This window comes from Streptomyces sp. NPDC051183 (assembly GCF_040682455.1).
Taxonomy (GTDB): Bacteria; Actinomycetota; Actinomycetes; order Streptomycetales; family Streptomycetaceae; genus Streptomyces.
Genome location: NZ_JBFBBA010000024.1, coordinates 1 through 55,395 on the forward strand (window position 1 = coordinate 1; position 55,395 = coordinate 55,395).

Genomic DNA, 55,395 nt, shown 5'->3' on the forward strand with positions numbered 1-55,395 from the left:
GCGCCTCCTCGACCTGTTGGAAATCAGCCTGACCTGACCAGCACGAACCCGACAGACCTCACTCAAACCAGCGACGTGCGGAGGATGGGGCTAGAGCCCGGAGGTGTCGAGGTCCAGGCCGAAGGGCTCGGGCAGCCGCACCGGCATCCCGAACGGATGCGGCCCGTCGACCCCGGTGTAGCCGAGCCGCCCCGGCCCGGAGAACAGCGTGACGGTCTTGTCGAGCCGGTCGACCAGCAGGTACAGCGGTGCGCCGTACTCGGCGTACCGCTTGCGCTTGACGACGCGGTCGGTCTCGGCGTTCGACTCCGAGGTGACCTCGACGATCAGGAGGGTCTGGTCGGGGACCAGTGCCGCGGCGCCGTCGGCGAGCTCCTCCGGGACCACCGCGAGATCCGGCACGTACCAGTTCGGCGACCGGGGAAGGTCGAGGTTCCCCGAGCCCGTGATGCAGCCGAGCTCCCGGACACGCGACAGGATCTGGTACCGGATCCTGTCGGCAGCCCTCTCGTGGTCCCACGTCGGCGTCATGACCTCGCCGCTTCCCCCCTGGATGACCCCCTCGACGATCTCCACCCGGTCACCCTGCATGTGCTGAATGGCGTACTTCAGAGCCAGTTCGGGATCCACACCCTGGGTGTAGTTGCCGGGCTCGGCGGCGGTGGCCATCAGGCAGCTCCTTCCGTCACGGTTCCACACTCGCACGCTCCTGCTCCGGAGTCCCCCGGCAGCGGGGGTGGTCACCCGTCCGGGGGAGTTGTCGGGGCGGGATGGCAAGCTTGAAGGATGAACGATGCCGCCCCGGAGCCCACCCCCGCTCCTGCGCCCCGCCGCCGTGCCCGTGTCCGTGCCCCCGAGCTGATCGGCAAGGGCGGCTGGCTCAACACCGGAGGCAAAGAGCTGACCCTCGCGGACCTGCGAGGTAAGTGCGTTGTTGTTGATTTCTGGACCTTCTGCTGCATCAACTGCCTGCACGTCCTCGACGAGCTGCGGGAGCTGGAGGAGAAGCACCGGGACACCGTCGTGATCATCGGCGTGCACTCGCCGAAGTTCGTGCACGAGGCCGAGCACGCGGCCGTCGTCGACGCCGTCGAGCGGTACGAGGTGCACCACCCGGTGCTCGACGACCCCGAGCTGGCGACCTGGAAGCAGTACGCCGTGCGGGCGTGGCCCACGCTCGTCGTGATCGACCCCGAGGGGTACATCGTCGCGCAGCACGCCGGCGAGGGGCACGCGCACGCCATCGAGCGGCTCGTCGAGGAGCTGGAGGCCGAGCACGAGGCCAAGGGGACGCTGCGCCGCGGGGACGGGCCGTACGTGGCTCCCGAGCCGGTGGCGAGCGACCTGCGGTTCCCCGGGAAGGCGATCGTGCTCCCGTCGGGGAACTTCCTGGTGTCCGACTCCACGCGCCACCAGCTGGTGGAGCTGACCCCGGACGGCGAGGGCGTCGTACGGCGCATCGGCAGCGGGGAGCGGGGCTTCGGCCCCGACGCCTTCAGCGAGCCGCAGGGGCTGGCGCTGCTGCCCGGCGGGCGGGTCGTGGTCGCGGACACCGTCAACCACGCGCTGCGCGTCTTCGACCCCGCGACCGGCGCCGTCGAGACCGTCGCCGGCACCGGCCGTCAGTGGTGGCAGGGCTCGCCGACCTCCGGGCCCGCCCTGGAGGTGGACCTGTCCTCGCCGTGGGACGTGGCCTGGTGGCAGGGCCGGGTGTGGATCGCGATGGCCGGCGTCCACCAGCTGTGGGCCTACGACCCGGAGACCGGCACGGTCGAGGTCGCGGCCGGAACGACCAACGAGGGCCTGCTCGACGGCCCCGCCGCCGAGGCCTGGTTCGCGCAGCCGTCCGGGCTCGCGGCCACCGAGGACCGGCTGTGGATCGCCGACTCCGAGACCAGCGCCCTGCGCTACGTCCACCGCACCGACGCGGGCTACGCCGTCACGTCCGCCGTCGGCACCGGACTGTTCGACTTCGGCCACCGGGACGGGGACGCGGCGCAGGCGCTGCTCCAGCACCCGCTCGGGGTCACCGCCCTGCCCGACGGCTCGGTCGCGGTGTGCGACACGTACAACCACGCGCTGCGCCGCTACGACCCCGCCACCGGGCAGGTCTCCACCCTCGCGACGGACCTGCGGGAGCCCAGCGACGCGGTGCTGGTCGGGGAGGACATCGTGGTCGTCGAGTCCGCCCGGCACCGGCTGACCCGGCTGCGGCTGCCGGAGGAGGCGGTACGGGTCGACGCGGTCGCCCACCGCACGCAGCGCGCCGCGACCGAGGTCGCCCCGGGCACGCTCCGCCTCGACGTGGTCTTCCAGGCCCCGAGCGGGCAGAAGCTCGACACCCGGTACGGGCCCTCGACGCGGCTGCTGGTCTCCTCGACCCCGCCGGAGCTGCTGGCGGCGGGGGACGGCGCCGGGACCGACCTGTTCCGGGAGCTGGTGCTCGCCGACGGGGTGGACGGGGGCGTGCTGCACGTCTCGGCGATGGCCGCCTCCTGCGACGACGACCCGGAGAACGAGTACCCGGCCTGCCACGTCCACCAGCAGGACTGGGGTGTTCCGGTGACGGTGACCGCGGGCGGCGCGACCCGGCTGCCGCTGGTCCTCGCCGGCCTGGACGCCTGAGCCGTACGGAGACGTGAAGAACCCCGCCCCGGCCGCTCGCGCGGCCCGGGCGGGGTTCTTCCGTAGGCGCGTCAGCCCTCCAGGAACGCCACCAGCGCGTTCGCCAGGAGGAACGGGTCGTCCGCGCCGCACAGTTCGCGGGCGCTGTGCATCGAGAGGATCGCGACGCCGATGTCGACGGTCTGAATGCCGTGCCGGGCCGCGGTGATCGGGCCGATCGTCGTGCCGCAGGGCATGGAGTTGTTGGAGACGAAGGTCTGCCACGGCACGCCGGCCCGCTCGCAGGCGCTCGCGAACACCGCGCGCCCGCTGCCGTCCGTCGCGTACCGCTGGTTGACGTTGACCTTCAGGATCGGGCCGCCGTTGGCACGCGGGTGGTGCGAGGGGTCGTGGCGCTCCGCGTAGTTGGGGTGCACGGCGTGGCCGGTGTCCGAGGAGAGGCAGACCGTGCCCGCGAAGGCCCGCGCGCGGTCCTCGTAGGAGCCGCCGCGCGAGAAGACTGAACGTTCCAGCACGTTGCCCAGCAGGGGGCCGTCCGCGCCGGTGTCGGACTGCGAGCCGTTCTCCTCGTGGTCGAAGGCGGCCAGCACCGGGATGTGGTCCAGCTGGTCCGAGGCGGAGACCGCCGCGAGCGCCGCGACGCCCGCGTGCACGGACAGCAGGTTGTCCATGCGGGGGCCGGCCAGCAGCTCGCGGTCACGGCCCAGGTACGACGGCGGCTCGATCGAGTGGACCATCAGGTCCCAGCCCGCCACCGAGCCCTGCTCCAGGCCCTCTTCCTCCTCCAGGAACGCGATCAGGTCGCCTTCCTGGACCTCGCCCAGGCCCCAGATGGGCTGCATGTGCCGCTGCTTGTCGAGCTTGAGCCCGTCGGTGTTGACCGACCGGTCCAGGTGCACGGCGAGTTGGGGGACGCGCATCAGCGCGCGGTCGACATTGACGAGCCGTTCGCTGCCGTCGCGCAGGGTCAACCGGCCCGCCAGGCCCAGGTCCCGGTCCAGCCAGGTGTTGAGCAGGGTGCCGCCGTAGATCTCGACCGCGATCTGCCGCCAGCCCTGCGAGCCCGTGTCCGGCAGCGGCTTGACCCGCAGGTTGGGGGAGTCGGTGTGTGCGCCGACGATCCGGAACGGGGTGTGCGCGGCCGCGCCCTCCGGCACGTACCAGGCGATCAGGGCGCCGCCGCGGAGCACGAATTTGCCCCCCGTGCTCGCATCCCAGGCGTCCGTTTCCGACAGCTGCCTGAAACCTGCCTTCTCCAGCCGCTCGGCCGCATTGGCCACGGCGTGGTACGGCGACGGACTGGCCGTCAGGAAGGTCATCAGATCGTCGGTGTGGCCGCGGTCGAAGCGGGCGGCGGGAGAGCTCATGTGGTTCACCTTAACGACGGTCGTGTTCGTCATGGCCGGACTGCTGCGGATCGCCGAAAGGGCAGGGTTCGGGGCGGTGTGGCCCCTCTCCCGGTGCCTTCTCAGCCCGGCGGTCGCTCGAATCGGCGCTGCAGCTGCCTGCGCTCGCCCCGACGGATGCGCGGGAGCATCTCCGGGGTCTGTGCGGAGCGCTGCGCGCGTCTCTTGCGTCCGGCGCAGAAGATACAGGCCTCACCCGGCGGTGCGTCGGGGTCGATGGGCGCGCCGGGGTGTTCGGAGCATCCCGAGGCGTTGCGCGGCCGGGAGAGTTCGCGGGCCACGATGAACGCGCGGTGCAGGTCGTCCGCGATCTGTACGAACTCCTCGGCCGGGGAGGAGAAGCCCAGGTGGAAGCGGCGCTCCTCGACGGTACGGACGCACGCGCGCAGGGCCTGGAGCGTGTACGGGGGATCTGGCACGGGGTAGCCGAGCCGCCGCTGCTCGCCGGCCGGCGGGGCCGCGGCGGCCGCGCGGGCGCCCTGGGCGCGCAGTCCGAGGCGGCGCCGGTCGTTGCAGATGAGGCAGCGGCCCCAGCCGTCGGGAGCCTCGGGGTCGAGGGCGCCGTTGGGGTGCTCGGAGCATCCGGTGTAGCTCTTGGCGGGGGCGAGCCCGGCCGCGGTCTGGAAGGCGGTGTACAGAGCGTCGGCGACGGCCTCGTACTCGGCGGGGTGGGCGCCGTCGTAGAGCTCCTTCAGGTGGTCGCCGAGACTGCCCAGGGCGGCCTGCAGCTCCTTGAGGGCGTACGGCCGCCCGGTCGGGACGGAGTACCCCCTGCTGTTGCCGTGCTGCTCCTGTGGACTCATGTCTACGAGCGTCCCATGAACGACTGACAAGGCGCGAACAGCGGCGGCCGGACCCCCGTACGACAGGGCCCGGCCGCCGCGGTGTACGTACACCGCGTACAGATGTGAAGCCTGCCGGGGCTGGGCCGGCGGGCTTGTGGTGGAGCCTAGAAGGCCGCCTCGTCGAGCTCCATCAGGGAGTTGTCGACGCCCTCGGCCAGCGCGCGGGCGACCGAGACGTTCGGCAGGATCTGCGAGGCGAAGAACTTCGCGGCCGCGATCTTGCCGGTGTAGAAGGGAACGTCCTTGGCGGAGGCGCCCGCGAGCTTCTCGGCGGCCACGGCCGCACCCTTGAGCAGCAGGTACCCGACGACGACGTCGCCGGACGCCATCAGAAGGCGCGTGGTGTTCTGGCCGACCTTGTAGATGTTCTTGACGTCCTCGCCGGTGGCGGTGAGGTCGACGATCATCTGGCCGACGATGCCCTCCAGGTCCACGGCGGCCTTGGCGAGCGCGTCGCGGGCGCCGGCCAGCTCCTCGCCGCCGACGGCCTCGGCCAGGAACTTCTTGATCGTCTCGGAGAGGACGTTCAGGGAGGCGCCCTGGTCGCGGACGATCTTCCGGAAGAAGAAGTCCTGGCCCTGGATGGCGGTGGTGCCCTCGTAGAGGGTGTCGATCTTGGCGTCGCGGATGTACTGCTCGATCGGGTATTCCTGGAGGTAACCGGAACCGCCGAAGGTCTGCAGGGACTGCGCGAGCTGCTCGTAGGAGCGCTCCGAGCCGTAGCCCTTGACGATCGGCAGGAGCAGGTCGTTCAGGCCGATCTGCGCGGAGGCGTCCTCGCCCGCGGCCTGCTTGAGCTGGATCTCGTCCTGGACGGAGGCCGTGTACAGGACCAGGGCGCGCATGCCCTCGGCGTACGCCTTCTGCGTCATGAGCGAGCGGCGCACGTCGGGGTGGTGCGTGATGGTGACCTTGGGCGCGGTCTTGTCCATGAAGTCGGCCAGGTCCGTGCCCTGCACGCGCTCCTTGGCGTACTCCAGCGCGTTCAGGTAGCCGGTGGAGAGGGTGGCGATGGCCTTCGTGCCGACCATCATCCGGGCGAACTCGATGATCATGAACATCTGGCGGATGCCGTCGTGCTTGTCGCCGATCAGCCAGCCCTTGGCGGGGTGCTGGTCGCCGAAGGTCATCTCGCACGTGTTGGACGCCTTGAGGCCCATCTTGTGCTCGACGTTCGTCGCGTAGACGCCGTTGCGCTCGCCCAGCTCGCCGGTCTCCCAGTCGAAGTGGAACTTCGGGACGAGGAAGAGGGACAGGCCCTTGGTGCCCGGGCCGTGGCCCTCGGGGCGCGCGAGGACGTAGTGGAGGATGTTCTCCTCCATGTCGTGCTCACCGGACGTGATGAAGCGCTTCACGCCCTCGATGTGCCAGGAGCCGTCGGCCTGCTGGATCGCCTTGGTACGGCCGGCGCCGACGTCCGAGCCGGCGTCCGGCTCGGTGAGGACCATGGTGGAGCCCCAGCGCTTCTCGACCGCGATCTGGGCGACCTTCTTCTGCGCCTCGTTGCCCTCTTCGAAGAGGATGCCGGCGAAGGCCGGGCCGGAGGAGTACATCCAGATGGCCGGGTTCGCGCCGAGCAGCAGCTCCGCGTACGCCCAGATGAGGGAGCGGGGCGAGGTGGTGCCGCCGATCTCCTCGGGCAGGCCCAGGCGCCAGTACTCCGACTCCATGAAGGCTTCGTAGCTCTTCTTGAAGGAGGCCGGGACCGGCGCGGTGTTGGTAGCCGGGTCGAAGACCGGCGGGTTGCGGTCGGCGTCCTCGAAGGAGGCGGCCAGCTCGTTCTCGGCGAGACGGGTCAGCTCGGACAGGACGCTCTTGGCGGTCTCGGTGTCCATCTCCTCGAACGGACCGGTGCCGTACAGCTTTTCGCGGCCGAGCACCTCGAAGAGGTTGAACTCGATGTCGCGGAGATTCGACTTGTAGTGCCCCATGGCGACGGCTCCGTTAAGGCTCGGGGAGACAGGTTCCTCGTACATACCAATCGGTAACAGCATGATGCTACCCGCGGGTAATAAGAATCAACCCTTGCTGGACGACTGTGACCAGCATCAAGCCAGAACCGCTTGAGGGCTGCCGGAAGCCCTGGCCGGAATGGGTGTCCTGGGCCACCCGCCCGCTCGGTAGGCTTTGGGCCATGTACGGCTACGACCAGAACGTGAGCGCGGGGCAGCAGCAGTACGCCGCCCCGCAGCAGATGGCCGGCGGGTACGGCGAGCAGCCGCTGTACCCCGAGCCCTCGCCGCCGTCGCTCGCCGACGCGGTGCGGGCCTTCACGACCGGGTCGCTGTCCGCCGAGGACTTCCAGCAGATCTTCGCCACCTCGAAGGTCTACTGCCCGCGTGGCGAGACCCCGGGCTTCCTGGCGCTGCACAACACGCAGCAGCCGGTGATCCCCATGTTCACCACGCTCAAGGAGCTGCGCCGGTACGCCGGCAAGGAGTCCAAGTACTTCGTGATCACCGGCGCCGAGGTGATCGACCTGCTGCCCACCGGCTACGGCTTCGTCCTCGACATGGAGGGCGACCACCGGATGGTCTTCGACGCGAAGGCGGTCGAGCAGATGGTCGACTTCGCGATGCGCCGCATGTACGGCTAGGGGGTGTCTGGCGGATCATGGCCGGGCCCTGATCCGCCAGACACCCCCTAGCCGCCACCGAACCGCTGCCCCTCGTCGAGCTGGGCATGGCGGTGGTCGCCCCGGCACCGGAGGGCCCGCCGGGTGCGTGGACGTCCTGCCGCACGGCTGGACGGACGCCGTGGCGGCGACCACGGTCACGGCCCCGTAGCCGCAGGCCGCGGGTGCGCCTGCACGCCCCTACGCCCGTCCCACCGCGCGGCCCGCGCGGCAGGGGCGGGCGTACGTGTGTGCCCGGGTCAGCCGCGGCCCAGGCGCAGGCGCCACAGGAGGGCCACCACCGCCAGGGCGGCCAGGGCCGCGGCTCCGTAGGCGTACACGAGCGCGGGGTCGGGCCGGTGGGCCAGGCAGAGCCGGATGCCGGCGAGCAGGGGGACGGCGACGAGCTGTCCGCCGTGGCCGTCGGAATCCAGCCCGGCCATCGCCGCGCGCAGCAGCAGGCAGGCGGCGAAGCCGATGACGGCCCAGGCGGTCAGGTACGGCCAGGGCGAGCCGGGCAGCGGCTCCATCGGCAGGCCCGTCGCCGCCCAGTGGTGGCCGGCCCAGCCGAGGGCGGTGACCACGGCGGTCACGGCCGTGGACCAGCCCAGGATGCGCAGGGGCGCGGGCGGGTCCCAGCGCGGGCGCGGCGGGTCGGGCCGGTCGGTCGCGCCGGTGCTGCTGTGGCTGCTGCTCTCCATGAACGGAAGGACGGGGCCGGGGGCCGCGGGGTTGCCCGGGAATGCGGCGGGGGGAGGTGCTGTTCCGCGGGTGTGGCAGAAAGTTCGAGTTTCAACTAAACTCGACGCAGAAGGAGGTTCCGACCATGCCTGCAGTGACTGTGGAGAACCCGTTGACGCTTCCCCGCGTCGCGGAGCCCGCCCAGGAGACCGCCGCCCGCAAGGTGCTGGCCGTCACGACCGCTCCCGGAGGCTTCGAGGGCGAGGGGTTCCCGGTGCGCCGCGCGTTCGCCGGGATCAACTACCAGTACCTCGACCCGTTCATCATGATGGATCAGATGGGCGAGGTGGAGTACGCGCCGGGCGAGCCGAAGGGCACCCCCTGGCACCCCCACCGCGGCTTCGAGACCGTCACGTACCTGATCGACGGAACCTTCGTCCACCAGGACAGCAACGGCGGCGGCGGAGTCATCAACGGCGGCGACACCCAGTGGATGACCGCCGGTTCGGGCCTCCTGCACATCGAGGCCCCGCCGGAGTCGCTCGTCGTGTCCGGCGGGCTCTTCCACGGCCTCCAGCTGTGGGTGAACCTCCCGGCCTCCGACAAGATGATGCCCCCGCGCTACCAGGACATCGGCGGCGGCCAGGTCCAGCTGCTGACCACCCCCGACGGCGGCGCCCTGCTGCGCGTGATCGCCGGTGAGATCGACGGCCACGCGGGCCCGGGCATCACCCACACGCCGATCACGATGATCCACGCGACCGTCACGCCGGGCGCGCAGGTCACCCTGCCGTGGCGCGAGGACTTCAACGCCCTCGCGTACGTCATGGCCGGGCGCGGCTCGGTCGGCGAGGACCGCCGGCCCGTCCGCACCGGGCAGACCGCGGTCTTCGGCGAGGGCGGCTCGCTCACCTTCCGGGCGGACGAGGCCCAGGACTCCAACACCCCGGACCTGGAGATCGTCCTCCTCGGCGGGCGTCCGATCCGGGAGCCGATGGCGCACTACGGGCCGTTCGTCATGAACAGCAAGCACGAACTCCAGCAGGCCTTCGACGACTTCCAGGCCGGCCGGCTGGGGCGCATCCCCACCACCGCGCGGACCGGGCTCGGCCACCGCGGCACCGGCGAGGCGTCGGAGGACTGACGGGCCCCGGCCCCGCAGCCACACCCCGGCCGGGAACGCTCACCCGGCCGGCGGAGCTCATCCGGCCGGGAGCACGTCCCGGCCCTCGTCGGCGTCCCCGGGCGCCGCGGCGGCGTACCGGGCCCGCAGCTCGGACAGCACCCCGAAGACGGCCGCGGTGAGCGGTACGGCGAGCAGCATCCCGAGGATCCCGGCGACGCTCGCCCCGGCCGTGATGGCCAGCATGACCACGGCCGGATGCATCTGCACGGTCCGGCTCTGGATCATGGGCTGGAGCACGTGCCCCTCCAGCACCTGTACGGCGAGCACCACGCCCAGCGCCCACAGCCCGATGACCCAGCCCCGGTCGGCGAAGGCGACGAGCACCGCCACGGCCCCCGAGATGAAGGCGCCGAGGTACGGGATGTAGGCGCCGACGAACACCAGGGCGCCGAGCCCCACCGCCCCGGGCACGCGGAGCACGAGCAGCCCCACCGTGATGCAGATGGCGTCGATCGCGGCGATGAAGGTGGTTCCGCGCATGAACCCCTCGACGGCCTCGAAGGCGCGCCGGGCCATGGCCTCGACGGTGTCGCCGGTGGCGCGCGGCGCGAGCGAGCGCAGGGTGCCGGCCGCACGGTCGGAGTCGCGTAGGAAGAAGAAGATCAGCAGCAGCGCGAGGACGGCGGTGGCGATCATCTCGCCGACGACGCTGATGCCGGTGATGACGCCGGAGGCGGCCGTTCCGCCGAACTTGGCGAGCAGCTCCTTGGCGTTGGAGGCCAGGTCCTGGAGCGAGGTCCCGGCGGCCCCGAAGTGCTCGGCGAGGTCCTGGCCGGCCCGCTTGAGGGAGCCGACGATCTCGTCACCGGTGCTGATCAGGGCGTGCACGACGACGTACGAGGCCCCGCCGACGACCGCGACCACGGCGAGGCAGGTGAGCCCGGCGGCGAGGGAACGGTTCAGCTTCATCCGCACGAGGCGGCGGTGCAGGGGCCCGAGGAGCGCCGTACCGAGAAGGGCGAGCAGCACGGGCGTGACGGCGGTCTTGAAGGTGATGCACAGCCACACGCCGACAGCGGCCACACCGGTGACGAGGAGCGCTACGGCGCACCAGGCGGCCAGTCGCCGAACGGGCTCGGGGAGCAGGGGGGTCGGCGAAGCCGGGGGAGTGGACACCGGGGTATCCAATCACGGTGGCCACCGCCCGCCCGGGCTCAGGCCGGCGGGTCGTCGGCCGGGTCGTCGGCCGGGTCGTCGTCCTGGTCGGAGCCAGGGTCGGAGTCCGGCTCTTTGGACTGCTCGTGGAGCTCGAACCAGATCGACTTGCCCTCGCCCCTGGGGTCCACGCCCCACGCGTCGGCGAGCATCTCCATCAGCAGGACGCCCCGCCCGCTGGAGGCCATCTCCCCGGGATGCCGCTTGTGCGGGAGCTCGTCGCTGGTGTCCGCGACCTCGATGCGCAGCCGGCGCCCGCCCAGTTCGCCCACCGCCTCCGCCACCAGCAGCGCGTCGCCGTCGGTGTGCATCAGCACGTTCGTGACCATCTCGGAGACCATCAGCACCGCCGAGTCCACCTGCTCGGCGTCCGCCCAGTCGTGCAGCAGCTCCCGGATCTGGCGCCGCGCCCCCGCGATGCGCTCCGGTTCCGCCTGGGCCACGGTCAGCATCGTGCGCCGGGCCGGGCGCACGGGGTGCAGCAGCGGGCTCCCGCAGCCGCAGCCGGCGCCCTCGCGGCACAGCAGGACGACGGCTATGTCGTCCTCGCGGCGGTCGGCCAGCGGGCCGGTGGTGTGGTGCGAGGAGGGTCCGTGCACGGCCTGGACCAGCAGGTCGGCGAGTTTTTCGAGGCTCTCGGTGTCGTGCGTCTCGGACTCCAGGATGGCCCGCAGCCGCGCCCAGCCGGTGTCCAGGTCGTGCCCGCCGGTCTCGATGAGCCCGTCGGTGCAGAGCATCATCGTCTCGCCGGGTTCCAGCGTGAACCGGGTGGTCGGGTAGTCCGTGTCGGGGACGATGCCCAGCGGCAGGCCCCCCGCGGTCGGGCGCATCAGGACGGTGCCGTCGGTCATCCGGATCGCCGGGTCGGGGTGGCCGGCCCGGGCCACCTCCAGCAGCCCCGTCTCCGGGTCGCACTCCACGTACAGGCAGGTCGCGAAGCGCGGGCTCTGGAAGTCGGGGTCCTCGCCGGAGTCCGACTCCTGCTCCTGCGAGGAGCACAGCCCGGCCAGGAAGCGGGAGGCGCGGGAGAGCACCGCGTCGGGGCGGTGGCCTTCGGAGGCGTACGCGCGCACCGCGATCCGCAGCTGGCCCATCAGCCCGGCGGCCCGTACGTCGTGCCCCTGGACGTCCCCGATGACCAGCGCGAACCGCCCCGAGGGCAGCGGGATCATGTCGTACCAGTCGCCGCCGACCTGGAGCCCGCCGCCGGTGGGGACGTAGCGGGCGGCGAGCTGCATGCCCGGGATCTCGGGTCCGAGCTGCGGCATCATCGACCGCTGGAGGCCGGTGGTGAGCTCCCGCTCGGACTCGGCCACCCCGGCGCGCTGGAGCGCCTGGGCGAGCATGCGGGCCACCGTCGTCAGCACGGACCGCTCGTCCGGCGAGAAGGAGACCGGGTGCTTGAACGCGGCCATCCAGGCGCCCATGGTCCGCCCGGCCACGATCAGCGGGAGGAAGGCCCAGGAGACCCGGTCGAAGCGCTGGGCGAGCGGCCAGGTGGCCGGGAACCGCCGCTTGTAGTCCTCGGGGCTGGGGAGGTAGATCGCCCGCCCCGTGCGCACGACCTCGGCGGCCGGGTAGTCCGTCTCCAGCCGCATGTCCGCGAAGGGGCCCTCGTCCCCGGCGTCGTGCCCGTGGTGCCCGATGATCGACAGCCGGTCGCCCGCCACGCCGAAGACGGCCAGCCCGTCGGGGCTGAACCCGGGCATGGACAGGGACGCGGCGACCCGCAGCACCTCCGCCGTGGAGCGGGCCTCGGCCAGCGCGCGCCCCGCGTCCAGCAGGAAGGCCTCGCGGGAGCGCCGCCAGTCGCCGGTGATCGGGGTGTGCACGGCCGTGGTGCCCGGCTGGGGCTCGGCGATCTCCTGGATGGTGCCGATCAGCTCGTAGTCGAGGCGGCCGTCCGCGCTCCGGTTCTCCAGCGGTTTCGAGCGGCTGCGTACGGTGCGCAGCACGCGCCCGTCCTCGTCCATGATCCGCAGCCGGGCCTCGGCGAGGGTGTCCTCGGCCACCGCCAGGTTCACGATGCCGTTGATCTCGTTCCAGTCCACCGGGTGGAAGCGCGAGCGCACGGCCACTTCCGGCAGGACGACGGGCTCCGCGGGCAGCCCGAGGAGCCGGGCGGCCTCGCTGTCGAGGGTGACCGTCCCGGAGGCGTTGTCCCACCGCCACAGGCCCGTCGCGATGGCGGCCAGGACGTCCTCGGTGCGCACCCGGCCATCTTTACAGGTCATACGCCTGACGTGCCTGTTCACCACCCTGTCGGGCGCGCCCGCGCGGTGCCCGGCCCGGACGGTAACCTTGGGACGGTTGAATCCACCCTGGTATCGCGAAGAACTGGATGACTGATGCATCGGTACAGGTCCCACACGTGCGGCGAGCTCCGAGCCTCCGACGTCGCCTCCGACGTCCGGCTGAGCGGCTGGCTGCACAATCGTCGAGACCTGGGCGGCATCCTCTTCATCGATCTCCGTGACCACTACGGCATCACGCAGCTCGTCGCCCGCCCCGGCACCGCCGCGAACGAGGCGCTGAGCAGCGTCACCAAGGAGACCGTCGTCCGCATCGACGGCAAGGTCGTCTCCCGCGGCGCCGACAACGTCAACCCGGAGCTGGCGACCGGCGAGGTCGAGGTCGAGGTCTCCGCCGTCGAGGTGCTCGGCGCGGCCGCCCCGCTGCCGTTCACCATCAACACCGACGACGGTGTGAACGAGGAGCGGCGCCTGGAGTACCGCTTCCTCGACCTGCGCCGCGAGCGCATGCACCGCAACATCATGCTGCGCTCGGCCGTCATCGCCTCGATCCGCCACAAGATGGTGGCCCTCGGCTTCAACGAGATGGCGACCCCGATCCTCACCGCGACCTCCCCCGAGGGCGCCCGTGACTTCGTCGTCCCGTCCCGCCTGAACCCGGGCAAGTTCTACGCCCTGCCGCAGGCGCCGCAGCAGTTCAAGCAGCTGCTGATGATCTCCGGCTTCGACCGCTACTTCCAGATCGCGCCGTGCTTCCGCGACGAGGACGCCCGCGCCGACCGCTCGCCGGGCGAGTTCTACCAGCTCGACGTGGAGATGTCCTTCGTCGAGCAGGAGGACGTCTTCCAGCCGATCGAGCGCCTGATGACCGAGCTCTTCACCGAGTTCGGCGGCGGCCGCGAGGTCACCTCCCCCTTCCCGCGGATCCCGTTCCGCGAGTCGATGCTGAAGTACGGCAACGACAAGCCCGACCTGCGCGCCAAGCTGGAGCTCGTCGACATCACCGACGTGTTCGAGGGCTCGGAGTTCAAGGCGTTCGCCGGCAAGCACGTGCGCGCGCTGGCCGTCCCGGACACCGCCGCGCAGCCGCGCAAGTTCTTCGACGGCCTCGGCGAGTACGCGATCTCACTGGGCGCCAAGGGCCTGGCCTGGGTCCGCGTGGGCGAGGACGGTTCGCTGACCGGCCCGATCGCCAAGTTCCTCACCGAGGAGAACCTCAAGGTCCTCACCGAGCGCCTGGGCCTGGTCCCCGGCCACGCCGTGTTCTTCGGCGCGGGCGACTTCGACGAAGTCTCCAAGATCATGTCCGGCGTCCGCGTCGAGGCGGCCAAGCGTGCGGGCCAGTTCGAGGAGAACGTCTTCCGCTTCTGCTGGATCGTCGACTTCCCGATGTACGAGAAGGACGAGGAGACCGGCAAGATCGACTTCTCCCACAACCCCTTCTCCATGCCGCAGGGCGGGATGAAGGACCTGGAGGAGAAGGACCCGCTGGACATCCTTGCCTGGCAGTACGACATCGTCTGCAACGGCATCGAGCTGTCCTCCGGCGCCATCCGCAACCACGAGCCCGAGGTCATGCTGAAGGCCTTCGAGATCGCCGGTTACGAGGCCGAGACCGTCGAGCGCGAGTTCGCGGGCATGCTGCGCGCGTTCCGCCTGGGCGCCCCGCCGCACGGTGGCATCGCCCCGGGTGTGGACCGCATCGTGATGCTGCTGGCCGACGAGCCGAACATCCGCGAGACGATCGCCTTCCCGCTCAACGGCAACGCGCAGGACCTGATGATGGGCGCGCCCACCGTCCTGGAGGAGTCCCGCCTGCGCGAGCTGAACATCGCGCTGCGCAAGCCCGTCGAGACGAAGGCGTCCGAGGCCAAGGCCGCCGACGCCAAGCCGATCGCGGAGGCCGTCCACCCGGACGCCGCGCGCTAAGGCTCAGGAGCACGGGGAAGGGCCCGGGATCGAGGATCCCGGGCCCTTCCCCGTGTGCGTACTGCTTGCTACTTGCTACTTGCTACTTGCTTACGACTGGAACCGCTCCAGGATGCCCTTGAGGAGGGCGGCGGAGGTCAGCTCGCGGGGGGCGGGGCCGGCGTGGAAGAAGCCGGCGTTCTCGGCGTCCAGCTTGCGCAGGAAGTCGAAGGCCTTGGCGTCGTGGTCGCCGAAGGCGACGAACTGCCAGTGGACGTCCGGGGCGGTGGTGGCCGCCTCGGCCAGTGCCGCCTTGGCGGGCTGGCGGTTGTCGGGTGCGCCGTCGGTCTGGAAGACCACGAGGGCCGGGCCCTCGCCGCCGTCCTTCTGGTAGCGCTCGACGACGGCCTCCACGGCCACGTGGTAGCTGGTGCGGCCCATCCGGCCGAGCTCGGCGTGCCGGGCCTCGACCCAGGCCGCGTCGTGGCCGTCGAGGGTCAGGTCGGCGGTGCCGTCCACCTCCGTGGAGAAGAACACCGTGTGCACGGTGGCCGCCCCGTCGAGGTGCGCGGCCAGGGCGAGCGCGTGGTCGGCGAGGTGCTGGGCGCTGCCGTCCTTGTAGAACGGGCGCATCGAGCCGGAGCGGTCCAGCACCAGGTACACCTTGGCCCGTGCCCCGGCCTTGTCCTTGCCGCGGAGCACCTGCCCCGCGGCCTTGTACGCCGCGGAGATCCCGGGCGCCCGACGCCGCACGACCGCAGCCGCATGCGCGGGCCCCGCCTCGGTCCCGGCGTCCGCCTCCACGTCGTCGGCGGCCGCGACGGCCTCGACCACTGCCTCCGGCTCAGGCTCGACCTCCGGCTCGGCGGCGACGGGCTCGACCTCGACGGCGGCCGCGACGGGCTCGGGCTGTGCCTCGGGCTCGACCACTGCCTCCGGCTCCGGCTTGGCCTCGGCTGCGGCCGCGACGGGCTCCGCCGCAACCTCGGCGGCGACGGGCTCGACCTCAGCCTCGGGCAGGACCTCGACCTCGGCCTCCGCTTCGGCGGCAACGACCTCAGCCTCGGCGGCGGCCGCGACCGGCTCCGCCTCGGCCTCCACCTCGGCGGGGACGGCCTCGGCCTGGGCCTCCACCTCGGCGGCGGCAACGGCCGCGAGGGGCGCGGGCTGCGCCTCCGGCTCGGTGGCGGCGGCCTCGGCGGCGACGGGCTCCGGCTCGGCGGCAGCCGGTACCGGATCCGCCGGGGCGGGGTCCTGCTGAACCGCCGGAGGCGCAGGGCGGCGGGCTTCCGGGACCGTGGGGTCCGGGGCCGGCGCCGTGGCCGTGAGCAGCGTGCCCGGCTCGCGGTCCCGCGGGGCGGACTGCGGCGGAACGGTCGGGTTGTCGAAGGAGGCCGCCACCAGCTCGGCCGCCGCGTCCAGGGGGGTGCGTTCCGCCTGGCTCGGAAGGGCCGCCGAAGGGGCGTCAGCCGACTCCGGAACCGGCTCCGAAGCCCGTCCGAACACCTTGCGCAACAAGCTCCGAATACCCATGGGCCAGGCCTTTCGCATGAGTGCGTGCGTCATTTGTCCGTACTGCGCGGTAGATCCCTGCCCAGAGTGGACACGTAAGGTTATCGGCCCCTTGGCTGGAACTTCGGCAGGGGCACCTTTCGTGGCGCCCACTGCCCAAACACACCCGCCGCGCCGCCGAACTGCCGCTCCGACGTGCCGGGTTCACCGGCCGTTCATCCCCGCGCCGCCGCTTCGGCGCAACCCGCGCCTAGCGTCACGGCTGGATTCGACCGACACGTTGTCGGGGACCGTGCACCTACGGAGGACACTCGTGCGCAAGCTCCTGCCGCTCATCGGCAACCCGCATGGGGGCGGCCGTTCCGCCCTCACCTGCCGCTACCGCTGCGGTGACGCCTGCTTCCACGAGGTGCCGAACACGAGCGACAACGAGTACGCCGGCGACGTCATAGCCCGCGCCTACTCCCGCCGCTCGATGCTGCGCTCCGCCGCCGTCGTGACGGTCGCCACCGCGGCCGGTACCGCCGTGGCCGTCGGCGGAAACGGTTCCTCCGCCAACGCGACCCCCGCCGCCGAGGCCCAGGGCGCTTCCGCCCAGGCCAACGCCGCCGGCGCCCGCGGCCTGCGCTTCAAGTCCGTCGCGCCGAACACCAACGACGCGGTCACCATCCCCGAGGGCCACGAGCAGAACGTGGTCATCCGCTGGGGCGAGCCGATCATCAAGGGTGCTCCGGGCTTCAACCCCGACAAGCAGACCGCCGCCGCCCAGGCCGGTCAGTTCGGCTACAACAACGACTTCCTCAGCCTGCTCCCGCTCGGCGGCGACTACGAGCGCCAGCAGCTGCTCGTGGCCAACCACGAGTACACCGACGAGAACCTCATGTTCAAGGGCTACGACCCGGCGAACCCGACCCGCGAGCAGGTCGAGATCGCCTGGGCCGCGCACGGCCTGTCCGTGGTCGTCGTCCAGGAGGACCACCGCAGCGGCAAGCTGACCGCGGTCACCCGCCACCAGCTCAACCGCCGTCTGACCGCCACCAGCGAGTTCAAGCTGACCGGCCCGGCCGCGGGCGGCGCCCTGCTGAAGACCTCCGTCGACGCCACCGGCACCAAGGTGCTCGGCACCCTCAACAACTGCGCCGGCGGCACCACCCCGTGGGGCACCACCCTCCACGGCGAGGAGAACTTCAACCAGTACTTCGGCAACGCCGGCCAGGTCACCGACCCCACCCAGGCCGCCCGCCTGAAGCGCTACGGCGTGACCGCCGGCGCCACCGAGCGCAAGTGGGAGCGGTTCGACAAGCGCTTCGACGTGGCGCAGGAGCCCAACGAGTCGCATCGCTTCGGCTGGGTCGTCGAGCTGGACCCGTACGACCCGAACTCCACCCCGCGCAAGCGCACCGCGCTCGGCCGCTTCAAGCACGAGGCCGCGCAGCCCCGCCTGACCGAGGACGGCCGCCCGGTCGTCTACATGGGCGACGACGAGCGCTTCGACTACTTCTACAAGTTCGTCTCCTCGAAGCAGATGAAGAAGGGCAACTCGCGCGCGGCGAAGGAGCACAACCTCACGCTGCTCGACGAGGGCACCCTCTACGTCGCCAAGCTCACCGGTGACTCCCCGGTCACCGAGTTCGACGGCTCCGGCAAGCTGCCCGCCGACGGCGAGTTCGACGGCTCGGGCATCTGGATCAAGCTCGCCACCGGCAACGTCTCGCACGTCGAGGGCATGACCGCCGAGGAGGTGTACGTCTTCACGCGCCAGGCCGCCGACAAGGTGGGCGCCACCAAGATGGACCGCCCCGAGGACGTCGAGCCCTCCCCGCGCACCGGTCGCGTCTACATCGCGCTGACCAACAACACCGACCGCGGCAAGCCCGGCAAGGCCGAGGGCGCGACCGAGTCCAACCCGCGCAACCTGAACAAGCACGGCCAGGTCCTGGAGCTCGCCGAGAACTTCGACAACCCGGCGGGCGACGGCTTCGCCTGGCGGCTCTTCCTGGTCGCCGGTGACCCCAACGACCCGGCCACCTACTTCGCGGGCTTCCCGAAGGACAAGGTCAGCCCGATCTCCTGCCCGGACAACGTGGCCTTCGACCCGCACGGCAACCTGTGGATCTCCACGGACGGCAACCAGCTCGGCTCCCACGACGGCCTGTTCGGTGTCGCCACCGCCGGTGACCGGCGCGGCGAGCTGAAGCAGTTCCTGACGGTTCCGCGCGGTGCCGAGACCTGCGGCCCGATCATCCAGGACAAGCGCGTCCTGGTCGCGGTCCAGCACCCGGGCGAGATCGACGGCGCGTCCGTCGAGAAGCCGCAGTCGGTGTGGCCCGACGGCCCCGGCAAGATCGTCCGCCCGGCCGTCGTGTCGGTCTGGCGCAAGGACGGCAAGAACATCGGCGTCTGATCCAGCCGTCTGATCCAGCCGACGGGCATGCCCAGTTGACCGGGCGCGAGAGGTGTTTCACGTGAAACATTCCCTCGCGCCCGGTCAACTTCCGTCCGGCAGGCGCCCGACGGGGAGCCGGAGCGTGGTCACCGCGCCCCCGTCCGGGGCGTTGGAGAAGCCGAGCTCGATCTCCAGTACCGCCGCCTGGCCGGCCGCGATCGTCAGGCCGAGCCCGTGGCCGCGCCCGCGGCCCGGGTCTCCGGTGCGGAAGCGCTGCGGTCCCTGCTCGATCAGCTCGGGCGGGTAGCCGGGCCCGTGGTCGCGGATGGTCACGACCGGCCCCTCCACGCTCACCTCGATCGGCGGCTGCCCGTGCTTGTGGGCGTTGACCAGCAGGTTGGCCAGGATCCGGTCCAGCCGGCGCCGGTCGGTGAGCACCACCGCGTCACGGAGCACCCGTACCGTGGCGGCCAGCCGGGTGCCCGTCACCGCCCGCTGGACAGCCCGGCCGAGCTCGACGCGGCTCAAGTCGGCCTGCTCCACGCCCGAATCCAGCCGGGAGATCTCCAGCAGGTCCTCGGTGAGCAGGTGCAGGGCCCTGAGCCGGTCGTTGATCATCTCCTTGGGGCGTCCCTCGGGCAGCAGGGAAGCCGCGGCGAGCGATCCCGTGAGCGGGGTGCGCAGCTCGTGCGCGACATCGGCCGTGAACCGCTTCTCCGCCTCCAGCCGGTCCTGGAGCGATGCGGCCATGGTGTCCAGGGCATGCGCCACGTCCCGTACCTCGTCGCGGGAGCGCGACGGCCGGAGGCCCTCGTCCCCGTCGGCCGGGAAGTCGACCCGGGCGTCCAGGTCCCCGGCGCTGATCCGGCGGGCCACGGCGGCGGTGGTCCGAAGGCGGTGGCTGATCCGGTTGGCCAGGAAGATGCCGGCGAGCGCCACCACGCCGGCGGCGAGCGCCGACGAGGCGAGGATCGCGGTGTCCATGTCCCGCAGCCGGGAGCGGGTGTTCTCGTACGGGACCCAGACGGCGAGGGACTGGTCGTCGGCCGGGCCGGCGGCCCACATGACGGGCTTGCCGGAGTGTTCGCCGACCATGCTGCCGGTCAGCCCGCGGGCGACGAGCTCGCGCAGGGGCTTCGGGAGCTCGGGGGAGTCCATGGCGACGTTCACGTCGCCGTGCGCGGTGCCGTACTGGTAGTGCCCGAGGGCGTGGTCGAGGTCGCGGTCCACGTCCTTGCGGACCTCGCCGACGATCTGCCGGGCGACCACGTTGTGCACGAGGATGCCCAGTGCCGCTGCGACGGCGCAGCAGACGGTCGTCGTGGTCAGGGCGATCTTCCAGCGCAGACTGCTCGTCACCCGCATCGGCCCGCCGCCCCTCAGGCCGCGCTCGGGGTGCAGGGCCTGGAGCTGTCCGTGCCCCCGGGGCAGTCGTCGAGGGTGAGCTGGGAGAGGTTCATGATCCCGGCATCCGGGTCCCAGACGTAGTCGGAGACGGCGACGTACTTCGGGTTCGACGTCGGTTCGCGCACTGCCAGGTGCTCGGCGGCCACCTCGACACCCTCCAGCACCGCCCGCCGGGACAGGATCCGGGCGATCCTGCCGTCGTCCAGGACTGTGTAGACGCGCAGTTCGCTCAGCCGGCCGTCGATGTCGAGGGCGGTGATCAGCTCGTCCTTGCCGTTGCCGGTGACGTCGTGCAGGACCGCGGGGCGTACGGGGCAGTCCGGGCCGCCGTCCACAGCCTGTGTACAGAGCGCGATGCGCTGGATGGCCCGGGGGTCCACGAGCCGTCCGGTCCCGCCGTCCTGGGTGGTGGCGGCGGTGATGTCCGCGCGGACGACGGCCACCGGGTCCACGCCGCGCATGTTCAGGTCCGCGACCTCGGGCAGTCCGGGCACGACCGCGGCCGTTCCCGGCTGCTGCCCCGGATCGGGCGGGTCGGGCCGGATGTCCTTCCACAGGGTCTGCGGGGCGTGCACCGTCCCGAGGTCCCCGTCGTTGCGCAGCCCTTCCACATCGGCGCACCCGGCCGTGCCGCCCAGGAGGGCGGTGAGCACCATCACGGCCGAGGCACGCTGCATGCTCCGATGCTCTCCCGGCGCCGGGCCTCCGGCCCGGGAGCGGGGCCGTTCGGGTTACGCGGCCGCACTGCGCCGGGCAGTGGGCGGGGCTCCTCAGCCCCCGGGATGGGCAATGGCCCGGGCCGCCGCGACCTCCTGGCGGAGCGGGGCCAGGACGCTGGATCCGTCACCCTCCGCCGGGATGTCGACCCGTACCGGGGTCAGGCTGTTGCGGACCCCGCCGGCCAGGTCCCGCAGCTGCCGCGTGACCTGCTCGACCTCGGCGGCCGCAGGCGGCTGCGCGCCGTGGTTGACCCGGACCCGCGCGGCGGTCGTCGCGTCCACGATCCGCTCGACGGCGACGACCAGCGGCCACCACGCGGCCGCCCGCGCCCCCGTCGGCGGCGGCTCGGTCAGGGCCCGCTGGAACTCGCTGCGCACCCCCGACAGGTCCCGGTAGATCCTGCGCCGGGCCTGTAGCCGGGCCGTCCGCGCCGCGCGCAGCCCGGCCTCGGTCTGGGTCCCGGGGTCGCTGCCGAACGCCCGCTCCACGTACCGCGCGGCGTCGTCGACGGCGTCCGCGAGCCGGTCGCCGAGCCGGGTGCGCCAGCTCTCGGGCCACAGCAGGTACCCCGCGACCAGGGTGATGGCGCAGCCGATGAGGCTGTCCAACAGCCGGGGCCGGATCAGGTCGAAGCCCTGGTGGTTGAGCAGGTCCGAGAGCAGCAGGATCACCGGGGTGATCGCGGCGGTCTGGAAGGCGTATCCCTTGGCGGAGAAGGCGGGGATCAGAGCAGCGAGTACGGCCATCACGGGCACGTCCCACCATCCGCGGGGCACCTCGGCGAGCACCGCGGCGGCGATGACCAGCCCGGCGGCGGTGCCCAGCGCGCGCAGCACGGCCCGGGAGAAGACGGATCCGAAGTCGGGCTTCAGGACGAAGGTGACCGTCAGGGCGACCCAGTAGGAGCGTTCGATCTCCACGACCGAGACCAGCGCCTGGGCCAGTCCGATGCACAGGGCGAGCCGCAGCCCGTAGCGCCAGGAGGCCGCCGACAGCATCATGTCGCGCACGGCCCGCCGGGCCCGGACCCGCAGCGCGGCGGGCCGGCCGAGCCGGTCGTCGACGTTGTACGGGTCGGGTTCGGCCAGCAGCACGATGGTCGCCGCGTGCCGCAGCGCCGCGTCGAGGGCCCGCTCGGACTGGCCGTGCGGCTCGGGCAGGTCCAGTACGGGCGTTCCGGTGCGGCCCTCTTCCACGGCCGCCGCCAGTTCCCGTACGGCTGCCGGGATCTCGGGCGGCAGCGGCCTGCGGCGCAGGTGGGCGGCGGGGGCGGCCTCGACCACCGGGATCAGTACGTTGAGCTGGGCCAGCATCCGCACCAGCGAGGGGCTGCGCCCGTGCACCCGGGCCCGCCGGCCCAGGACGAGGTCGTAGGCCTGGTTCAGGGCCTGGGTGACCTGCTGGCGGTGCTGCTCGTACGCCGGACCGGGCCGGCCCGCGGCCTCCAGGGCGTCGGCCAGCGCCCGGTAGACGGCGGCGACGGCGGCGCGTTCCGGCAGCCGGCCGCGCAACGGCCAGCCCAGCAGGGTCAGCAGCAGGACGAACAGCCCGCCCGCGCTCAGCAGCAGCGGCGCGGTCCACCAGGGCTGGGGCATCGGCAGCCCGGCCCCGACCACCGCGTTGAGCAGGAGCAGCAGTCCGGACACGGAGGCGACCGTGCCGATCGAGGAGATCATCCCGGAGACCAGGGCGATCAGGGTGAGCAGGCCGACGGCGAGCCAGCCGTGTCCGAACACGAGGGTGCCCAGGGCGACGCCGACGGCGCCGAAGAGCTGCGGCACGGCGATGTTCAGGACCCGCATCCGGTAGGCGTCGGCGGTGTCGCCGATCACTCCGGCCAGGGCGCCCATCGACACGAGCGCGCCGTACTCGGGCTCGTCCAGGGCGAAGCCGACGGCGAGCGGTGCGGCCAGCGCGATGCCCGCACGTGCCACGGCCGCCCAGGGGATCGGTGCGGTGCTCGGCCGCAGCCCGTTGAGGAGCCAGGGGGGTGGAGCCAGCGGATTGTGCCGGGCTCGCCCGGACGGTATCTGTTCGGTGCTCATTCCGCTTCCGTGCCGCGAATCGGATTCTCTGCGCCCTTTGCGTACCTTCCGAGCTTATGGGGTCCGGCGCAGGCGGCCCGTCAGCCAGGCGGCGAGCGCGGCGGCCAGTCCGACCGCGAGCACCACCCAGGCGGTGGTGCGCAGGAACGCGGTGAGCGCGTCGTAGACCGCCTCGGCCGCGGGCCGGTCGATGTCGGCGGGGAGGTCGTCCAGGGTCAGGCGCCGGCACAGCGCCACGGCGAACCCCAGCAGGGCCGCCCCAACGGCCAGCCCCAACCCGGTGGCGATGACGGCGCGGCGCCGGTGGACGGCGAGGGCGATGGCCGCGGCGGCCAGCACCAGAGTCAGCACGGGGAGCCAGATGCCGGCGATCTGCAGCATGCGGAAGCCCTTCCGGAGCGCGCCGAGATTGTCGTACTCCATGACCTTCACCGAGATGTGGGTGACCGGGATGCGGTCGGCGAGCGGCACCCCGTCCTCGACGAGCACCTCTTTGACCTGCGCGATCACGGGTTCGAGGTCGATGGTGACGGCATTGCCGTCGCCCGTGGTGAGCGCTTTGAGGAAGGCGGCGTGCGCGGCGCGGTTCGTGGCGTCCCAGGCGGTCCGGTAGGCGGGGGTGCCGACGAAGGAGCTCAGGGCCTCGCCGAGCAGGGCTTCGACGCCGGTCTGGAAGGGACCGGCGTCGATCTGCCCGGCCAGGCCGCGGGTGGCCTGGGTGACGACGACCTTCTGCACGGCCGGGTTCTCGGCGAGCGGGGACATGGCGGCGGTGTACCGGTCGGCGCTCCCCAGCTCGTGGTCGGCCCAGTACGCGACGGCGCTCGCGGGCACGAGGAGGGCCACGAGAGCGATGAGTACCGCCGAGAGAAAGGTGCGCACGTCACCAGGGAAAGCCGCCTGGCCGCGCGGTGCGCGCGTTGCTGCTGCGGGCGGGTGGCGTGTCGGCCCTTGCGGAGCAATAATCTGGACATCTAATATCCAGATTATGAGGATGAGTGAAGGCGTCGAGTGGGCGCTGCACAGCTGCGTCAACCTGGCCTGGAGCGTGCCCGGGCGGGCCGTGTCGGCGGCGCGGCTGGCCGCGTGGCACGACCTGCCCGCCGCCTATCTCAACAAGCAGCTCCAGGCGCTGGCCCGGGCGGGGATCGTGACTTCCACCCCCGGGCCGCGCGGCGGCTTCAGGCTGGCCCGACCGCTCGCCGACATCTCGCTCATGGACGTGGTCGCCGCCGTCGAGGGGCCCGAGGAGGCCTTCCGGTGCGCGGAGATCCGCAGACGGGGCCCGGGCGGGGAGCCGCCCGCCGCGGAGCCGGCGCAGTCCGCAGAGTCCGCAGAGTCCGCAGAGTCCGCAGAGTCCGCCGGGCCGGCGCAGTCCGCGGACTCGGCGGACTGCGCCATCGCACACGCCATGGCCCGGGCCGAGCTGGCCTGGCGCCGCGCCCTCGCAGACCAGGACCTCGACGGCATCCGGCGGCAGGCCGAGCGGCAGGCTCCCGAGGCTCCCGAGCGGCTGCGGGCCTGGCTCGCGGCGCACTGACGCACACGACCGACTGAGGAGCCAGACAATGACGCGCAGCATCACCAACCCGGCAGGACTGCACGACCCCACCGGCTACGGATACAGCCACATCGTCTCCGCACCCGGCGAGCAGGTCTTCATAGCCGGCCAGTACGGCAGCGACGAGAGCGGCCACGTGGTCTCCGAGGACTTCGAGGACCAGGTCGGCCAGGCCTTCGCCAACCTCCGCACCGCCCTGGCGGCCGTCGGCCTCGGCCCCGCCGATGTCGTCCGCATCGGGACGTACGTCGTCGGGCACGACGAGCGGAAGCTGGAGGTGCTCCTCAAGCACCTGCACGCCACCTGGGGCACCGAACTGCCCGCCCAGACCCTGATCGGCGTGGCCGCCCTGGCTCTGCCGGGGATGTTGTTCGAGGTGGACGCGGTGGCCGTACGCGGGGCCTGATCCTTGATCCACTTGCCGGTCGGGGGCGGCGGGTGTGCCCTGAGTGGTGGAAGAGAGGAGCCCGTCATGGCACATGCGGCACCCACCGCCCCCAGGCGGCACCGGCATCTGGCGGACACGACCCACATGAGCAAGAGCGCACTGGCGCGCCCACTGCTCCTCGGACTCGTCTACGGCGTGTACGCCGCGTTCATGAAGCGCCAGATGGGCCCGGTCGACGCGGGCAACGTCTTCTACGGGATCCTGTGCGGCGCCATCTTCGCCGCCTGCATGGTCGCCCTGGCCCGCATCGGCCCCAGGCTGAAGCGGGAGCTGCACGCCACGGCGTACGGAGCCTTCGCGGGCATCGCCTTCGGCTACCTCTACAGCCTCGCCGACCACAGCATCCTGCGGTCCGTCGGCCTCGCCCTGGCCGTCGGAGCGGGTGTCGGCCTGGCGGCCTTCTACCGCTACTACACGCGGGAGGACTAGCGGTACTTTCGGCCCGGCAAGTCCGGACGAAAGCCCGAGGCGGGCCGGAGCCCGCCCGGTGGAGACTGATGGTGGCGCCGGTTCCCGCGCCCGTGGTCGAACCTCACGTGACCACTCTCCGTTGCCGAGGGCGCGGGAACCGGCGCCTCCCCATGTCCGGGGAGCGTCGACCGTGCGCGGCGACTACGCGGCCGAGTCGGCCGCGGGGGAGATCTGCTGCGGTTCGCTCTCGGACTCGACGGCCACGGCGACAGCGCTCTCGGCGGGTTGCCTGACCGGCGCGGGCGGCGAGAAGCGGGCCGCCTCGGCGCGGAGCATGGCGTTCAGGGCGGCGTACGGGTCGATGGGCATGGCGGAACCTCACGGGTGTTCGAGGGGGGTGTGGGGGGACGCTGCTGCTCGGACCGCTCAGCAGCGCAGCACCACACTCCGCGTCGACCGCGGGGACACCTTCGGAGCGCCCGCGCCCGTCTCGTACGGGCCCGCGCACCGGGTCCCGCCCAGAACCTGACCACGACGTTTCACGTGAAACACCGGCCGGTGCGGCCGCCGGTCGCCCGGGGCCGCGCGGAGGGCCGGTCGTGCGGCGAGGCGGACCTCGGGGTCCCCGGCCGGATCGGACTGGCCCTCGGCGGGTTCGACGGGCGCCGAGGGTGCGGACCGGGACTCGACCACCACCGCGGAGGCCGCGATCGACCCGGCCGGACCCGCGACGAAGGCGCACAGCAGCAGGACGCAGGCCACCGTCAGGGCCCTCGCCAGTGCCATCCGCGTACGCGGCGTCCCGTTCATGCGGAGGATGTGCCCCGACACGCCGGGTAACTCCCCGCAAGGGCCACAGAAGCCCCCGACCGGAGGACGAAGAGAGCCCGCACGGCTGACAGCCGGCGTCAACGGGGGCTGCGGAACTGCCCCGTGAGCCGGGCCAGGACGGCGGTCTCGCCGCTGACCAGCCGCAGTTGGGCCCGGGCCGGGGGCTGCCCGCGCCCCGTGATGCCGGCGGGTGAGACCCGGTACACGGTGAACACGGCCGTACGCCGGTCCGCGCGCGCGACCTCGATGGTCGCCCCGCGGCGCAGCTCGGCCAGGTGCAGGAACTCCCCGCTGATCACGGCGGTCCCCGCCGAGCCGGGGGCCGGCTCGGCGGTGTCCCAGGCGGCGCTCTCCGGGGCTGCCAAGTCCTCGTCCTCGGTGGTGAGCGGGACGTCCACCCGCAGGCTCGGGATCGACAGCCGCAGCGGGCGCGCCGGCCGCAGGGGTCCGACACCCGCCCGCACGGGCCGCCGGGCCCCCTTGCCGGGGGCGTGCCCGCCGGAGTGCTCCAACTGCTGGACCAGCCGGCGGGGTCCGGACAGACCCAGCGCGCGGGAGGGCAGTGCGTCACCCGCGGTGGCCGCCACCGGCTTCGCACCCTCGGTACTGCGCAACACCCCCATGCCGGTGAACAGCAGACCCGCCGTCAGCACGCCGACGACCCACTTGGCGCGGGGCATGTCATTCCCTTCTGGTCCGGCTCGGGCGGCCGGGTCCCGAGAGCAGTGGACTCCTCCGCAGGGCCCCTGCACCGCGCGGATCACGAGAGACTGACGGCGCGTCATGGGCGTGTCGTCCCGGTCTCGGGATGTCTTCGCAGATGGCGGCCGGTGAGCCGGTCCTGGAGCGGGTCGTGGAAGACGTGCACCCGAACGGGTGAGAACGTCAAGCGAGGGCCACGGGCGTGTCGGGTCGCCGTCGCGTCCTGCCCCATGCGAAAAGCTGTCAATCAGGGAGAGGTGACGGTCCGTCGGCCCGAGCAGCGCCGGACCGCGGCGCGCGCCGAGCAACTGCGCGCCCTCGCACGGAGCTTCACCGCGCTGTACCTCGCGCACGGCGGCACCCACACCCGCGCCGCCCTGGCGGCCTGGCTGGCCCAGGACGCCGGCGCCTTCGCCGCCCGGCGCCGCCCGGCCGGAGCCGAAGACCCGCGCGAGGTGTTCGGCGGGTACGCGCAACTGGCACACCTACTGGGGGAGATGACCGCCGACGCGGGGCACCACGGGCTGGCCCAGGAGTACCACGGCACCGCCCTCGGGCTGGCCCGGCGGGCCGAGGACCGGCGCACCTACGCCATCACGCTGCGGGCGATGAGCGCGCACGCGGTGCGGCTCGGGCAGCCGGGGCACGCGCTACGCCTCGCCGGGCTGGCGGTGGACGCCGGGCCCGCTGAGGCGGACCCGGGCACGCGGGCGTTCCTGCTGGTCCAGCGGGCCGCGGCCCGCGCATACGCGGGGGAGCGGGAGGCGGCCCTGGCCGACCTGGCCATCGCCGCGGCCATGGACGGCAATGGCCAAGGCCAAGGCCAAGGCCAAGGCCACGGCCAAGGCCACGGCCACGGCCACGGCCACGGCCACGGCCACGGCAACGACAGCAGCCACGGCAACGGCCACGGCCAAGGCCACGGCCACGACAGCAGCCAAGGCAACGGCAACGGCCACGACAGCAGCCGGCCCTTCGACTCCTACGCCCGCGCCGACCTCGACGACACCCGCGCCCGGACCCACCTCGCGCTCGGGGCGTACCCCGCCGCGGCCGAGGCGTTCGAGCGGTCGCTGCGCGCCAGGGCCCCGGGGCAGCACCGGGCCACCGCGCTCACGCTCGCCGCGCTGGCCGAGACCCGGCTGCGCCTGGGGCACGTCACCCGGGCCTGCGAGCACTGGCGGGACTTCCTCGCGGCTCTGCCGTCCGTACAGTCCCGGACCGCGACCGAGGCCCTGGCGCGCCTGCTGCGCGACCTGACCCCGTACCGCCACGTCCGCGAAGCGGCGCCGGTCCTCGCCCTGGCCAAGGCCCTCGCGGCCCGGCCCTGATGCCGTGACCGGCCGGGGCTCAGACCACCACCAACGTCGCGGCCGCCGCACCCATGAGTGCGGCGGCCGTGTGGATGGCCGGATGGCCGTAGTCACCGAACCAGAGATGGCGGGCCAGACCGCCGACGGCGGCCAGGGCCGTGATGACGCCTATCTGGGCGAGCAGGGTGACGGCGGTGAAGGGGGCCAGGAGCAGCAGGAGCGAGTTGAGCCAGAACGGGGCGGCGCCCGTCCAGCCTCGCCATTGCCTGATCGCCGTCGGCATCCGCTACCGGCCCTTTCATCGTCAACTCGTGGGCTGCAAAGCCTCCTTGGGTGCAGTGGTCGGCACAAGAGCCCGTTCGGCTAGAAAACCGAAGACGAGGCCGAAAGTCGTCCACAGCGCGGCCTGGATCGCCAGGGACGCGAGGCGGAAGCTCCAGATGAGTGCGGCCGGGAAGTCCGCCGGGACCTCGTTGATGCCGGGCAGGGCGGCGTACGAGACGCCGACGGCGAGGACGAAGAACGCGCCCGCGGCGATCGAGGCGTTCCAGTTGCCGAGCTTCGGGGCCAGCCGGCGGCCCAGGATCAGCGCGCCCGCCGCGAGCAGCGCGCTCAGCGCGATCATCAGGAGGTAGAGGGCAGTCCGCCGCGACGCCGTGTCGGGGTCGCCGACGGCCGGCGGGTTGGCGGGGTACTTGAGGAACGGCACCAGGGTCACGGTGACGAACAGCGCGCCGGTGACCAGCGCGGCCGTGGCCCGCGGGCCGAAGCGGCCGATGCGGCCGAGCGCGTAGCAGAAGACGAGCGCGGCGATGCCGCCGAGCGCGACCCCGTACAGCAGGACACCGGTGCCGAGGCCGGCCGTGGCCTGGAGGGCCCGGCTGACCGGGGCCTCCTCGCCGTGGTCGTGGCCGGACAGCGCGGCGCCGGCCTCCTCGATGGCGATGGCCGCATCGACCTTGGACTCACCGAGGAGGTACGCGACGAGGAAGGCGGCCACACCGGCCAGCAGGCCGGCGAGCATGCCCCGGAGGAGGAATGCGCGGGGGGACGGGCCTTGGGGGAGAGCGGATGTCATGGCTCGGTTTCCCTTGCTGGGGCGGAGATCAGTGGCAGGGGAAGCCGAGCAGGTGACGGCCGTCGTGCAGCCATTCGTGGATGGTCTCGCCCTCGAAGACGGCGGTGGCGCCCTGCTCGATGCCGACGAAGTACAGCAGGACGAGCACGAGGGCGGCGACGAAGACCGCCCAGGGGGCGAGTGCGGAGAGCGAGATCGGAGCGACGGCGGGGGCCGTCGTGGGCACGGCGGAGTGGGCCATGGCAGTTACCTCCAGGGGGAACACGCGTCCCGGTCAGTGGTGCTCTCGACGACAGGGGCGGGTCTGACTTGCCTCCCCTCGGGGAGGACTCACAGTGGCGCGACCGTGCCGGATTCTCACCGGTGCTTCCGCCGGACCGTCGTCATTCAGTTGTGTCGCCCGCGACCGTACCGCGCTTACGCTCCCTTTATGAACCCCTCTTCGGTACGAGTTCACCTGGTCACCCCGCCACTTGACGACCAGATGAGGGAGCTCCGCTTCGGCCGCGGCGGGCCGTTCGCCCTGGAGACCGGGAGGTGGGAGGGGCGGACCCTGGACGAGGTCGCCGCCGAGGATCCGGCCGCGGTGCACAGGTGGCTGACGGACCCCGCGTACGCCCCGCCCGGCGGCGAGTCCGTCGAGGCGCTGGCCGCGCGCGCCGGGAGCTGGCTGGCCGGTCTGGAGCCGGGCACGCACCGGGTCACCGCCGACCAGGCCTTCGCCAGGGCGGCCGTGGTGGCCGCCCTGGAACTGCCCGCTCGGACGTTCTGGCGGCTCGACGTGCGCCCGGGCACGATCACGGGCCTGACGGGCCGCTCGGGCCGGTGGAACCTCCTGGTGGGGCAGGCCGCACCGGCCCCGCCGGACACCCCCTAGGCGACGATCCAGTCGGAGGTCGCGATCACCGGCTGCACGCCGTCACGGTGGACGGTGCCCTCGATCAGGCCGTACATCCGGTCGGCCGCGAAGTAGACCTCGTTGTCGTTCTTGAGGCCGAACGGCTCCAGGTCGACGAGGAAGTGGTGCTTGTTGGGGAGGTTCAGACGCACCTCGTTGACCTTGGGGCAGTTGTCGAGCACCCGCTCGGCCATCTGGTTCAGGGTCTGCTGCAGCGAGTACGAGTACGTCTCCGCGAAGGCTTCCAGCATGTTCTTGCGGACCTTCTTGTAGGCCTGGTCCCAGTCGTACGAGGCGTCGTCGCCGGCCAGCGCCGAGTGCGCCCAGCGCGCGGTGACCTTGGTCGCCAGGATGCGGTCGTACGCCTCCTGAAGGGTCGTGTACTTGTCCTTGATGTAGCCGTGGAACTCGGAGTTGGTCGAGTTCATCACCGTCAGGTCCTTCAGACCCGAGATGACCTGGAGGCCCGTCGTCTCGCTGTAGGTGATCTGCGCGGTGCGCACCTCCTGGCCCTTGCGGACGAAGGAGTGCTGCTCCTTGCGCGTCGGGACCGGGATGCGGTCCCACACGTACTCCTCGATGCGGATCTGCGCCTCGCGGATCGGCGCCTGCGAGGAGACGAAGTGCTTGGCGAGCAGGATGCCGAAGGCCTCGGGGGACTCGATGCCGTGCTCCTTGCCGAAGGCGTACACCGTGTTCTTGGTGGTGTCGGTCGGCAGGCAGTTGGCGTTGTCGCCGGTCAGGTGGACGTCGCGGAACTCACCGCGGAGCGCGACCGAGACGTTGAGGTCACGGATCTCGTGCCAGGAACCGTCGCTGCCCTTGCGGGTGACCTTGACGATGCGGTTCTCGGCCTTGCCGTACTGGTTCTGGGCCAGGACGTGCTTGCTCATGGGCTGACTTCCTTCGGGTACACGGAGTCCGGCTGAATGGATCCCGTACGCCCGGCGTCCGGTGGGCACGCGGCCCGCCCCCCGCCGTTCGGTCCCGCAGGACCGCCCCGGGACTGACGTGCATCCCGGTCCGTAGGTGCTCTTTCGGATTTCAGCACGTTCACGTGGTGTTCGGAACTGCGCGGATCCTCCGAGACGAGCACCCACGGCTTGGGTGTCCGTACGTCTGTGCAGGTCAGACGGTGTGTGCGTCGGCCACCGAGAGCGCCTCGTCGAGGATCGCGAGGCCCTTGGCCACGTCGTCGGGCGAGATGTTGCACGGCGGTGCGACGTGGATGCGGTTGCCGGCGAGCAGCGGCCACAGGCCGCCCTTCTTCAGGGCCGCCCCGAACTCCGCCATCGGCGCGTTGTCGGCGCCCGAAGCGTTGTACGGGACCAGGGGCTCGCGGGTGGCGCGGTCCCGTACGAGTTCCAGTGCCCAGAAGGTGCCGAGCCCCCGGACCTCGCCGACCGAGGGGTGCCGCTCGGCGATCGCGCGCAGGCCCGGGCCCAGCAGCTCGGCGCCGGTGCGGGCGGACTGCTCGACGATGCCCTCCTCGGCCATGACGTTCACCGTGGCGACGGCGGCCGCGCAGGCCAGCACGTGCCCGGAGTACGTCAGCCCGCCCGGGTAGGGGCGCCGGGCGAAGGTCCCGGCGACGGCGGCGGAGATGGCGACGCCGCCGAGGGGGACGTATCCGCTGGTGATGCCCTTGGCGAAGCAGAGCAGGTCGGGGGTGATGCCCCAGTGGTCGGCGGCGAACCAGGTGCCGGTGCGGCCGAAGCCGACCATGACCTCGTCGAGGATGAGGAGGATGCCGAAGCGGTCGCAGAGCTCGCGCACGCCGGCGAGGTAGCCGTCCGGGTGGACGAGCACGCCCGGGGCGCCGCCGACGGTCTCCAGGATGATCGCGGCGATGGACTGCGGGCCCTCGAAGACGATGGTGTCCTCCAGGTGGCGCAGGGCGCGCTCGCACTCCTCGGCCTCGTTCGCCGCGTAGAAGGGCGAGCGGTAGGCGAAGGGGCCCCAGAAGTGCACGACGCCGGCGGTCGCGGTGTCGTTGCCGAAGCGGCGGGCGTCACCGGTGAGGTTGATCGCGGTGGAGGTGGCGCCGTGGTACGAGCGGTAGGCGGAGAGCACCTTGGGCCGGCCGGTGTGCAGCCGGGCCATGCGGACGGCGTTCTCGACGGCCTCGGCACCGGCATTGGTGAAGAAGATCTTGTCGAGGTCGCCCGGGGTGCGCTCGGCGATCAGCCGGGCCGCCTCGGAGCGCACGTCGACGGCGAAGCCGGGCGCGACGGTGCACAGCTTGGCCGCCTGCTCCTGGATGGCCGCGGTGACCTTCGGGTGCTGGTAGCCGATGTTGGTGTAGACGAGGGCGCTGGAGAAGTCGAGGTAGCGGTTGCCGTCGTAGTCCCAGAAGTACGAGCCCTCGGCGCCGGCGACGGCGAGCGGGTCGATGAGTTCCTGGGCCGACCAGGAGTGGAAGACGTGCTTGCGGTCTGATTCCTTCACCGTGGCGGCGTTCGCGGCCGCCTTCACCGTGACGTCTGTGGCGCCGGCTTCTGCGTTCATGATCCGAGGGTAGTAGTCCGTCATGTGGCTTCCTCTATGGTGCCTCTGTATCGGTCCGCGGTGCGGTCAGACGACGTGCCGGCCGCCGTCGACGGTGAGCACGTCGCCGGTCGTGTAGGCGGCGTTGACCAGGTAGAGAGCGGCCTCGGCGACGTCTTCGGGGGTGCCCACCCGGCGCAGCGGGGTGTTCTGCGTGATCCACTCCCGGGAGCTCTCCCAGACCTCCTCGGCGTCCTCGTACCAGGGCGTGTCGATCAGGCCCGGCGCGATGGCGTTGACGCGGACGGCGGGTCCGAGCTGGGAGGCCAGCAGGCGGGTCATGTGATTGACCGCGGCCTTGCTCACCGCGTAGGGGACGGAGCTGCCGAGGGCGCGGGTCGCGGAGACCGAGGAGATGTTGACCACCGAGGCGGCCCCGGATTCGCGCAGGTGGGGAGCGGCTGCGGTGATCATCTGCCAGGCGCCGATGACGTTGACGTCGAAGATCTCGCGCCAGGCGTCGGCGTCCGCGGCCTCCAGGTCGTCGAGCGGGATGAAGCGGGTGACGCCCGCGTTGTTGACGAGGATGTCGAGCCGTCCGAAGGCGTCGACCGCGCTCTGCACGATGCGGCGCGCGTCCGCGGCGTCGGCGACGCTGCCCCGTACGTACACGGCGCCGGGCAGCTCTGCGGCCAGGGCCTTTCCGGCGCTCTCGCTGCGCGCCGAGTTCACGACGACGCGGATGCCTTCCGAGGCCAGCCGGCGGGCGATGGCCGCACCGATCCCGGAGGAGGATCCGGTGATCAGGGCGACGCGACTCTCGGTCATGGCATTCCTCCTGGGGGCCTTCGGGACGGATTCCGGGTGCGCCGGAGCATAACCCGAATGCCGCATTGCGGAAGTTGATTTCCGTTATATGGAACAGAATCTTCGTTGGCGCGCGCCCGGTCCGCCCGCCCCGTTAGGGACTCGTAAAAGGCGCACAGCCGGGCGTATGGGGCCCGTCAAGGGAGTCTGTGGAGCCCCGGAAGGACGTTTCACTCGGTGATGTCCGAAAATTACCCTCGCACCCACCGGGAGCTCACGATGGCCGACCTGGCCTTCGTCGCCACCACGATCGCGGTCTTCGCGCTGGTGGCTCTGGTCGCCAAGGGGGTGACCAAGCTGTGAACGCCGAAAACGTCGTCGGTCTGCTGGTCGCCGTGTCCCTGCTGGGCTACCTCGTCCTCGCCCTTGTGTTCCCGGAGAGGTTCTAGCCCCGATGAGTCCCGTTGTTGCCGGGGTGCTCCAGCTGCTCGCGCTCGTCGCCGCGCTGGCCCTCGCGTACCGCCCGCTGGGCGACTACATGGCCCGTGTCTACTCCTCGAAGCGGCACTACGCCCCCGAGAGGTGGATGTACAAGGCCATCGGCGCCAACCCGAACGCGGAGATGCGCTGGCCCGCCTATCTGCGCTCGATCCTCGCCTTCTCGGCGGTGAGCGTCTTCTTCCTCTACCTGCTCCAGCGCCTCCAGGGCCACCTGCCCGGCTCGCTCGGCTTCGCCTCCATCAAGCCGGACCAGGCCTTCAACACGGCCGTGTCCTTCGTGACGAACACCAACTGGCAGTCGTACACCGGCGAGCAGGCCATGGGCCACGTCGTGCAGACCGGCGGGCTGGCGGTGCAGAACTTCCTGTCCGCCGCCGTGGGCATGGCCGTCGCGGTGGCTCTCGTACGGGGCTTCGCGCGCTCGCGCACCGGTGAGCTCGGCAACTTCTGGGCCGACCTGGTGCGCGGCACCGTCCGGATCCTGATCCCGCTGTCGGTGGTCGGCGCGGTCGTGCTGGTCGCGTGCGGCGTCATCCAGAACTTCTCCGGGATCCACGAGGTCGGCCAGTTCATGGGCGGCACGCAGCAGTGGAACGGCGGCGCGGTGGCCTCGCAGGAGGTCATCAAGGAGCTGGGCACCAACGGCGGTGCCTACTTCAATGCCAACTCCGCCCACCCCTTCGAGAACCCGACCCCCTTCTCGAACCTCTTCGAGATCTTCCTGATCCTGCTGATCCCCTTCGCGCTGACCCGCACCTTCGGCCGCATGGTCGGAAACCTGCGCCAGGGCTACGCGATCCTCGCGACGATGGTGACCATCTGGCTCGGTTTCACCGCGCTGATGATGTGGACCGAGTTCGCCCACCACGGCCCGGCGCTCCAGGCCGCGGGCGGTGCGATGGAGGGCAAGGAGACCCGCTTCGGCATAGCCGGGTCCGCGATCTTCTCGGTCGCCACCACGCTCACCTCGACCGGTTCGGTCAACTCCTTCCACTCCTCGTACACGGGCCTGGGCGGGGGCATCCAGCTGCTGGGCATGCAGTTGGGCGAGATCGCGCCCGGCGGCGTCGGCTCCGGCCTCTACGGGATGCTGATCATGGCGATCATCGCGGTGTTCCTCGCCGGTCTGATGGTCGGCCGCACCCCGGAGTACCTCGGCAAGAAGATCGGCACCCGCGAGATCAAGTTCGCGGCCTGCTACATCCTCATCACCCCGGCACTCGTCCTCGGCTTCACGGCCGTCGCGATGGCCCTGCCGACCCCCGCCCACTCGATGGCCAACGGCGGCGCGCACGGCTTCTCCGAGATCCTCTACGCCTACACCTCGGCCGGCAACAACAACGGCTCGGCCTTCGCCGGACTGAACGCCGACACCCAGTGGTTCAACACGACCACCGGTCTGGCCATGCTGCTCGGCCGCTTCCTGCCCATGGTCTTCGTCCTCGCGCTGGCCGGCTCGCTCGCCGAACAGCAGCCGGTCCCCGCCACCGCGGGCACACTGCGCACCGAGAAGCCGCTGTTCACCTTCCTGCTCGTCGGCACGATCCTCATCGTCACGGGCCTCACCTACTTCCCCGCCCTCGCGCTGGGTCCGCTTGCCGAAGGGCTGGCCTCATGAGCACCATCACTCCCACCCGTGCTCCGCACCAGGACCTCCCGTCCGGTCACAAGCCCGAACAGGCCCGCGTCGGCGGTGGTCTCTTCGATCCGAAGCAGCTGCTCAAGTCCTTCCCGGATGCCGTGCGCAAGCTCGATCCGCGGGTCATGGTCAAGTCGCCGGTGATGTTCGTGGTCCTGATCGGCTCGGTCGTCACGACCGTGCTGGCACTGAAGGACCCCACGGACTGGTTCGGCTGGGCGATCACCGCCTGGCTGTGGCTGACCACCATCTTCGCGAACCTCGCCGAAGCCGTCGCCGAGGGCCGCGGAAAGGCCCAGGCCGACACCCTGCGCAAGGCCAAGACCGACTCCGTCGCCCGCCGCCTCACCCAGGACACCACCACCGAGGAACAAGTACCCGGCACGGAGCTGCGGATCGGTGACCTGGTGGTCTGCGAGGCCGGCGACACCATCCCCGGCGACGGCGACGTCGTCGAAGGCGTCGCCTCCGTCGACGAGTCGGCCATCACCGGCGAATCAGCCCCCGTCATCCGCGAATCGGGCGGCGACCGCTCGGCGGTCACCGGCGGCACCAAGGTCCTCTCCGACCGGATCGTCATCAAGATCACGACGAAGCCCGGCGAAACCTTCATCGACCGCATGATCGCCCTCGTCGAAGGCGCAGCCCGCCAGAAGACCCCCAACGAGATCGCCCTCAACATCCTCCTCGCCTCCCTCACGATCGTCTTCCTGCTCGCGGTGGTCACCCTCCAGCCGTTCGCGATCTACGCCGGCGCCGAACAGTCGATGATCGTGCTGACGGCTCTCCTGGTCTGCCTGATCCCCACCACGATCGGCGCGCTGCTCTCCGCGATCGGTATCGCGGGCATGGACCGCCTGGTCCAGCGCAACGTCCTGGCCATGTCCGGCCGCGCGGTCGAAGCCGCCGGCGACGTCTCCACCTTGCTCCTCGACAAGACCGGCACCATCACCCTCGGCAACCGCCAGGCCGGCGAGTTCGTCCCCGTCAAGGGCACCACCGCAGCCGAACTGGCCGACGCCGCCCAACTGTCCTCCCTCGCCGACGAAACCCCCGAAGGCCGCTCGATCGTCGTCCTCGCGAAGGACAAGTACGGCCTGCGCGAACGCCACCAGGGCGAACTCACCCACGCCGAGTGGATCCCCTTCACCGCACAGACCCGCATGTCCGGCGTCGACGTCGACGGCAAGAAGACCCGCAAGGGCGCGGCCGGCTCCGTCATCACCTGGGTCAAAGAACAAGGTGGCCAGGTCGCCGAGGACGCGGACCTCCTCGCCAACACCATCTCCGAAGCCGGCGGCACCCCCCTCCTGGTCGCCGTCCAGGACGACAAGGGCGCCCGCGTCCTGGGCGTCATCCACCTCAAGGACGTCGTCAAGGAAGGCATGCGCGAACGGTTCGAGGAACTGCGCCGCATGGGCATCAAGACCGTCATGATCACCGGTGACAACCCGCTCACCGCCAAGGCCATCGCGCAGGAAGCGGGTGTCGACGACTTCCTCGCGGAGGCCACCCCCGAGGACAAGATGGCCCTCATCAAGCGCGAACAAGCCGGCGGCAAGCTCGTCGCGATGACCGGTGACGGTACGAACGACGCCCCCGCGCTCGCTCAGGCGGACGTCGGCGTCGCGATGAACACCGGGACCTCGGCCGCCAAAGAGGCCGGGAACATGGTCGACCTCGACTCCAACCCCACCAAACTCATCGAGATCGTCGAGATCGGCAAGCAACTCCTCATCACCCGGGGCGCACTGACCACCTTCTCCATCGCCAACGACGTCGCGAAGTACTTCGCGATCATCCCGGCCATGTTCGCCGTGGTCTACCCCGGCCTGGACAAGCTCAACATCATGGGCCTGGCCTCACCCGAGTCCGCGATCCTCTCCGCCGTCATCTTCAACGCACTCATCATCATCGCGCTCGTCCCCCTCGCCCTGAAGGGCGTCCAGTACCGGCCCACCAGCGCCGACAAGATGCTCCGCCGCAACCTCGGCCTCTACGGCCTCGGCGGCCTCATCGCCCCCTTCATCGGCATCAAACTCATCGACCTCCTCATCTCCCTCATCCCCGGAATCGGCTGAACCGCCATGAACACCTCCGTAGGCAACACCGCACGCCTCCTCGGCGCCGGCCTTCGCGCCCTCCTCGTCCTCACCGTGATCTGCGGCGTCATCTACCCCCTCGCCGTCACCGCCATCGCCCAGGCAGCCTTCAACGACAAGGCCAACGGCTCCGAGATCAAGAACACCGAGGGCCGGGTCGTCGGCTCCTCCCTCATCGGCCAGTCGTACGGGGACGACCTGCGCTGGTTCCAGGGCCGACCGGCCGCCGGACTCGGCGAGAACACCATCAACACCCAGTACAAGCTGCTGATATCCGGTGCCTCCAACAAGGCCGCGGACAGCCCCGACCTCCTGAAGTCCGTACAGGAGGCGAAGGCGAAGGTCCTCGCCGACAACACCGTCCCCGGTTACACCCCGCGGGAGGCGCAGATCCCCGCCGACGCCGTGACCTCCTCCGGCTCCGGCCTCGACCCGAACATCTCCCCGCAGTACGCCGAGCTCCAGGTCCACCGGGTCGCCGAGCGGAACAAGCTCGACGTGAGCCGGGTCGAGAAGCTGGTGAAGGACAACACCGAGGGCCGCACCCTCGGCTTCATGGGCGAACCCCGCGTCAACGTCCTGAAGCTCAACACCGCCCTGGAGGCCCTGGCCGCCAAGTAGCGTTCGCCCCCGCCGGCGCCGGCGGGGGTGAACACGGACGAACACCTCACACAGTGACCGGGCCGTCACTACGCTTGAGCGGGTGATGGACCACCTTGAATTCGAAGAGGAAGTCCGAACCGTCGCTCGTGCCCTGTGGGCCAGCGCCCGGGACGACGGCACGGTCAACCTCGACGGTGTCGAGCACGACGGCGTCTACTTCACCCACGACGTGGTCCACTGCGTCGAGGTGACCGTTTCGCGCCGCAAGGACAAGGCCGAGCACGACGGGAAGAAGCTGAGCAAAGCCATCTCCCGGTGGACGGGCAGCGACGGCCGCACCGCCCGCGGATGGTTCGTGACGCTGGAGGACCCGTCCACCGAGCAGACCAAGGCCCTTCAGGCCATCGACCGCCGCATCACGGCGATCTCCTTCAAACGGTTCAAGTCGCGCCTGTTCGACGCGTACTTGTACAACCAGCGGCGCCAGCAGATGCCCTTCGGCAGCGCCATGCACCCGGACGGCCGGAGCGAGAAGCTCGAACGGTACATCCCCGCGGAGTTCGAACCCATCGGGGAGCGGGCCGACCTCTCCCCGGCGCCCTCGTTCAACGAGCTCATCGAACGCATCGGGGCGGGCGGGCGGTTCTGCATCGTCGGTGACTACGGCATCGGCAAGAGCATGACCCTCCGCGAGATCTACCTGCGGATCTCCCAGGCCCACCGGGACGGAAAGACGCTCCGGCACCCGGTCCACCTCAATCTGCGCGACCTCTGGGGGCAGCGCAGCCCGCGCGTGGCCCTGACCCAGCACGCCGAAGACCTGGGCTACGGCCACCCGGACCAGATCATCGCCGCCTGGAGAGCCGGCTACGTCGACATCCTGCTGGACGGCTTCGACGAGATAGCCGCGCCCGGCTGGAGCAGCGACATCGTGGAACTGCGCCATTCCCGGCGCAAGGCGGTGGAGCTGGTGCGCAATTTCTACGACCAGACCCCCCAGCGGGCTTCGGTCGTCGTCGTGGGGCGGCGGAGCTATTTCGACGGCCTGAGCGAGCTGAACAACGCCCTTTTCGACGACGAGCCGTGCACGCTGCTCGAACTGTCCGAATTCAATGACGAGCAGTTGGAGACGTACCTCAACGACAAACGCTGGTACGCGCTTCCCGACTGGATCCCCAAACGTCCGCTGCTCATCGGATACCTGGCCTCCGAGAAACTCCTCGGCGGTCTCCTCGAACCCGCCCGGGGGGTGAGCCCGGCCGAGGGCTGGGACTGGCTGCTCGACCAGATCAGCAAGCGCGAGGCGCGGATCGAGACGGGCCTGGACGGCCAGACCATCCGGCTGACGATCGAGCGCCTCGCGTCCGTCGCCAGGAAGAGCCCCAGCTGTCTGGGGCCGCTCACGTACTCGGAGATCACCGAGGGGTTCAGGTTCGTACGCGGCCGCGAGCCCAGCGACGACCAGCGGACCATCCTGCACCGGCTGCCCGGGCTCGGGTCCGATCCGGACTTCGAGGAAGGCACCCGGAAGTTCATCGACGTGGACCTGGCCAGTGCGGCGCAGGCCAAGGACGTCTCGTCCTTCATCATGAACCCCTTCGCCGTGGACCTGCTCACGACCCGGTCGTGGAGCGGCTCCCTGCTCCAGTCGGGCGTGGAGGTCGCCGCCCTGCAGTGCAGCGAAGCGGCCAACGAGGGGGCGATCTCCACGGCCCTGTCCTTCGCCCAGCGCCATGACCTGGACGTCCTGTCCGCCGACGTGGTGCGCATCGCGCTGGCCCGCGGGATCTCCGTCGTCGGATCCTCGTTCAACGTGGACGAGGTGGTCATTCCGCAGATGGAGCTCTACGAGGACTTCGGGAACCTCTCCGGGGTCTCCTTCTCCCGCTGCGGCATCGAGACGCTCGTACTCGACGGGGAGATCGACGGCTCGCTCATGCCGCGGTTCCAGGACTGCTTCTTCGAGACGATCATCGGCCGGTTCGGGGAGGAGGACCTGCCGGCGAACGCCTTCTCCGGCTGTACGTTCGGCGAGTTCCTCGACTCCGCGGAGCGGAACGCGGACGTACTGCGCAGTTCGCTGCCCGAGGGGGTCCGCGTCATGATCACGATCCTGCGGAAGCTCTACCTCCAGCGGGGCAGCGGGAGGGCGGAGGGTGCGCTCGTACGCGGCATGGAACAGGCGAGCCGCGCACTCGTGCCCGGCTGTCTGGAGGCCATCAAGCGGGAGAACCTGGCGGCGCCGATCAAGCTCAACGGCCGGACCGTCTGGCTGCCGTCCCGCTCGGACCAGAAGCGGGTGAACGCCTTCATCCAGGCCCCGCGCGGCAGCGGGGACCCGCTGTTCGGCATGGGCGCCCGGCTCTCGTAGCCATGCGGAGAGGGCCCGGCCGGAGCGTTCCGGTCGGGCCCTCGGCGCTGAAGTGGCGCGACTACGCGGGGACGATGTTCTCGGCCGTCGGGCCCTTCTGGCCCTGCGCGACGTCGAAGTTCACCTTCTGGCCCTCCTGCAGCTCGCGGAAGCCCTGGGCGGAGATGTTCGAGTAGTGGGCGAACACGTCGGCGCCGCCACCGTCCTGCTCGATGAAACCGAAACCCTTTTCGGAGTTGAACCACTTCACGGTTCCAGATGCCATGTCATATCTCCTTCGGGGATGTACCCGGAAAAATTTGGGAACCGCAACGGGAACCACGACTGCAACTGGAAGCGACAGTAGCACGGTGCCGGTGAATCAAATGGGTGAATTTTCGCCCGGGCCCGTTACGTCAGATAACCGCATCGCGCGCGGCGCCGATTTCTCATTTGACCGGCACCAATATCGATTCGGCACCCGTTCGAGTTGAGGCTTCACCCCATCGGCGTAGCGTGGATTGCACCAGGGGGCGCGAAGAGTGCGCGAGGAGCGACGGCCATGGGCAAGCTCTCGATCGACCAGTTGCGCGAGCGGGTACGCGGCGGCGTCGTCACCCCCGACGACGATGCCGATGCCTACGACGCGGCCCGCAAGGTCCACAACGCCATGATCGACAGACGGCCGGCCGCGGTCGTGCACTGCGCCAACGCGGGTGACGTCATGGCCGCCGTCGACTTCGCCCGGGAGAACGACCTCGACCTCGCGGTCCGGGGCGGCGGGCACAGCGTCCCCGGCTTCGGGACCTGCGACGGCGGCGTGGTGGCCGACCTGTCCGGCATGCGCGGCGTCCGCGTCGACCCCGCGCGGCGCACGGCGCGCGCCGAGGGCGGCGCGACCTGGGGCGACTTCAACGCCGCGACCCACGCCTTCGGCCTGGCGACGACCGGCGGGATCATCTCCACCACCGGTATCGGCGGCCTCACGCTGGGCGGCGGCATCGGGTACCTCTGCCGCGGACTGGGTCTGAGCTGCGACAACCTGGTCTCGGCCGATGTGGTGACCGCGGACGGGCAGCTGGTCGTGGCGAGCGAGCAGGAGCACGAGGACCTCTTCTGGGCGCTGCGCGGCGGCGGAGGGAACTTCGGCGCGGTGACCTCGTTCGAATACCGGCTCAGTCCCGTGAAGGACATCTACGGCGGGCCGATCCTCTACGAACTGGACAGCGCCGGCACCGTCCTGCGCTCCTTCCGCGACTTCATCGCCGACGCCCCGGAGGAACTGGGCGGCTTCCCGGCCTTCCAGATCGCCCCGCCGCTCCCGTTCATCCCGGAGGACCGGCACGGCGAGGCCTTCATCCTGATCGTCTCGTGCTGGGCAGGGCCCCCGGAGGAGGGGGAGCGGGCGCTCCGGCCGTTCCACGAGTTCGCCCCGGTGGTCGCCGAGCACGTCGGCCCGATGCCGTACCCCGCGCTCAACAGCGCCTTCGACGCCCTCGTACCGCCCGGGCTCCAGCACTACTGGAAGGCCAACTTCGTGACCGAGCTGAGCGACGCAGCTATCGAAGCGCACCTGGTGCACGGGCCGCGCGTACCCGCGGTGAACTCGACGGTGCACATCTACCCCGTGAACGGCGCCTGCCACCGCGTCGCACCGGAGGCGACGGCCTTCGCCTACCGCGACGCCTCCTTCGCCACCGTCATCGCCGGCATGTGGCCCGACCCCGCCGACAACGAGGCCAACACCGCCTGGGTCCGCGACTACTACGGGGCCACCGCCCCGCACTCGGAGGAGGGCGGGTACATCAACTTCATGGCCGGCGACGACCAGAGCCGGATCCGGGCCAACTACAAGGGGAACTACGACCGCCTGGTCGAGGTCAAGCGCGCGTACGACCCGGACAACCTCTTCCACCTGAACCAGAACATCAAGCCCTAGGGTCCGAGAGCACCGCTACGAGCATCTGCCGCGTGACCGCGGTCAGTTCGGCCACGTCGGGAGGCGGGCCGGTCTCGTCCAGGGCGCCGGCGAGCCTGTCGTACAGCAGGCCGTCGGCCCAGGCGACGAGCAGTTCGGCCGCCCGGGCCGGACGGGGGGCGCCGAGCGCGGTCAGCAGGGCGGCGGCCTTGGCCCGTGCGGCGATCCGGGCGGTGCGCAGGTCGGCGCGGAGTTCCGGGCGGCGCGTTGCCTCAAGGGTGAGTTCGAAGCGCGCGAGCTGGCGGTCGCGCGCCGCCGTCAGCCAGTGGTGGAGCAGTGCGGCCAGCGCGGCGGCGGCGGAATCGAGGTCGGGCCGGCCGTCGCCCTGCGTGCCCAGGCGGCCGTGGCCCGCCTCCCAGCGGTCGACGTCGGCGACGGAGAGTTCGGCCAGGCGGAGGTAGCAGGCGCTGATCAGGGCGCTGCGGGTGCGGAAGTAGTACGAGGTGCTCCCGGCGGGCAGGCCGGCGGCGGCGTCGACCGCGCGGTGGGTGAGCCCGCGCAGCCCGGCGGCCGCCACGGTGCCGATGGCGGCGTCGGCGATCACCGCGCGGCGGTCCCGGGGATCGGGACCTGCCCCGGGGACGGAGCCGGAGGAGGCGGAGCCGGAGGGGTCGGGGGAGGGGTCGGACACCTCGTAACTCTACATCTGTATAGCCCGCACCCGCCGGGGCCGGAGACCGGCGGGGTCAGGCCGCGGCCCGGGCCCGGGCGCGGCTCGGGGTCTCCTGGCGTACGACGCGGCGGCGCCGGGTCGGCATGCCCATGGTCGGGTTGGCGACGCCCCAGGCCGCGCCCTTGCAGATCAGTTCCTTGTAGAAGGCGGCCAGGCGGCCCGTCAGGGCGCTGTCGCGGGCCCGGTCGTCGGCGCTGACGAACTGGATCAGGCCCTCCTTGCGGCCGAGCGAGATGCACTGCTGGACGTAGCGGATGTCGACGTGGGGGACCTCGGTGCCGGTGAGCCGGGCGGCGATGGCGTCGGCGGCCTGCCAGGCCATGGGGACGCCCGAGGCGCAGGACATGCGCAGCGGCTTGTCGCCCGGGCCGATCGCCATGGCCGCGTCGCCCACGGCGTAGACGTCCGGGTGGGAGAGCGAGCGCATCGTGCTGTCGACCGCGATCCGGCCTTCGGTGAGCTCCAGGGTGGTGCCCAGGGCGATCGGGTGGACGGCGAATCCGGTGGTCCAGACGGTGGCCTCGGCGGGGATGGTCCGGCCGTCGGCGGTCGTGATGCGGTCCGCCTCCACGGCGTCGACGGCGGTGTGTTCGTGGACCGTGATGCCGAGCCCGTCCACCACCTTCCGCAGGTGGGTACGGCCCTTCTCCGAGAGCCAGTCGCCGAGGGCGCCGCGGGCGGCCAGGGCGACGTCGAGGTCCGGGCGGGCCTCGGCGATCTCGGTCGCGGCCTCCAGGCCGGTCAGGCCGCCGCCGACCACGAGCACCGGGCGGCCGGCGTCCAGGGCGGCCAGGCGCTCGCGCAGGCGCAGGGCGCCGGGGCGGCTGGCGACCTCGTGGGCGTGCTCGGCGGTGCCGGGGACGCCCCCGTCGTTCCAGCCGCTGCCGAGGGCGTAGACCAGGGTGTCGTACCCCAGTTCCTCCTGCCCGAGGCCGTTCGCGGCGGTGACCGTCACGGTCTTGCGGTCCACGTCCACGGAGGCGACCCTCGCGAGCTTCAGCTCCACGCCCGTGCCGGCGAACATCTCGCCGAACGGCCGGGGCGCCAGGTCCTGGCCGGCCGCGAGCTGGTGGAGCCGGACGCGCTCCACGAAGTCGGACTCGGGGTTGACCAGGGTGATGCGGACGTCCTCGGGCCGCAGCCGCTTGGCGAGGCGGCCGGCGGCGGTGGCACCGGTGTAGCCGGCTCCGAGGACGACGATGCGGTGCTCCATGTCCGTGCTCCTGTCTGGGCGGGGTCGCCGTGGTCCGGCGTGGTTACGCACCTTGAACCGGACGGCCCCGCGATTCCTGACAGGATCTGGATGTGACCTGCGTCACATGGCGTCAGACGGTGAGGAGCGGGCCCTCCCGGTGGTCCGCGGCGGCCCACAGCCCGGTCGCGCGGACGAGCTTGTCGGGGTTGACCTGGTTGAGGATCGCCAGGATGCCGTCCGCGGTGACGTCCAGGCAGGTGATGCCGACGACCCGGCCGTCGACGACCGCGACGATGGCGGGCCCGCCGTTGGCGGTCGTCGCGTAGATCTCGGCCCTGCCGCCGAGGATCTTCTCCTTGGCCTTGGCGGGCTTGAACAGGCCGCGCATGAACGTGGCGACCGCGAGCGCCCCCTCGAACGCCTTCGCGCGGGCCGGGACCTTGCCGCCGCCGTCGCCGACCGAGACGGCGTCCTGGGTGAGCAGCTGTACGAGCGGCTCGGTACGGCCGCTGATCGCCGCGGCCAGGAACTCCTCGACGATGCGCAGGGCGGTGGCCTCGTCGATCTCGGTACGGGCCTTGCCGTCGGCGACGTGCTTCTTGGCGCGGTGGTAGGTCTGCTGGCTGGCGGCCTCGGTGATGTCCAGGATCTCGGCGATCTCCCGGTGCGGGTAGTCGAAGGCCTCCCGCAGTACGTACACCGCCCGCTCGCCCGGCGACAGGCGCTCCAGCAGGACGAGCACGGCGTACGACACCGACTCGCGCTGCTCGGCGGTGTCGGCCGGGCCGAGCATCGGGTCCCCGGTGAGCAGCGGCTCGGGAAGCCACTGCCCCACGTACGTCTCGCGCCGGGCGCGGGCCGAAGTCAGCTGGTTGAGGCAGAGGTTGGTGAGGACCTTCGTGAGCCAGGCCTCGGGAACCTCGATCCGCCCGACGTCGGCCGCCTGCCAGCGCAGGAACGTTTCCTGCACGGCGTCCTCCGCCTCGCTCGACGAGCCGAGCAGCCGGTAGCCGATGGCCTCCAGCCGGGGCCTGGCGGCCTCGAACCGGTCCACGTCACTCATGATCAGCGCCATGCCCGCGATCCTAGGCGCCCCGGAGTGGGAGGGACAGGTCCGGACGGCGGCGAAGGCCCAGGTCGTTGACCTGGGCCTTCGTTCACGAGCGGCGGCGGGGGGTGGCGGTGGTCAGGCGCGGGGGACGTTCAGGGCCGCCCACTGCCTGGGGCCCGGGATGCCGTCCGCGTCGGTGCCCGAGTCACCGAGCTTGTGCTGCCAGTTGCGGAACGATTCGCGGTCCGCGTCGGTCCACTGCGGGCCGGGGCCCTCGGCGTAGGCGGAGCAGCCCTCGGCGACCAGGCGTTCTCCCATGCGGGTGACGACGGGGCTGTCCTGGCCCGGGTGGAAGAACTCGGCGCCGGGGAAGGGCTCGTAGCCGCCGTCACCGCCGTTGCCGCCGTCACCGGTGTCCTCGCCCGCCGTCTCGTGCGAGGACGGGGACGAGGGCGCGGTCGCGCCGGCGGCCAGGTCGGACTCCGAGGCCTCCTCGCCGAAGTACACGACCCCGGGGCGCCCCTTCCAGTCGGGGTCGGCCAGCACGACGCCCTCGGGGAAGTCGGGGATGCCGTAGCCGTAGATGCGGTTCGACTTGCGGTCGCGGGTCTTGAGGTAGACGCCGTCGCCCTCTGCGCTGCCGCCGTCGTTGGTGTTGCCCTCGATGGTGGTGATCGTGGAGCCGGTGTAGGCGATGCAGATGCCGGTGTGGCTGCCGCCGCCGGATCCGAAGAACACCTGGCCCCCGATCACGGGGTACTCGGTGAACCGGTCGCGCTTCGCGAACCAGGACACGCCCTCGGCGCAGGACGCGGAGACCGGGAAGAGGGATTCGCTGCCCGACTCCTGGGCGCACCAGGCCACGAACGTGGCGCACCACGCCTGGCCCTGGGACCACTCCAGGTCGGGCACGGCCGGTGAATACTTCTGGACGTTGTTCCAGTCGCCGCCGTCGTTGCCTTCCTGGTATCCGATCTCGCCGCGGGCGGCGCGGATCAGGTCTGCTGCGGTTCCTGTCATGACGGAGTTCTCCTGCTTGCTTGCTGTACGTGTGGTGAGGCGGTCGGTGGGGGCGGGCGAGCCGTCAGCTGGCGAGGATCTGGGACCAGAACGTCGTTCCGTCGCCGCTGTTCGTGCGGCCCACGCCCAGGTGGGTGGCGCCCGGCTGGAGCATGTTGTCCCGGTGGCTCGGCTCGTCGATCCACGCCTGGACGATGCGCTCGGGAGTCGGCCAGTAGTCGTTCCCGCCGACCCGGGCCCCGCCCGCGTTCTCCCACATGCCGCCCGCGCCCCGGTAGCCGCCCGCGGCGGCCTGGCCGAACCACTGGCCCACCGTGAAGTGGCCCTGCGTATTGCGCCGGGCCTGCTCGGCGGCGCTGGACTGGGCCACGGCGTTCAGCGCCGGGTGCAGGGTGAGGGTGCTGCGGCCGTTGCGCTGGCGGTACTCGTTGGTGAGCTGGAGGACGCGCTGCTCGGCCCCGCCGCCCTGCGGCTGCTGGGGCTGCGGCTGGGGCTGCTGCTGTCCGCCGCCCGGGTTGCCGCCGCCCAGGCCGCGTGCGGGCACCAGCCGCCACAGCTGACCGCGGTTGTTGTCGTCGCGCCGGGACAGCGTGAGCGCGCTGGCCTCCTGCTGGGAAGCCGTCAGGAAGACCTCGCCCTCGTCGGTGCGAACGCTCTTGATCCGCAGCCAGTCGTTGTCCACGACTTCCAGGCACCAGCGCTGGTTGGGCTGGCCGTGCTCGTTGTACAGCCAGGTCTGCCCGGTGGAGTAGTTGTAGTCCATGGCCATCGCCCGGCCGGGGCCGTGCGTGTTGTGCGTGACCTGGGTCTCCAGCAGCCAGGTGCCGTTCTCCTTGGCCCAGAAGACCCAGCCCTGAGCCCGGGTGCCGTTGTCGTGGTACGACTGGATGCGGGTCCCGCGCCCGCTGTTGCTGCCCTGGAGGTCAGCGACGATCTTTCCCCCCGGCCCGTCGAGCGGGGTCTGCAGCGTCCATACCTGGCCGTTCTGCGGAAGCGTAGGCATCTGAATCGTTCCTCTCGTCTGTCCTGGCTGACGGGAACGACGGTCATGGACCGCGGTAGACAGGTGGTCAACGCGCGTAGCGGAGGCCCCTGATGGCCACCGCGGTCCTGGCTACGGCTGCGGAAGCGCCTCCAGCTGGGCCCGCGTCTCCCGGGCGTCGTCCCCGAGACCCAGCCGCTCGTAGACCGCCAGCGCGTCGTCGAGACAGGCACGTGCCTGCCGCGGCCTGCACAGACCGGCGTGCACCGTCCCGAGGGTGCGCAGGAGTGCGGCCTCCAGCGCCGCGCTGGTGCATCCGGCGAGCGGCAGCACCGCCTCGGCGGCTTCCGCGGCGAGCAGCCAGCGGCCCGCCTCGGCGTGGATACGGGCCACCAGATCCCCCGCCGCCGCCTCGAACACCGTCACCCGGAGGCCCGCGAACTCCTCACGGGCGCGCACCGCGTGGGCCAGGGCCGCCTCCGGATCGCCGCACAGCCGCAGCACCCGGGCCAGGTAGTAGCGTCCGGTCGCGGCCGACACCGGGCCCGACCCGTCCATCAGGCGGGCGCCGCGCTCGGCCGCGGCCCTGGCCTCGTCCAGGCGCCCCGACTGGGCGGCGCAGAACGCGAACTCCCCCAGGGCGCTGCCCTCCGCGCGCTCCGCTCCCACCCGGCGGAAGAGCCCGGCCGCGCTGCCCGCGTACGCGGCGGCTTCCGCGTACCGCCCGCGGATACGGAGGTTGCTGCCCAGGGCGAGCAGCGCCTTGGCCCGTACGCGTACGACGGGACCGCCGTCGACGCCCTCGCACAGGGCGACCGCCCGGCCGATCTCCCGCTCGGACTCCTCGTACCGGTTGACGTGCCACAGCATGATGCCGCGTACGTGGCGTGCGAGGGCCTCGGGGCCGCTGTCACCCCGGGCCGCCGCCTGGTCGGCGATGAGCGCGGCCAGGTCGGCGATGATCGTCGTCTGGGCCCGCTCGAACAGCACCGACCCCATCTTGTCGGCGAGTTCGGCGGCGCGGTCCAGCGGCAGGGCCGGATCGGCGCAGGTCAGGTGGATGGCCGCCGCGTGCACGCCGGCCTGTTCGCGCATCCAGTTCACCGCCTCGGCCGAATCGGCCACGGGGCGGCCGGGGGAGGCGACCGGTGCGTCGAGGAGACTCTGCTCCACCGGGTCCACGGAGCGGGCGGCGAGGTCCGCGTTGCGCGCGGTGGCCAGGCAGAAGTCGACCAGCCGATCGGCGGCCGCCGTGCGCTCCGCGGCGGGTTCCTCGGCGGCCAGTCGGTCGCGGGCGTAGTCGCGTACCAGGTCGTGGAAGCCGTACCGCTCGAACTGCGGGGAGTGCAGCAGGTTCAGATCGACGAGTGCTTCGAGCAGCTCGTCGGCGTCCGCCTCGGACCGGCCGAGCAGGGCCGCGGCGCAGGGCAGTGAGATGTCGGGGGCGTCGGGCAGGGCCATCAGCCGGAAGGCGCGGGCGAGGTCCGGGCCGAGCCGGTGGTAGGAGAGGGCGAAGGTGGCCTCCACCGTGCGCTTGCCGTCGTCCAGTTCGGTCAGCCGGCGCTGGTCGCGCAGTCCCTCGGCGAGCGCTGCCAGGCTGAGCGCGGGGTCCGCGGCGAGCCGGGAGGCGACGATCCTGACGGCGAGCGGCAGCAGCCCGCAGGCCGCCACGATCTCTTCGGCGAGGCCGGGCTCGGCGGCCACCCGTGCGGGGCCCGCGATCCGGGTGAACAGTTCCAGCGCCTCGTCCTCGGAGAGGGTCTCCAGGCGCATCTGGTGGGCCCCTGCGAGACCGGTGAGGCGGGTGCGGCTGGTGATGAGGACGGCGCAGCCGGCGGAGCCGGGGAGCAGGGGTTTCACCTGGTCCGGGCCGACGGCGTTGTCGAGTACGACGAGCACCTTGCGGCCCGCGAGCGCCGAGCGGTACAGGGCGGAGCGTTCCCCCAGGTCCAGCGGGATCTCGGCCGCGGCGACCCCCAGCGCCCGCAGGAATCCGGCGAGCGCCGGGCCGGGGCCCAGGGGGGTCCGGTCGGCGCCGCGCAGGTCCGCGAAGAGCTGGCCGTCCGGGAAGCGCTCGTGGACCCGGCGGGCCACGTGCACGGCGAGGGTCGTCTTGCCGACGCCGCCCATGCCGTCCAGCGCGGAGACGACCACCGCGCGTCCGACGCCGCCCACGAGGCGGTCCACCAGCAGCTCGACGGCGGACTCCCGGCCGGTGAAGTCGGCGAGCCCGGCGGGGAGCTGGTGCGGTGCCTGCCAGGCGGGGGACTCCGCGCGGGCGGCGGAGAGGGACAGGAGGGAGGGGTCCTCGCGCAGGATCCGCAGGTGCAGCGCGGCGGGCCCGTCGGAGCGGTTCGCCCCGTCGGCGCGGCCGGAGCCGGAGCCGGGGGCGTCGGCGCGGCCGGAGCCGATGCCGGGGCCCCGGCCGGAGCCGGAGCCGGAGCCGGAGCCGGGGGCGTCGGCGCGGCCGGAGCCGATGCCGGGGCCGGGGCCCCGGCCGGAGCCGGAGCCGGAGCCCGGCCCCGCTTCGGTGTCGGCTTCGGGTGCCTCCCGCGGCAGCGACCGGCGGGCCTCCTCGTACACCGCGAGGGCCTCGGCCTTGCGCCCCGCCTGGTAGAGGGCCCGCATGAGGACGGCGGTCAGCCGGGACCGTCCCGGGTGCTCCAGCGCGAGCGAGGCGGCCTCCGCCGTCAGGTCGGTACGGTCGCCCAGCTCGACGTCCATCTCCAGCTGGAGCTCCTTGGCGCTGAGCCACTGCTCCAGCAGCCGGGCCCGTACCGACTCCGCATGCGGCCCGGCGAGGCCGGCCAGCGGCTCCCCGTCCCACAGCCGGTGCGCCCGCAGCAGCACCTCCCGTATCCCGTCCGCCGCGGCGCCCTGAGCGCGCAGCCGCTCGGCCTCGGCGAGCAGCCGGTCCCAGACCACGACGTCCACCTCGGCGTCCGGCGCCGCGAGCGCGTAGCCGTCGCCCACGCGGACCAGCAGCTGTGCCGCACGCTCCGCCCCGGCACGCGCCTTGAAGGCGGCCCGCAGCCGGGACACGTGCAGCTGTACGGCCTTGCGCGGCTCGGACGGCGGGGCGCCGCCCCACACCCCCTCCGCGAGGACCGCGGTGGCGACCGTACGCCCCGCCGCCGTCAGCAGCACGGCCAGCACGGCCCGCTGCTGGGGTCGGCCCAGATCGACCTCTTCGTCCCCGTACCAGGCCCGCAACGGTCCGAGCAGGCTGAAGCGCAGCGCGGATTCCCCCATGGTCCTTCCCCCAGTCCTCAAGCCCGCGCCCCCGACCGACGCGCACTGCCGTGAGCCCTGCGGGATCCCCATCCCGCCGGTCCTGCCGTCCGCGGACGGCCGTACGGCAATGCGCGACGAAGGCGGCGCTCCCCCCGGTCACCTATCATCTGTCGCAATTGTGCACTGGGCTCATGGGCGGGGGCGGCATGGGTATGGGGCTCGAATTCTGCGTGCTCGGTCCACTGCGCGCCTGGCGCGACGGCCGCGAGATCGACCTCGGGCGCCCGCAGCAGCGCGCCGTGCTCGCCGCGCTGCTGCTCGCCCCCGGGCAACTCGTCCCCCTGGGGCAGCTCATCGACGGGCTCTGGGGCGAGGACGACTCCCGGTGGCCGAAGGACCCCGTGGGCCAGCTGAGCACGCACACCCACCGGCTGCGCAGGGCCATGGCCGCGCCCGGGGACCCGGGCGGCGCGGTGCTGGTCGCCGAGTCGGGCGGATACCGGCTGAACGTGGAGCGCCGGTCCGTCGACCTCTTCCACTACGACGCCGCGGTGCTGGAGTCGGCCGCACTGCGCCACGAGGATCCGGTACGGGCCCGCGAACTGCTCCGCGAGGCCCTCGGGCGGTGGCGCGGGCCGGCGCTCGACGGGGTGCCCGGGGTGCTCGCCGAGCGCGCCCGTCGGCGGCTCGGGGCGGGCCGGCACGCGGTCACGAAGACGCTGCTCGACATCGAACTCACCCTGGGGCGCCATGCGGAGCTGCTGCCCGAACTGGGCGCCCTGGCCTCGCAGAACCCGCACGACGAGGAGGTGCAGCGGCTCTACGTGCTGGCCCTGCACCGCGGCGGGCGGACGGCCGAGGCGCTCGCCGCCTTCGACGCGCTGCGGGAGCGGCTCGACCGGGAACTGGGGCTCGAACCGGCCCCCGCGATGATGGAACTGCACACCCGCATCCGGCACGGCGACCCCGCCCTGACCGCACCCGCGGTCCCGGTGCAGCGGCGCCGCCCGCAGCGCCCCTGCCAGCTGCCGCCGGACATTCCGGACTGGGTGGGCCGGGGCGCCGAACTGCGGGAGGCCGAGGGACTGCTGCGGCAGCCGGACACCGCCCCGGTCCTGGCCCTGTCGGGTACCCGGGGCAGCGGCACCTCGGCGTTCGCCGTGCACCTGGCCCATGCGGTGCAGGACGCCTATCCGGACGGCCAGTTGTACGCCAGCGCGGACGGCCCGCGGGACGGCGGGGCGGCCGACGCCGACGGGCCGGCCGAGCCGCGTGCCGTACTCGCCGCGTTCCTGCGGGCGCTGGGCGAACGGCCGCCCGAGGCCGCCGACACCGACGAACTGTCCCGGCGCTTCCGCGCGACCCTCGCCGGGCGGCGCGTACTGGTGCTGCTGGACGGGGTGGCCCGCCCGGAGCCGCTGCTGCCGGCCACCGCCGGCTGCGCGGCCGTACTGACCGGGGCGGCTCCGGACACCCTGCCGGCGGGCGCGGCGCACATCCGCATCGGCCCCTTGGAGCCGGACGACGCGCACGAGCTGCTCGCCCGGGTCGCGGGCGCCGACCGGGTCCGGGAGGAGCCCGGTCCGGTGGCCGAACTGGCCGCGCTCTGCGGGCACCTGCCCCTGCACCTGCGGGCGGCGGCGACCCGGCTCGCGGCGCGCCCGCAGTGGTCGGTGGCGGGGCTGGTGGCGCGAACGGGCCGCCGGTAGCCGGTCAGTAGGCGTCCGACCTCCTGGTGATCCTGATGGAACCGCTCTGGTTGGCAGCGGCCTGCGGGCACGACAGGTCGGTGTAGTAGACGCTGAATCCGTTCGAGAACACCGTGAGGCAGGCGTTCGCGTACGAGCCCTTGAACTCGTTGAGGGCGTAGCAGACCCGTCCGCCCTGGCCGTAGACGACCAGGTTCCCGTCGGTCTGCATGACCGCCTTCTCGCCGCAGCCGACCGTGTTGGTCGCCCACGTCGCCTTCTGCGTCGGGGGATTGCTGAACCCGCGGTAGAGGACCAGGTTGCCGTCGTCCTGCATGATCAGCCGGGTGTCGCCGTTGTCGACGTGCCAGCCCTTGTAGAGCGGTTCGTCGTTCCAGATGGTGTGGGTCACCGGGTCGTACGCGGCCTGCGCGCTGCCCGCCCCCACGACCGTCCCGGCGAATGCCACCGCACCGGCCGCCAGCACGCCGGCCAGCCGCCGTGCGGTCCCTGCCTTGGTCTTCGTCATCCCCGTGGGCCTTTCCCCAGCTTGTACCGGCGCGCGCATGAGCACGAGCGCCTTGCATGGTGACCTTGGCGCCCTCCGGTAGACAAACGCTGAACGCGAGCGCCCCGGGGGTCCCGGCCCGTCCGGTCGAGGGCGACCCGGCCCGGACGGAGGCCGTCGTAGGGGCGTGCCCTCGACGGCCTCCGCACCGCACCGCGGTGGAGCGGCTTCGCGCGGACCCGCTGCTAGCCGATCTGGGCGTAGTTGTAGTACCGGTCGAAGCGCGGCACCCAGATGGTGGGCCAGGGCACACCGGAGGTGCCGCATGCGCCGAACACCACGGGCGAGCGGCGGCCGGTGTCGTTCAGGCACAGCCCGGTGCCGACCTCCTTGATCTCCCAGTGGTCGCCCTTCTCGCCGCCCTGGAAGACCCACGTGAAGGTGGCGCAGCCCCAGCCGTCCGTCTGGATCAGGGAGACGCCCTGGTAGGCCGATCCGCCCTGCGCGCCGAGGCAGCGCGCGCCGCCGAAGGTGCCGATCGCGAAGTTGCCGTTGCCCAGGCTGTGGAAGGTGAAGCGCTGGTGCAGCGCGCCCTTGCAGTCGTACCGCTGGATGATGGCGCCGGCGTTGGTGGTCCCGCCCCGGACGTCGAGGCACTGCCAGCTGTACCCGGCCCGTATCTCGTAGATGGGGGCGTTGTACGGGGTGGTGCTGTACCGGATCGTCGGGTTCTCGGCGGCCTGCGCGGATGCGGGCAGCAGCATGACGAACAACGCCGTGAGAGCGGCTATGACCCCGCTGCCGAACCGGCGGAACTTTTGCGCCACGTTCTCTCCTGACTGGAAACAACTGACCGGGGACGAGCTTGACGCCGCAGAAGCTACCGAGATCCACTGAGCCTCCGGTACCCACCCTTTCAGGGGGGTGTGTTCACTGCGGAGGCTGTGGTGAGGGTGGGCTCGGGGCTCCAGCGTGCCCAGCGGTTCATGATGCTGGCGACCGGCCTGTACCGGGCCAGCCACCTGACGGCGGGCTTCGCGGCCGTGCTGCGCAAGGCGCCGGGCGAGGTCCTCCCCTGGGCGGTGTTCGGCGGAATCCTTGCCTCCAGCGTGTGGCTGTACGGGAACGCGTACGCCCGGGGCTGGTTCGACCGGCGCTGGGTGTGGGCCGACGTACTGGTGACCGGGTGCTCGGTGCCGCTGCTGGTATGCCTGGCCACCGGTGCGCGGTCGGGCGGCGGCTGGGTGCCCGGGGGCGCCGAAGTGGCCGTGTACGGATGGCTGTTCCTGCTGGGCGGGTCGGTGAGCGCGGCGGCGGGCGTCGCTCTGGCGCCGCGACCGGCCGTGGGGGCCGTACTGATCCTGCTCGGCACCACGCCGGCCGCGTACCTGTGGGTGATCGGGCCGGAGGCGGCTCCGGGGTCCGCGCTCGTCGGGCACCTCAACTCGGTGGTTTCCTCGGCCGTGATGGCCCGGGTCTTCTGGTGGTACCTGCGCCGCCAGGGCACCCAGCTGGACGAGGCCAAGGAGCGGGCGCTGGTCGCCGAGGCCGCGCGCGCCCGGCAGGCGGAGCGGATCGCCCACCACCGGGCCCTGCACGACACCGTGCTGGCCACGCTGACCACCATCGCCGCCGGCCGGGTCGACGCCAACACGCCCCTGGTGCGCGAGCGGTGCGGCCGCGAAGCCGCGTACCTGCGGCGGCTGATCCAGCGCGAGCACGACCCGGAGGCCGCCGGTGCGGAGGCCGCCGAGGTGGCCGTCGGGACCGCGCTGGAGGAGGCGGTGCACTCGGCGGAGTGCCTGGGCCTGAAGGTCACCGCCCAGTACCACGAACTGCCGGCGGTGCCCGGCCCCGTGGCCACCGCCCTCGCGGCCGCCGTGTCCGAGGCCCTGAACAACGTACGGTGCCACGCCGCGACCGGGCAGGCCTTCCTGACGGCCGTCGGGGAGGGCGAGGGGGTGTCCGTCACGGTGGTGGACCGGGGCGCCGGCTTCGACCCGGGGGCCCCGCGGGGCGGCACGCCGGACGGGTCGGGGTCCGGGCTGCGGCGCTCCATCCACGCCCGGCTGGCCGGGATAGGCGGAGCGTCCGAGGTCGACAGCGCCCCCGGCGAGGGCACCAGCGTGCGGCTGCGGTGGCCCGCGTGATCACCGTGGCCGTGGTGGACGACGACCGGATGCTGCGCGAGGGCCTGCGCTCCTGGCTGGCCGGGGTGGAGCGGTTACGGCTGCTGGCCGCGGTGGAGACGGTGGACGAACTGCTCGCGGCGGGCGGCCGGCCCGCCGAGGTGGTGCTGCTCGACCTGGTGCTGCGTGACGGCTCCGTCCCGGAGGAGAACGTCCGGCGGCTGTGTGCGGCGGGCAGCAGGGTGCTGGTGATAAGTACGGTCGCGGACCGGGCCCGGATCGTCGGGACGGTGGCGGCCGGGGCGGACGGCTACCTCACCAAGGACCACTCCCTGGAGACCCTCGTGGGCGCCGTGGAGACGGTTGCCGGTGGCGGTACGGCGCACTCCGCCGAGCTGGCCTTCGCCTGGGTGCACGACACAGGCCCGGCCCGGCCGCCGCTGGCGCCGCGAGAGCTCCAGGTC

General features: G+C 72.0%; 50 protein-coding genes (1 of these 50 only partly in view). 20 read left to right on the forward strand and 30 right to left on the reverse strand.

Annotation, left to right across the window (positions count from 1 at the left end; genetic code table 11):
• Positions 1-90 precede the first annotated feature (90 nt).
• Positions 91-669 carry a Uma2 family endonuclease gene (locus tag AB0M99_RS21480; RefSeq protein WP_365922693.1) on the reverse strand — a complete coding sequence of 193 codons (579 nt, stop codon included), beginning with the start codon at positions 667-669 and terminating at the stop codon, positions 91-93.
• 117 nt (positions 670-786) lie between these two features.
• On the opposite strand from AB0M99_RS21480, the gene AB0M99_RS21485 reads away from it, so the two are divergent.
• Entirely contained in the window at positions 787-2,625 is a 1,839-nt protein-coding gene (locus AB0M99_RS21485) for an NHL domain-containing thioredoxin family protein (protein ID WP_365922695.1), read from the forward strand.
• 71 nt (positions 2,626-2,696) lie between these two features.
• On the opposite strand, the gene AB0M99_RS21490 is transcribed toward AB0M99_RS21485, so the two are convergent.
• The 3 genes from AB0M99_RS21490 to AB0M99_RS21500 all read right to left on the reverse strand — a co-directional run bounded on the left by AB0M99_RS21490 (position 2,697) and on the right by AB0M99_RS21500 (position 6,807).
• Positions 2,697-3,992 (reverse strand): M18 family aminopeptidase, encoded by a 1,296-nt coding sequence (locus AB0M99_RS21490; protein ID WP_365922697.1) that lies wholly within the window; start codon positions 3,990-3,992, stop codon positions 2,697-2,699.
• A gap of 101 nt (positions 3,993-4,093) precedes the next feature.
• Positions 4,094-4,834: a hypothetical protein gene (locus AB0M99_RS21495; RefSeq protein WP_365922699.1), complete on the reverse strand. Its 741-nt coding sequence runs from the start codon at positions 4,832-4,834 to the stop codon at positions 4,094-4,096.
• A 146-nt stretch (positions 4,835-4,980) separates the two neighbouring features.
• The gene (locus tag AB0M99_RS21500; RefSeq protein WP_365922909.1) at positions 4,981-6,807 is read right to left on the reverse strand and encodes an acyl-CoA dehydrogenase; all 1,827 of its coding nucleotides are present in this window, start codon (positions 6,805-6,807) and stop codon (positions 4,981-4,983) included.
• A 203-nt stretch (positions 6,808-7,010) separates the two neighbouring features.
• Between AB0M99_RS21500 and AB0M99_RS21505 the strand changes: the two genes are divergently transcribed.
• Positions 7,011-7,472 carry an SseB family protein gene (locus AB0M99_RS21505; RefSeq protein WP_042815576.1) on the forward strand — a complete coding sequence of 154 codons (462 nt, stop codon included), beginning with the start codon at positions 7,011-7,013 and terminating at the stop codon, positions 7,470-7,472.
• Positions 7,473-7,750: 278 nt separating this feature from the next.
• On the opposite strand, the gene AB0M99_RS21510 is transcribed toward AB0M99_RS21505, so the two are convergent.
• Complete coding sequence (locus AB0M99_RS21510) at positions 7,751-8,191, reverse strand: hypothetical protein (protein ID WP_365922701.1); 441 nt, start codon at positions 8,189-8,191, stop codon at positions 7,751-7,753.
• A 125-nt stretch (positions 8,192-8,316) separates the two neighbouring features.
• On the opposite strand from AB0M99_RS21510, the gene AB0M99_RS21515 reads away from it, so the two are divergent.
• Positions 8,317-9,315 carry a pirin family protein gene (locus AB0M99_RS21515; protein WP_365922703.1) on the forward strand — a complete coding sequence of 333 codons (999 nt, stop codon included), beginning with the start codon at positions 8,317-8,319 and terminating at the stop codon, positions 9,313-9,315.
• Positions 9,316-9,372: 57 nt separating this feature from the next.
• Here AB0M99_RS21515 and AB0M99_RS21520 read toward each other — a convergent pair whose 3' ends face one another.
• Together AB0M99_RS21520 and AB0M99_RS21525 are read right to left on the reverse strand one after the other, a co-directional pair.
• Entirely contained in the window at positions 9,373-10,473 is a 1,101-nt protein-coding gene (locus AB0M99_RS21520) for an AI-2E family transporter (RefSeq protein ID WP_365922705.1), read from the reverse strand.
• Between the two features lie 38 nt (positions 10,474-10,511).
• The gene (locus AB0M99_RS21525; RefSeq protein WP_365922911.1) at positions 10,512-12,725 is read right to left on the reverse strand and encodes a SpoIIE family protein phosphatase; all 2,214 of its coding nucleotides are present in this window, start codon (positions 12,723-12,725) and stop codon (positions 10,512-10,514) included.
• Positions 12,726-12,860: 135 nt separating this feature from the next.
• On the opposite strand from AB0M99_RS21525, the gene aspS reads away from it, so the two are divergent.
• Entirely contained in the window at positions 12,861-14,693 is a 1,833-nt protein-coding gene (gene aspS / locus AB0M99_RS21530) for an aspartate--tRNA ligase (protein WP_365922707.1), read from the forward strand.
• Between the two features lie 90 nt (positions 14,694-14,783).
• On the opposite strand, the gene AB0M99_RS21535 is transcribed toward aspS, so the two are convergent.
• Positions 14,784-16,205, reverse strand: a complete 1,422-nt coding sequence (locus AB0M99_RS21535) for a VWA domain-containing protein (protein ID WP_365922709.1) — start codon at positions 16,203-16,205, stop codon at positions 14,784-14,786.
• 292 nt (positions 16,206-16,497) lie between these two features.
• Between AB0M99_RS21535 and AB0M99_RS21540 the strand changes: the two genes are divergently transcribed.
• On the forward strand, positions 16,498-18,588 hold the full coding sequence (locus AB0M99_RS21540; RefSeq protein ID WP_365922711.1) for a PhoX family phosphatase: 2,091 nt from the start codon (positions 16,498-16,500) through the stop codon (positions 18,586-18,588).
• Positions 18,589-18,672: 84 nt separating this feature from the next.
• Here the strand turns inward: AB0M99_RS21540 and AB0M99_RS21545 are convergent, their stop codons facing one another.
• From AB0M99_RS21545 to AB0M99_RS21560, 4 genes are all read right to left on the reverse strand, one after another.
• Positions 18,673-19,935 (reverse strand): HAMP domain-containing sensor histidine kinase, encoded by a 1,263-nt coding sequence (locus AB0M99_RS21545; RefSeq protein WP_365922713.1) that lies wholly within the window; start codon positions 19,933-19,935, stop codon positions 18,673-18,675.
• A 14-nt stretch (positions 19,936-19,949) separates the two neighbouring features.
• The gene (locus tag AB0M99_RS21550; protein WP_365922715.1) at positions 19,950-20,654 is read right to left on the reverse strand and encodes a hypothetical protein; all 705 of its coding nucleotides are present in this window, start codon (positions 20,652-20,654) and stop codon (positions 19,950-19,952) included.
• A 93-nt stretch (positions 20,655-20,747) separates the two neighbouring features.
• Complete coding sequence (locus tag AB0M99_RS21555) at positions 20,748-22,742, reverse strand: FUSC family protein (RefSeq protein WP_365922717.1); 1,995 nt, start codon at positions 22,740-22,742, stop codon at positions 20,748-20,750.
• Between the two features lie 54 nt (positions 22,743-22,796).
• The gene (locus tag AB0M99_RS21560; RefSeq protein WP_365922719.1) at positions 22,797-23,624 is read right to left on the reverse strand and encodes a hypothetical protein; all 828 of its coding nucleotides are present in this window, start codon (positions 23,622-23,624) and stop codon (positions 22,797-22,799) included.
• A gap of 112 nt (positions 23,625-23,736) precedes the next feature.
• Between AB0M99_RS21560 and AB0M99_RS21565 the strand changes: the two genes are divergently transcribed.
• From AB0M99_RS21565 to AB0M99_RS21575, 3 genes are all read left to right on the forward strand, one after another.
• The gene (locus tag AB0M99_RS21565; RefSeq protein ID WP_365922720.1) at positions 23,737-24,282 is read left to right on the forward strand and encodes an Rrf2 family transcriptional regulator; all 546 of its coding nucleotides are present in this window, start codon (positions 23,737-23,739) and stop codon (positions 24,280-24,282) included.
• 28 nt (positions 24,283-24,310) lie between these two features.
• On the forward strand, positions 24,311-24,709 hold the full coding sequence (locus AB0M99_RS21570; RefSeq protein ID WP_365922722.1) for a RidA family protein: 399 nt from the start codon (positions 24,311-24,313) through the stop codon (positions 24,707-24,709).
• A 66-nt stretch (positions 24,710-24,775) separates the two neighbouring features.
• Positions 24,776-25,180 (forward strand): hypothetical protein, encoded by a 405-nt coding sequence (locus AB0M99_RS21575; RefSeq protein WP_365922723.1) that lies wholly within the window; start codon positions 24,776-24,778, stop codon positions 25,178-25,180.
• Between the two features lie 183 nt (positions 25,181-25,363).
• On the opposite strand, the gene AB0M99_RS21580 is transcribed toward AB0M99_RS21575, so the two are convergent.
• The 3 genes from AB0M99_RS21580 to AB0M99_RS21590 form a co-directional block, all read right to left on the reverse strand.
• Complete coding sequence (locus AB0M99_RS21580; protein WP_365922725.1) at positions 25,364-25,531, reverse strand: hypothetical protein; 168 nt, start codon at positions 25,529-25,531, stop codon at positions 25,364-25,366.
• A 57-nt stretch (positions 25,532-25,588) separates the two neighbouring features.
• Entirely contained in the window at positions 25,589-25,972 is a 384-nt protein-coding gene (locus AB0M99_RS21585) for a hypothetical protein (protein WP_365922727.1), read from the reverse strand.
• A gap of 98 nt (positions 25,973-26,070) precedes the next feature.
• Positions 26,071-26,673 carry a class F sortase gene (locus tag AB0M99_RS21590; protein WP_365922729.1) on the reverse strand — a complete coding sequence of 201 codons (603 nt, stop codon included), beginning with the start codon at positions 26,671-26,673 and terminating at the stop codon, positions 26,071-26,073.
• Positions 26,674-26,952: 279 nt separating this feature from the next.
• Between AB0M99_RS21590 and AB0M99_RS21595 the strand changes: the two genes are divergently transcribed.
• Positions 26,953-28,026: a hypothetical protein gene (locus AB0M99_RS21595; protein ID WP_365922731.1), complete on the forward strand. Its 1,074-nt coding sequence runs from the start codon at positions 26,953-26,955 to the stop codon at positions 28,024-28,026.
• A gap of 19 nt (positions 28,027-28,045) precedes the next feature.
• Here the strand turns inward: AB0M99_RS21595 and AB0M99_RS21600 are convergent, their stop codons facing one another.
• The 3 genes from AB0M99_RS21600 to AB0M99_RS21610 are packed head-to-tail and all read right to left on the reverse strand — an operon-like array spanning position 28,046 to position 29,327.
• A complete protein-coding gene (locus AB0M99_RS21600; RefSeq protein WP_365922733.1) occupies positions 28,046-28,291 on the reverse strand; it encodes a hypothetical protein in 246 nt (81 codons plus the stop codon).
• A gap of 21 nt (positions 28,292-28,312) precedes the next feature.
• Positions 28,313-29,086 (reverse strand): CbtA family protein, encoded by a 774-nt coding sequence (locus AB0M99_RS21605; RefSeq protein WP_365922735.1) that lies wholly within the window; start codon positions 29,084-29,086, stop codon positions 28,313-28,315.
• 28 nt (positions 29,087-29,114) lie between these two features.
• Positions 29,115-29,327: a CbtB-domain containing protein gene (locus AB0M99_RS21610; protein ID WP_365922737.1), complete on the reverse strand. Its 213-nt coding sequence runs from the start codon at positions 29,325-29,327 to the stop codon at positions 29,115-29,117.
• Between the two features lie 189 nt (positions 29,328-29,516).
• Here AB0M99_RS21610 and AB0M99_RS21615 point away from each other — a divergent pair, with 189 nt between their 5' ends.
• Positions 29,517-29,963 (forward strand): histidine phosphatase family protein, encoded by a 447-nt coding sequence (locus AB0M99_RS21615; protein ID WP_365922739.1) that lies wholly within the window; start codon positions 29,517-29,519, stop codon positions 29,961-29,963.
• Here AB0M99_RS21615 and pucL read toward each other — a convergent pair.
• From pucL to AB0M99_RS21630, 3 genes are all read right to left on the reverse strand, one after another.
• Positions 29,960-30,877, reverse strand: coding sequence for a factor-independent urate hydroxylase (gene pucL, locus AB0M99_RS21620; RefSeq protein ID WP_365922741.1), 918 nt, complete (start codon positions 30,875-30,877; stop codon positions 29,960-29,962). The two genes, AB0M99_RS21615 and pucL, sit on opposite strands and share 4 nt — an antisense overlap.
• A gap of 235 nt (positions 30,878-31,112) precedes the next feature.
• The gene (locus AB0M99_RS21625; protein WP_365922743.1) at positions 31,113-32,492 is read right to left on the reverse strand and encodes an aspartate aminotransferase family protein; all 1,380 of its coding nucleotides are present in this window, start codon (positions 32,490-32,492) and stop codon (positions 31,113-31,115) included.
• Between the two features lie 66 nt (positions 32,493-32,558).
• Complete coding sequence (locus AB0M99_RS21630; RefSeq protein ID WP_365922745.1) at positions 32,559-33,299, reverse strand: glucose 1-dehydrogenase; 741 nt, start codon at positions 33,297-33,299, stop codon at positions 32,559-32,561.
• 219 nt (positions 33,300-33,518) lie between these two features.
• On the opposite strand from AB0M99_RS21630, the gene AB0M99_RS21635 reads away from it, so the two are divergent.
• The 6 genes from AB0M99_RS21635 to AB0M99_RS21660 all read left to right on the forward strand — a co-directional run bounded on the left by AB0M99_RS21635 (position 33,519) and on the right by AB0M99_RS21660 (position 40,494).
• On the forward strand, positions 33,519-33,641 hold the full coding sequence (locus AB0M99_RS21635) for a hypothetical protein (protein WP_365922747.1): 123 nt from the start codon (positions 33,519-33,521) through the stop codon (positions 33,639-33,641).
• On the forward strand, positions 33,638-33,727 hold the full coding sequence (kdpF, locus tag AB0M99_RS21640) for a K(+)-transporting ATPase subunit F (RefSeq protein ID WP_365922749.1): 90 nt from the start codon (positions 33,638-33,640) through the stop codon (positions 33,725-33,727). Before AB0M99_RS21635 ends, kdpF begins: the two co-directional genes overlap by 4 nt.
• A 5-nt stretch (positions 33,728-33,732) precedes the next feature.
• Positions 33,733-35,397, forward strand: a complete 1,665-nt coding sequence (gene kdpA / locus AB0M99_RS21645; RefSeq protein ID WP_365922751.1) for a potassium-transporting ATPase subunit KdpA — start codon at positions 33,733-33,735, stop codon at positions 35,395-35,397.
• Positions 35,394-37,499: a potassium-transporting ATPase subunit KdpB gene (gene kdpB, locus AB0M99_RS21650; RefSeq protein ID WP_365922753.1), complete on the forward strand. Its 2,106-nt coding sequence runs from the start codon at positions 35,394-35,396 to the stop codon at positions 37,497-37,499. The genes kdpA and kdpB overlap by 4 nt, the downstream gene beginning before the upstream one ends.
• 6 nt (positions 37,500-37,505) lie before the next feature.
• On the forward strand, positions 37,506-38,141 hold the full coding sequence (kdpC, locus tag AB0M99_RS21655; RefSeq protein WP_365922755.1) for a potassium-transporting ATPase subunit KdpC: 636 nt from the start codon (positions 37,506-37,508) through the stop codon (positions 38,139-38,141).
• An 85-nt stretch (positions 38,142-38,226) separates the two neighbouring features.
• Entirely contained in the window at positions 38,227-40,494 is a 2,268-nt protein-coding gene (locus AB0M99_RS21660; RefSeq protein WP_365922757.1) for an NACHT domain-containing protein, read from the forward strand.
• Between the two features lie 61 nt (positions 40,495-40,555).
• Here AB0M99_RS21660 and AB0M99_RS21665 read toward each other — a convergent pair whose 3' ends face one another.
• Entirely contained in the window at positions 40,556-40,759 is a 204-nt protein-coding gene (locus AB0M99_RS21665; protein WP_365922759.1) for a cold-shock protein, read from the reverse strand.
• Positions 40,760-41,035: 276 nt separating this feature from the next.
• Here AB0M99_RS21665 and AB0M99_RS21670 point away from each other — a divergent pair, with 276 nt between their 5' ends.
• The gene (locus tag AB0M99_RS21670; protein WP_365922762.1) at positions 41,036-42,412 is read left to right on the forward strand and encodes an FAD-binding oxidoreductase; all 1,377 of its coding nucleotides are present in this window, start codon (positions 41,036-41,038) and stop codon (positions 42,410-42,412) included.
• Here AB0M99_RS21670 and AB0M99_RS21675 read toward each other — a convergent pair.
• The 6 genes from AB0M99_RS21675 to AB0M99_RS21700 form a co-directional block, all read right to left on the reverse strand.
• Positions 42,402-43,082 carry a TetR family transcriptional regulator gene (locus AB0M99_RS21675; protein WP_365922763.1) on the reverse strand — a complete coding sequence of 227 codons (681 nt, stop codon included), beginning with the start codon at positions 43,080-43,082 and terminating at the stop codon, positions 42,402-42,404. The two genes, AB0M99_RS21670 and AB0M99_RS21675, sit on opposite strands and share 11 nt — an antisense overlap.
• Positions 43,083-43,137: 55 nt before the next feature.
• On the reverse strand, positions 43,138-44,337 hold the full coding sequence (locus tag AB0M99_RS21680; RefSeq protein ID WP_365922765.1) for an FAD-dependent oxidoreductase: 1,200 nt from the start codon (positions 44,335-44,337) through the stop codon (positions 43,138-43,140).
• A 112-nt stretch (positions 44,338-44,449) separates the two neighbouring features.
• Positions 44,450-45,394, reverse strand: a complete 945-nt coding sequence (gene sigJ, locus AB0M99_RS21685; protein WP_365922767.1) for an RNA polymerase sigma factor SigJ — start codon at positions 45,392-45,394, stop codon at positions 44,450-44,452.
• Between the two features lie 111 nt (positions 45,395-45,505).
• The gene (locus AB0M99_RS21690) at positions 45,506-46,390 is read right to left on the reverse strand and encodes a peptidoglycan-binding protein (protein WP_365922769.1); all 885 of its coding nucleotides are present in this window, start codon (positions 46,388-46,390) and stop codon (positions 45,506-45,508) included.
• Between the two features lie 64 nt (positions 46,391-46,454).
• On the reverse strand, positions 46,455-47,393 hold the full coding sequence (locus AB0M99_RS21695; protein ID WP_365922771.1) for a CAP domain-containing protein: 939 nt from the start codon (positions 47,391-47,393) through the stop codon (positions 46,455-46,457).
• Positions 47,394-47,504: 111 nt separating this feature from the next.
• Positions 47,505-50,624, reverse strand: a complete 3,120-nt coding sequence (locus AB0M99_RS21700; RefSeq protein WP_365922772.1) for a BTAD domain-containing putative transcriptional regulator — start codon at positions 50,622-50,624, stop codon at positions 47,505-47,507.
• Positions 50,625-50,818: 194 nt separating this feature from the next.
• Here AB0M99_RS21700 and AB0M99_RS21705 point away from each other — a divergent pair, with 194 nt between their 5' ends.
• Positions 50,819-52,315 (forward strand): BTAD domain-containing putative transcriptional regulator, encoded by a 1,497-nt coding sequence (locus AB0M99_RS21705; protein WP_365922774.1) that lies wholly within the window; start codon positions 50,819-50,821, stop codon positions 52,313-52,315.
• A gap of 4 nt (positions 52,316-52,319) precedes the next feature.
• Here the strand turns inward: AB0M99_RS21705 and AB0M99_RS21710 are convergent, their stop codons facing one another.
• Positions 52,320-52,823 carry a hypothetical protein gene (locus tag AB0M99_RS21710; RefSeq protein WP_365922775.1) on the reverse strand — a complete coding sequence of 168 codons (504 nt, stop codon included), beginning with the start codon at positions 52,821-52,823 and terminating at the stop codon, positions 52,320-52,322.
• A gap of 224 nt (positions 52,824-53,047) precedes the next feature.
• On the reverse strand, positions 53,048-53,629 hold the full coding sequence (locus AB0M99_RS21715; RefSeq protein ID WP_365922777.1) for an RICIN domain-containing protein: 582 nt from the start codon (positions 53,627-53,629) through the stop codon (positions 53,048-53,050).
• Between the two features lie 120 nt (positions 53,630-53,749).
• On the opposite strand from AB0M99_RS21715, the gene AB0M99_RS21720 reads away from it, so the two are divergent.
• Both AB0M99_RS21720 and AB0M99_RS21725 read left to right on the forward strand, forming a co-directional pair.
• Positions 53,750-54,952, forward strand: a complete 1,203-nt coding sequence (locus AB0M99_RS21720; protein WP_365922779.1) for an ATP-binding protein — start codon at positions 53,750-53,752, stop codon at positions 54,950-54,952.
• Positions 54,949-55,395 carry the 5' portion of a response regulator transcription factor gene (locus AB0M99_RS21725; protein ID WP_365922781.1) on the forward strand. The gene runs 207 nt beyond the window's last position, so only the first 447 of its 654 coding nucleotides appear in the window; the start codon lies at positions 54,949-54,951; its stop codon lies off the right edge, out of view. Before AB0M99_RS21720 ends, AB0M99_RS21725 begins: the two co-directional genes overlap by 4 nt.

What these genes read in the sequence shown, in the direction of transcription:
- AB0M99_RS21480 (WP_365922693.1), bottom strand. Translation starts at nt 669, where the DNA reads ATGGCCACCGCCGCCGAGCCCGGCAACTACACCCAGGGTGTGGATCCC.
- AB0M99_RS21485 (WP_365922695.1), top strand. Translation starts at nt 787, where the DNA reads ATGAACGATGCCGCCCCGGAGCCCACCCCCGCTCCTGCGCCCCGCCGC.
- AB0M99_RS21490 (WP_365922697.1), bottom strand. Translation starts at nt 3,992, where the DNA reads ATGAGCTCTCCCGCCGCCCGCTTCGACCGCGGCCACACCGACGATCTG.
- AB0M99_RS21495 (WP_365922699.1), bottom strand. Translation starts at nt 4,834, where the DNA reads ATGAGTCCACAGGAGCAGCACGGCAACAGCAGGGGGTACTCCGTCCCG.
- AB0M99_RS21500 (WP_365922909.1), bottom strand. Translation starts at nt 6,807, where the DNA reads ATGGGGCACTACAAGTCGAATCTCCGCGACATCGAGTTCAACCTCTTC.
- AB0M99_RS21505 (WP_042815576.1), top strand. Translation starts at nt 7,011, where the DNA reads ATGTACGGCTACGACCAGAACGTGAGCGCGGGGCAGCAGCAGTACGCC.
- AB0M99_RS21510 (WP_365922701.1), bottom strand. Translation starts at nt 8,191, where the DNA reads ATGGAGAGCAGCAGCCACAGCAGCACCGGCGCGACCGACCGGCCCGAC.
- AB0M99_RS21515 (WP_365922703.1), top strand. Translation starts at nt 8,317, where the DNA reads ATGCCTGCAGTGACTGTGGAGAACCCGTTGACGCTTCCCCGCGTCGCG.
- aspS (WP_365922707.1), top strand. Translation starts at nt 12,861, where the DNA reads ATGCATCGGTACAGGTCCCACACGTGCGGCGAGCTCCGAGCCTCCGAC.
- AB0M99_RS21535 (WP_365922709.1), bottom strand. Translation starts at nt 16,205, where the DNA reads ATGGGTATTCGGAGCTTGTTGCGCAAGGTGTTCGGACGGGCTTCGGAG.
- AB0M99_RS21545 (WP_365922713.1), bottom strand. Translation starts at nt 19,935, where the DNA reads ATGCGGGTGACGAGCAGTCTGCGCTGGAAGATCGCCCTGACCACGACG.
- AB0M99_RS21550 (WP_365922715.1), bottom strand. Translation starts at nt 20,654, where the DNA reads ATGCAGCGTGCCTCGGCCGTGATGGTGCTCACCGCCCTCCTGGGCGGC.
- AB0M99_RS21555 (WP_365922717.1), bottom strand. Translation starts at nt 22,742, where the DNA reads ATGAGCACCGAACAGATACCGTCCGGGCGAGCCCGGCACAATCCGCTG.
- AB0M99_RS21565 (WP_365922720.1), top strand. Translation starts at nt 23,737, where the DNA reads ATGAGTGAAGGCGTCGAGTGGGCGCTGCACAGCTGCGTCAACCTGGCC.
- AB0M99_RS21570 (WP_365922722.1), top strand. Translation starts at nt 24,311, where the DNA reads ATGACGCGCAGCATCACCAACCCGGCAGGACTGCACGACCCCACCGGC.
- AB0M99_RS21575 (WP_365922723.1), top strand. Translation starts at nt 24,776, where the DNA reads ATGGCACATGCGGCACCCACCGCCCCCAGGCGGCACCGGCATCTGGCG.
- AB0M99_RS21580 (WP_365922725.1), bottom strand. Translation starts at nt 25,531, where the DNA reads ATGCCCATCGACCCGTACGCCGCCCTGAACGCCATGCTCCGCGCCGAG.
- AB0M99_RS21585 (WP_365922727.1), bottom strand. Translation starts at nt 25,972, where the DNA reads ATGAACGGGACGCCGCGTACGCGGATGGCACTGGCGAGGGCCCTGACG.
- AB0M99_RS21590 (WP_365922729.1), bottom strand. Translation starts at nt 26,673, where the DNA reads ATGCCCCGCGCCAAGTGGGTCGTCGGCGTGCTGACGGCGGGTCTGCTG.
- AB0M99_RS21600 (WP_365922733.1), bottom strand. Translation starts at nt 28,291, where the DNA reads ATGCCGACGGCGATCAGGCAATGGCGAGGCTGGACGGGCGCCGCCCCG.
- AB0M99_RS21605 (WP_365922735.1), bottom strand. Translation starts at nt 29,086, where the DNA reads ATGACATCCGCTCTCCCCCAAGGCCCGTCCCCCCGCGCATTCCTCCTC.
- AB0M99_RS21610 (WP_365922737.1), bottom strand. Translation starts at nt 29,327, where the DNA reads ATGGCCCACTCCGCCGTGCCCACGACGGCCCCCGCCGTCGCTCCGATC.
- AB0M99_RS21615 (WP_365922739.1), top strand. Translation starts at nt 29,517, where the DNA reads ATGAACCCCTCTTCGGTACGAGTTCACCTGGTCACCCCGCCACTTGAC.
- pucL (WP_365922741.1), bottom strand. Translation starts at nt 30,877, where the DNA reads ATGAGCAAGCACGTCCTGGCCCAGAACCAGTACGGCAAGGCCGAGAAC.
- AB0M99_RS21625 (WP_365922743.1), bottom strand. Translation starts at nt 32,492, where the DNA reads ATGAACGCAGAAGCCGGCGCCACAGACGTCACGGTGAAGGCGGCCGCG.
- AB0M99_RS21630 (WP_365922745.1), bottom strand. Translation starts at nt 33,299, where the DNA reads ATGACCGAGAGTCGCGTCGCCCTGATCACCGGATCCTCCTCCGGGATC.
- AB0M99_RS21635 (WP_365922747.1), top strand. Translation starts at nt 33,519, where the DNA reads ATGTCCGAAAATTACCCTCGCACCCACCGGGAGCTCACGATGGCCGAC.
- kdpA (WP_365922751.1), top strand. Translation starts at nt 33,733, where the DNA reads ATGAGTCCCGTTGTTGCCGGGGTGCTCCAGCTGCTCGCGCTCGTCGCC.
- kdpB (WP_365922753.1), top strand. Translation starts at nt 35,394, where the DNA reads ATGAGCACCATCACTCCCACCCGTGCTCCGCACCAGGACCTCCCGTCC.
- kdpC (WP_365922755.1), top strand. Translation starts at nt 37,506, where the DNA reads ATGAACACCTCCGTAGGCAACACCGCACGCCTCCTCGGCGCCGGCCTT.
- AB0M99_RS21660 (WP_365922757.1), top strand. Translation starts at nt 38,227, where the DNA reads ATGGACCACCTTGAATTCGAAGAGGAAGTCCGAACCGTCGCTCGTGCC.
- AB0M99_RS21665 (WP_365922759.1), bottom strand. Translation starts at nt 40,759, where the DNA reads ATGGCATCTGGAACCGTGAAGTGGTTCAACTCCGAAAAGGGTTTCGGT.
- AB0M99_RS21670 (WP_365922762.1), top strand. Translation starts at nt 41,036, where the DNA reads ATGGGCAAGCTCTCGATCGACCAGTTGCGCGAGCGGGTACGCGGCGGC.
- AB0M99_RS21680 (WP_365922765.1), bottom strand. Translation starts at nt 44,337, where the DNA reads ATGGAGCACCGCATCGTCGTCCTCGGAGCCGGCTACACCGGTGCCACC.
- sigJ (WP_365922767.1), bottom strand. Translation starts at nt 45,394, where the DNA reads ATGGCGCTGATCATGAGTGACGTGGACCGGTTCGAGGCCGCCAGGCCC.
- AB0M99_RS21690 (WP_365922769.1), bottom strand. Translation starts at nt 46,390, where the DNA reads ATGACAGGAACCGCAGCAGACCTGATCCGCGCCGCCCGCGGCGAGATC.
- AB0M99_RS21695 (WP_365922771.1), bottom strand. Translation starts at nt 47,393, where the DNA reads ATGCCTACGCTTCCGCAGAACGGCCAGGTATGGACGCTGCAGACCCCG.
- AB0M99_RS21700 (WP_365922772.1), bottom strand. Translation starts at nt 50,624, where the DNA reads ATGGGGGAATCCGCGCTGCGCTTCAGCCTGCTCGGACCGTTGCGGGCC.
- AB0M99_RS21705 (WP_365922774.1), top strand. Translation starts at nt 50,819, where the DNA reads ATGGGGCTCGAATTCTGCGTGCTCGGTCCACTGCGCGCCTGGCGCGAC.
- AB0M99_RS21710 (WP_365922775.1), bottom strand. Translation starts at nt 52,823, where the DNA reads ATGACGAAGACCAAGGCAGGGACCGCACGGCGGCTGGCCGGCGTGCTG.